Annotated in this window: 44 protein-coding genes and 1 riboswitch (2 of these 45 running past the window's edge); of the genes, 28 read left to right on the top strand and 16 right to left on the bottom strand. The window is 65.6% G+C overall.

What is annotated here, in order from left to right; translation table 11 throughout:
• A protein-coding gene (locus ASD68_RS15715; RefSeq protein ID WP_056608459.1) for an aminotransferase class III-fold pyridoxal phosphate-dependent enzyme crosses the window boundary here: on the bottom strand, nucleotides 1–1,055 show its 5' portion. Its footprint begins 442 nt before the window's first position; only the first 1,055 of its 1,497 coding nucleotides appear in the window; the start codon lies at nucleotides 1,053–1,055; its stop codon lies beyond the left edge, outside the window.
• 281 nt (nucleotides 1,056–1,336) lie between these two features.
• Between ASD68_RS15715 and ASD68_RS15710 the strand changes: the two genes are divergently transcribed.
• The 5 genes from ASD68_RS15710 to queA all read left to right on the top strand — a co-directional run bounded on the left by ASD68_RS15710 (nucleotide 1,337) and on the right by queA (nucleotide 6,098).
• Nucleotides 1,337–2,266: an ABC transporter ATP-binding protein gene (locus tag ASD68_RS15710; protein ID WP_056608456.1), complete on the top strand. Its 930-nt coding sequence runs from the start codon at nucleotides 1,337–1,339 to the stop codon at nucleotides 2,264–2,266.
• Nucleotides 2,267–3,040 carry an ABC transporter permease gene (locus ASD68_RS15705; RefSeq protein WP_056608453.1) on the top strand — a complete coding sequence of 258 codons (774 nt, stop codon included), beginning with the start codon at nucleotides 2,267–2,269 and terminating at the stop codon, nucleotides 3,038–3,040. It abuts the gene before it with no gap.
• Between the two features lie 41 nt (nucleotides 3,041–3,081).
• Nucleotides 3,082–4,290 carry a sensor histidine kinase gene (locus ASD68_RS15700; protein WP_056608450.1) on the top strand — a complete coding sequence of 403 codons (1,209 nt, stop codon included), beginning with the start codon at nucleotides 3,082–3,084 and terminating at the stop codon, nucleotides 4,288–4,290.
• Nucleotides 4,291–4,360: 70 nt separating this feature from the next.
• The gene (locus ASD68_RS15695) at nucleotides 4,361–4,963 is read left to right on the top strand and encodes a response regulator transcription factor (RefSeq protein ID WP_056085475.1); all 603 of its coding nucleotides are present in this window, start codon (nucleotides 4,361–4,363) and stop codon (nucleotides 4,961–4,963) included.
• A gap of 103 nt (nucleotides 4,964–5,066) precedes the next feature.
• A complete protein-coding gene (gene queA, locus ASD68_RS15690; RefSeq protein ID WP_056608448.1) occupies nucleotides 5,067–6,098 on the top strand; it encodes a tRNA preQ1(34) S-adenosylmethionine ribosyltransferase-isomerase QueA in 1,032 nt (343 codons plus the stop codon).
• 254 nt (nucleotides 6,099–6,352) lie between these two features.
• On the opposite strand, the gene ASD68_RS15685 is transcribed toward queA, so the two are convergent.
• Both ASD68_RS15685 and ASD68_RS15680 read right to left on the bottom strand, forming a co-directional pair.
• On the bottom strand, nucleotides 6,353–7,369 hold the full coding sequence (locus tag ASD68_RS15685; protein WP_056608445.1) for a cysteine synthase A: 1,017 nt from the start codon (nucleotides 7,367–7,369) through the stop codon (nucleotides 6,353–6,355).
• Nucleotides 7,370–7,486: 117 nt separating this feature from the next.
• Nucleotides 7,487–8,122 carry a peroxiredoxin gene (locus ASD68_RS15680; RefSeq protein ID WP_056085473.1) on the bottom strand — a complete coding sequence of 212 codons (636 nt, stop codon included), beginning with the start codon at nucleotides 8,120–8,122 and terminating at the stop codon, nucleotides 7,487–7,489.
• A 142-nt stretch (nucleotides 8,123–8,264) separates the two neighbouring features.
• Nucleotides 8,265–8,385, top strand: a riboswitch (SAM riboswitch).
• Nucleotides 8,386–8,465: 80 nt separating this feature from the next.
• Between ASD68_RS15680 and ASD68_RS15675 the strand changes: the two genes are divergently transcribed.
• From ASD68_RS15675 to ASD68_RS15665, 3 genes are all read left to right on the top strand, one after another.
• Nucleotides 8,466–9,488 (top strand): homoserine O-succinyltransferase, encoded by a 1,023-nt coding sequence (locus ASD68_RS15675; RefSeq protein WP_056608442.1) that lies wholly within the window; start codon nucleotides 8,466–8,468, stop codon nucleotides 9,486–9,488.
• Between the two features lie 70 nt (nucleotides 9,489–9,558).
• Nucleotides 9,559–10,746 (top strand): cystathionine gamma-synthase, encoded by a 1,188-nt coding sequence (metB, locus tag ASD68_RS15670; protein ID WP_056608439.1) that lies wholly within the window; start codon nucleotides 9,559–9,561, stop codon nucleotides 10,744–10,746.
• A complete protein-coding gene (locus tag ASD68_RS15665; RefSeq protein WP_007080300.1) occupies nucleotides 10,743–11,822 on the top strand; it encodes a homoserine dehydrogenase in 1,080 nt (359 codons plus the stop codon). The genes metB and ASD68_RS15665 overlap by 4 nt, the downstream gene beginning before the upstream one ends.
• Nucleotides 11,823–12,008: 186 nt before the next feature.
• On the opposite strand, the gene ASD68_RS15660 is transcribed toward ASD68_RS15665, so the two are convergent.
• Entirely contained in the window at nucleotides 12,009–13,673 is a 1,665-nt protein-coding gene (locus ASD68_RS15660) for an APC family permease (RefSeq protein ID WP_056085466.1), read from the bottom strand.
• 202 nt (nucleotides 13,674–13,875) lie between these two features.
• Here ASD68_RS15660 and ASD68_RS15655 point away from each other — a divergent pair, with 202 nt between their 5' ends.
• Both ASD68_RS15655 and tpx read left to right on the top strand, forming a co-directional pair.
• On the top strand, nucleotides 13,876–14,313 hold the full coding sequence (locus ASD68_RS15655) for a hypothetical protein (protein ID WP_056085465.1): 438 nt from the start codon (nucleotides 13,876–13,878) through the stop codon (nucleotides 14,311–14,313).
• Between the two features lie 25 nt (nucleotides 14,314–14,338).
• A complete protein-coding gene (gene tpx, locus ASD68_RS15650; RefSeq protein WP_056608436.1) occupies nucleotides 14,339–14,839 on the top strand; it encodes a thiol peroxidase in 501 nt (166 codons plus the stop codon).
• A gap of 157 nt (nucleotides 14,840–14,996) precedes the next feature.
• On the opposite strand, the gene ASD68_RS15645 is transcribed toward tpx, so the two are convergent.
• Both ASD68_RS15645 and azu read right to left on the bottom strand, forming a co-directional pair.
• Nucleotides 14,997–15,404, bottom strand: coding sequence for a group III truncated hemoglobin (locus ASD68_RS15645; protein WP_056608433.1), 408 nt, complete (start codon nucleotides 15,402–15,404; stop codon nucleotides 14,997–14,999).
• A gap of 79 nt (nucleotides 15,405–15,483) precedes the next feature.
• On the bottom strand, nucleotides 15,484–15,930 hold the full coding sequence (gene azu, locus ASD68_RS15640; RefSeq protein WP_056085462.1) for an azurin: 447 nt from the start codon (nucleotides 15,928–15,930) through the stop codon (nucleotides 15,484–15,486).
• Nucleotides 15,931–16,070: 140 nt separating this feature from the next.
• Here azu and fdxA point away from each other — a divergent pair, with 140 nt between their 5' ends.
• Nucleotides 16,071–16,409: a ferredoxin FdxA gene (fdxA, locus tag ASD68_RS15635; protein ID WP_056085461.1), complete on the top strand. Its 339-nt coding sequence runs from the start codon at nucleotides 16,071–16,073 to the stop codon at nucleotides 16,407–16,409.
• A 141-nt stretch (nucleotides 16,410–16,550) separates the two neighbouring features.
• Here the strand turns inward: fdxA and gap are convergent, their stop codons facing one another.
• A complete protein-coding gene (gap, locus tag ASD68_RS15630) occupies nucleotides 16,551–17,552 on the bottom strand; it encodes a type I glyceraldehyde-3-phosphate dehydrogenase (protein WP_056085460.1) in 1,002 nt (333 codons plus the stop codon).
• 147 nt (nucleotides 17,553–17,699) lie between these two features.
• Here gap and ASD68_RS15625 point away from each other — a divergent pair, with 147 nt between their 5' ends.
• The 4 genes from ASD68_RS15625 to ASD68_RS15610 all read left to right on the top strand — a co-directional run bounded on the left by ASD68_RS15625 (nucleotide 17,700) and on the right by ASD68_RS15610 (nucleotide 21,713).
• A complete protein-coding gene (locus ASD68_RS15625) occupies nucleotides 17,700–18,542 on the top strand; it encodes a S1/P1 nuclease (protein ID WP_056608430.1) in 843 nt (280 codons plus the stop codon).
• 33 nt (nucleotides 18,543–18,575) lie between these two features.
• Complete coding sequence (gene pyk, locus ASD68_RS15620) at nucleotides 18,576–20,048, top strand: pyruvate kinase (protein WP_056085458.1); 1,473 nt, start codon at nucleotides 18,576–18,578, stop codon at nucleotides 20,046–20,048.
• A gap of 71 nt (nucleotides 20,049–20,119) precedes the next feature.
• Nucleotides 20,120–20,572: an energy transducer TonB gene (locus tag ASD68_RS15615; protein WP_056608428.1), complete on the top strand. Its 453-nt coding sequence runs from the start codon at nucleotides 20,120–20,122 to the stop codon at nucleotides 20,570–20,572.
• A 136-nt stretch (nucleotides 20,573–20,708) separates the two neighbouring features.
• Nucleotides 20,709–21,713, top strand: a complete 1,005-nt coding sequence (locus tag ASD68_RS15610) for a class I fructose-bisphosphate aldolase (protein WP_056085456.1) — start codon at nucleotides 20,709–20,711, stop codon at nucleotides 21,711–21,713.
• Between the two features lie 96 nt (nucleotides 21,714–21,809).
• Here the strand turns inward: ASD68_RS15610 and ASD68_RS15605 are convergent, their stop codons facing one another.
• The 3 genes from ASD68_RS15605 to ASD68_RS15595 all read right to left on the bottom strand — a co-directional run bounded on the left by ASD68_RS15605 (nucleotide 21,810) and on the right by ASD68_RS15595 (nucleotide 24,006).
• The gene (locus ASD68_RS15605; RefSeq protein ID WP_056608426.1) at nucleotides 21,810–22,397 is read right to left on the bottom strand and encodes a porin family protein; all 588 of its coding nucleotides are present in this window, start codon (nucleotides 22,395–22,397) and stop codon (nucleotides 21,810–21,812) included.
• Nucleotides 22,398–22,556: 159 nt separating this feature from the next.
• Nucleotides 22,557–23,153 carry a porin family protein gene (locus ASD68_RS15600; RefSeq protein WP_056608422.1) on the bottom strand — a complete coding sequence of 199 codons (597 nt, stop codon included), beginning with the start codon at nucleotides 23,151–23,153 and terminating at the stop codon, nucleotides 22,557–22,559.
• Between the two features lie 208 nt (nucleotides 23,154–23,361).
• The gene (locus tag ASD68_RS15595) at nucleotides 23,362–24,006 is read right to left on the bottom strand and encodes an outer membrane beta-barrel protein (RefSeq protein ID WP_056085453.1); all 645 of its coding nucleotides are present in this window, start codon (nucleotides 24,004–24,006) and stop codon (nucleotides 23,362–23,364) included.
• Nucleotides 24,007–24,252: 246 nt separating this feature from the next.
• Between ASD68_RS15595 and tkt the strand changes: the two genes are divergently transcribed.
• The gene (gene tkt, locus ASD68_RS15590) at nucleotides 24,253–26,262 is read left to right on the top strand and encodes a transketolase (protein WP_056608420.1); all 2,010 of its coding nucleotides are present in this window, start codon (nucleotides 24,253–24,255) and stop codon (nucleotides 26,260–26,262) included.
• A gap of 113 nt (nucleotides 26,263–26,375) precedes the next feature.
• Here tkt and ASD68_RS15585 read toward each other — a convergent pair whose 3' ends face one another.
• Nucleotides 26,376–27,563: a DNA-binding transcriptional regulator gene (locus ASD68_RS15585; protein WP_056085451.1), complete on the bottom strand. Its 1,188-nt coding sequence runs from the start codon at nucleotides 27,561–27,563 to the stop codon at nucleotides 26,376–26,378.
• Between the two features lie 631 nt (nucleotides 27,564–28,194).
• Here ASD68_RS15585 and xylF point away from each other — a divergent pair.
• From xylF to ASD68_RS15525, 12 genes are all read left to right on the top strand, one after another.
• Entirely contained in the window at nucleotides 28,195–29,211 is a 1,017-nt protein-coding gene (gene xylF, locus ASD68_RS15580) for a D-xylose ABC transporter substrate-binding protein (protein ID WP_056608417.1), read from the top strand.
• A complete protein-coding gene (locus tag ASD68_RS15575) occupies nucleotides 29,201–30,775 on the top strand; it encodes a xylose ABC transporter ATP-binding protein (protein ID WP_056608414.1) in 1,575 nt (524 codons plus the stop codon). The genes xylF and ASD68_RS15575 overlap by 11 nt, the downstream gene beginning before the upstream one ends.
• A complete protein-coding gene (locus tag ASD68_RS15570; RefSeq protein WP_156458439.1) occupies nucleotides 30,772–31,965 on the top strand; it encodes a sugar ABC transporter permease in 1,194 nt (397 codons plus the stop codon). Before ASD68_RS15575 ends, ASD68_RS15570 begins: the two co-directional genes overlap by 4 nt.
• Before the next feature lie 1,129 nt (nucleotides 31,966–33,094).
• Nucleotides 33,095–35,437, top strand: a complete 2,343-nt coding sequence (locus ASD68_RS15565; RefSeq protein WP_235578768.1) for a glycoside hydrolase family 31 protein — start codon at nucleotides 33,095–33,097, stop codon at nucleotides 35,435–35,437.
• Between the two features lie 390 nt (nucleotides 35,438–35,827).
• Complete coding sequence (locus tag ASD68_RS15560) at nucleotides 35,828–38,695, top strand: TonB-dependent receptor (RefSeq protein WP_235578767.1); 2,868 nt, start codon at nucleotides 35,828–35,830, stop codon at nucleotides 38,693–38,695.
• Between the two features lie 73 nt (nucleotides 38,696–38,768).
• Nucleotides 38,769–41,039: a cellulase gene (locus ASD68_RS15555; protein WP_235578766.1), complete on the top strand. Its 2,271-nt coding sequence runs from the start codon at nucleotides 38,769–38,771 to the stop codon at nucleotides 41,037–41,039.
• Nucleotides 41,036–43,279, top strand: coding sequence for an alpha-galactosidase (locus ASD68_RS15550; RefSeq protein WP_235578765.1), 2,244 nt, complete (start codon nucleotides 41,036–41,038; stop codon nucleotides 43,277–43,279). The genes ASD68_RS15555 and ASD68_RS15550 overlap by 4 nt, the downstream gene beginning before the upstream one ends.
• Nucleotides 43,276–45,228 carry a sialate O-acetylesterase gene (locus ASD68_RS15545; RefSeq protein ID WP_056608399.1) on the top strand — a complete coding sequence of 651 codons (1,953 nt, stop codon included), beginning with the start codon at nucleotides 43,276–43,278 and terminating at the stop codon, nucleotides 45,226–45,228. Before ASD68_RS15550 ends, ASD68_RS15545 begins: the two co-directional genes overlap by 4 nt.
• Nucleotides 45,229–45,232: 4 nt before the next feature.
• Nucleotides 45,233–46,870: a DUF5597 domain-containing protein gene (locus ASD68_RS15540; RefSeq protein WP_056608396.1), complete on the top strand. Its 1,638-nt coding sequence runs from the start codon at nucleotides 45,233–45,235 to the stop codon at nucleotides 46,868–46,870.
• Nucleotides 46,871–47,080: 210 nt separating this feature from the next.
• Nucleotides 47,081–49,984, top strand: coding sequence for a TIM-barrel domain-containing protein (locus ASD68_RS15535; RefSeq protein WP_082546103.1), 2,904 nt, complete (start codon nucleotides 47,081–47,083; stop codon nucleotides 49,982–49,984).
• Nucleotides 49,981–50,943: a 2-dehydro-3-deoxygalactonokinase gene (locus ASD68_RS15530; RefSeq protein ID WP_056608391.1), complete on the top strand. Its 963-nt coding sequence runs from the start codon at nucleotides 49,981–49,983 to the stop codon at nucleotides 50,941–50,943. The genes ASD68_RS15535 and ASD68_RS15530 overlap by 4 nt, the downstream gene beginning before the upstream one ends.
• A 123-nt stretch (nucleotides 50,944–51,066) precedes the next feature.
• Nucleotides 51,067–53,478 carry a glycoside hydrolase family 95 protein gene (locus tag ASD68_RS15525; protein WP_082546102.1) on the top strand — a complete coding sequence of 804 codons (2,412 nt, stop codon included), beginning with the start codon at nucleotides 51,067–51,069 and terminating at the stop codon, nucleotides 53,476–53,478.
• A 79-nt stretch (nucleotides 53,479–53,557) separates the two neighbouring features.
• On the opposite strand, the gene ASD68_RS15520 is transcribed toward ASD68_RS15525, so the two are convergent.
• The 5 genes from ASD68_RS15520 to rfbB all read right to left on the bottom strand — a co-directional run.
• Nucleotides 53,558–54,967, bottom strand: a complete 1,410-nt coding sequence (locus ASD68_RS15520) for a mannose-1-phosphate guanylyltransferase/mannose-6-phosphate isomerase (RefSeq protein ID WP_056608388.1) — start codon at nucleotides 54,965–54,967, stop codon at nucleotides 53,558–53,560.
• A 131-nt stretch (nucleotides 54,968–55,098) separates the two neighbouring features.
• Nucleotides 55,099–56,037, bottom strand: coding sequence for a dTDP-4-dehydrorhamnose reductase (gene rfbD, locus ASD68_RS15515; RefSeq protein WP_056608384.1), 939 nt, complete (start codon nucleotides 56,035–56,037; stop codon nucleotides 55,099–55,101).
• A complete protein-coding gene (gene rfbC / locus ASD68_RS15510; protein WP_056608381.1) occupies nucleotides 56,034–56,591 on the bottom strand; it encodes a dTDP-4-dehydrorhamnose 3,5-epimerase in 558 nt (185 codons plus the stop codon). Before rfbC ends, rfbD begins: the two co-directional genes overlap by 4 nt.
• Nucleotides 56,588–57,475: a glucose-1-phosphate thymidylyltransferase RfbA gene (rfbA, locus tag ASD68_RS15505; RefSeq protein WP_056085441.1), complete on the bottom strand. Its 888-nt coding sequence runs from the start codon at nucleotides 57,473–57,475 to the stop codon at nucleotides 56,588–56,590. The genes rfbC and rfbA overlap by 4 nt, the downstream gene beginning before the upstream one ends.
• Nucleotides 57,472–57,671: the final stretch of a dTDP-glucose 4,6-dehydratase gene (gene rfbB / locus ASD68_RS15500; RefSeq protein ID WP_056608378.1), read on the bottom strand. It continues 850 nt past the right edge of the window; only the last 200 of its 1,050 coding nucleotides appear in the window; its start codon lies beyond the right edge, outside the window; the stop codon is at nucleotides 57,472–57,474. Before rfbB ends, rfbA begins: the two co-directional genes overlap by 4 nt.

Below are 57,671 nucleotides of genomic sequence, written 5' to 3'. Positions count from 1 at the left end.
GCCAACACCGACAACGGGTATTGGCCTGCGTTGAGCGCCTTGGAGAAAGTCTCCATGTCCGGTGGCGGCAGCTCCTCGAAGCCGGGGTAGGCGGTGATCGACAGCACGCCATGGGCGCGCAGGCCGGCCTGGATGGAGTCGATCAGCAACAGGCTGCCATGCGCCTCGGTCAATGCGCGCGCGGCCTTGTAGAACGCGGGCGTGACTGCACGGCCGGGGTCGCCTTCACCCATCACCGGTTCGAGGAACATCGCCTCGATGAACCAGCCATGCTGGTCCGCTTCGGCGAATACTTGTTCCAGTTGCTCCACGTCGTAAGGCGCCACGGTGAGCACGCTGTCCTCGTGGCGATAGCTGGCGAGGTTCTGCTGGTAGGCCTTGCGGCTGGAATCGGAATACAGCGCCGGCCGGTCGGTGCGGCCGTGGAACGCGCCTTTCACCGCCACCCGCTTGATCGTGCGCCCGGCATGACGCGCACCGGCGTCGGTCATCAGCTTGGCGTTGACGTCGGCAATGCGGCAGGCCAGCGTCACCGATTCGGAGCCGGAATTGAGGCACAGGTAGCGCGCGTACGGATTGCCGCCGCGGCGACGGCCCAGCTCGTCATCCATGGCCTGCGTGAAACGCCATTGCGACACGCTGGGCGACATCACGTTGGCCATCACCTGCGGCCGCGCCAGCGCCGCCAGGATCGCGGGGTGGTTGTGGCCGAAACCCAGCATGCCGTAGCCGCCGTTGTCGTGCAGCACGGCGCCTTTCAGGGTCACCACCCACGGGCCGCGTGCGGCGGCCGGTAGATACGGGTTGATGGCGTCGTCCGGGTAGAAGTTGACGAAGCGGGCCTGCGCCCGGGTCAGTTGATCGCCCTCGTCCAGCTTCAGGAAATCGGCCATGTCGGTGCGCAGCTCGCGATGGCGCGCCACCGCTTCGGCGACCGCTTCGGCCAGCGCGGGATCGTTGGCCGCCATGCGCTCGATGCTGGCGTCATCCAGGCCGGTGGTCCGCGGCTTGCCGCCGAATTCGCGCAGCTCGCGCAACTGATCGATCACGCCCATCTGAACTACTCCGTCGATCCGCTGGCCGACGGTTGCCCGGAGTGGCCAGTGGGTGAATACGTATCGGGAAGGGATACGCGGTAACCGGCATTTCCGAGCTTGTTTTTCTGCGTCAGCAGCCAGGTTTCGCGGGGAAAAACCGACATCGTTCCCGGCAGGATAACGTGCGCCGCAGGCGCCCGGTACCCCCGCATGACGTCTGTCACGGGTGATGGCTGACGCCGTCAACTGCCCGGAAATTCTTGTGCCGTGCACGATAAATCACCCTCACGGAGATCGTCATGGACCTTGCCTCACGCCCCGTTGCACGCCTTGCGGGCGCCACCCGACGCTACGGACAACAGATTGCGCTGGATGCCGTGGATCTCGTGGTGCAGCGCGGCGAATTGCTGGCTCTGCTCGGCCCCAATGGCGCCGGAAAGACCACCGCCATCGGTCTGCTGCTGGGGCTGGCGCGGGCCGATGCCGGCACCGTCGAGCTGTTCGGGATGGATCCGCAGCGCATCGAGGCGCGCCGCCGCATCGGCGTGATGCTGCAGAGTGCCGAGCTGCCGCCGACCCTGCGCGTGGGCGAGCTGTTGCGGCTGACCGCCAGTTATTACCCCGCACCGCGCCGCCTGGAGGAAACCGCCGCCATGGCCGGCATCGGCGATCTGCTGCGGCGTCCCTACGCGAAACTCTCTGGCGGCCAGCAGCGGTGTGTGCAATTCGCGCTGGCAGTGTGTGGCCGGCCCGAGCTGCTGTTTCTGGATGAGCCTACCGTGGGCATGGATATCGAGGCGCGCCAGAAACTGTGGGCGGCGATCCGTCAGTTGATCGCCGAAGGTTGCTCGGTGCTGTTGACCACGCATTACCTGGAAGAGGCCGAGGCGCTGGCCGACCGCGTTTGCGTGATGACGCACGGCCGCGTGATCCACGAAGGCACGGTCGACGCCTTGCGGGCGCGGGTGGCGCTGCGGCGCATTCGCTGCCTGAGCACGTTGTCGATCGACACCTTGCGCGCCTGGCCGGAGATCACCGACGTGCAGCAGGAGAACGGGCGCCTGCACATCACGGCCGCCGACGCCGAAGTGGTCGTGCGCCGCCTGCTGGCGGTCGACCCGCAATTGCGCGAACTGGAGGTGCAGCGTGCCGGCCTGGCCGAAGCGTTCACCGAACTCACCCGGGATGCCGCCGAAACAGCCGGCACCGATCAACGCGAGGCCGCCTGAATGGAAATCACCCTGTCTACCCCTGGCATGCCGCGTCGCCGTGTCATCGGCGCGTATCTCGAAGAAGCGCGCAGCGAGTGTCTGCGTTACATGCGGGCGCCCGGTTTCATGCTGCCGATCATGCTGTTTCCGGCGATGTTCTACCTGCTGTTCGGCGTGTTGATGGCGAAATCGAACGGGGCCGATGCGGCGCGCTACCTGCTGGCCAGCTATGGCGTGTTCGGCGTGATGAGTCCAGGCCTGTTTGGTTTTGGCGTGTCGCTGGCGCTGGAGCGTGATGGTGGCCTGCTCACTTTCAAGCGCGCGCTGCCGATGCCGCCGGGCGCGTATCTGCTGGGCAAGATGCTGATGGCGATGGCCGCTGCGGGCGTTGTCATCCTGCTGTTGCTGGCGATGGCGTTCTCGCTGGGACATGTGACCTTGAGCCTGGCCCAGGCCGCGGCGCTGCTGCTTACCGGTGTGCTGGGGGTGCTGCCGTTCTGCGCGCTGGGCATGTTCGTGGGCACGCTGATCAAGGGGCAGGGCGCGCCGGGCATGCTGCAGCTGATCTATCTGCCGATGTCGTTCATGTCCGGCTTGTGGTTTCCGCTGCCGATGCTGCCGAAGTTTCTGCAGCAGATCGCGCCGGTGTGGCCGGCCTATCACCTGGACAGGTTGGCGCTGGCGTCGGTGGGGATGAACGACGAGCCGCTGGCGGGCCATCTGATGGTGCTGCTGGGTGTCACTGCGGGCTTCACGCTGCTGGCGGCGCGGCGTCTGCGCCGGCACGGTTGAAGTAGCATGGCGAGGCTCGAACGCTCGGCGAGGGAGGCGGCATGAATCGACGCATTGCGGCATTTTTTCTGCCGGCACCGGACTCGCTGGCGGCGGCTGCCTTTCGGCAGGGCAAATCGCCGTGGGTGCATGCCGTGCACCTGCTCTGGTCGTTCTGGTTGTTTGTCACGCCGTTGTGGAGCAGCGAAGGTTGGAACACACGCTGGCTGGTCTGCACCCTGGTCAGTTACCCGGTGTTTCTTCTGCTGTATTACCAGAGTGTGGTGGCGCCCCGGTCGATGGCGCGCGGCTGTGCGCTGGCGATGGTGCTGCTGAGCATGGTGCTGGTGCCGTGGTATCCCAGTGGCCTGACCTATTTCGTTTATGGCTGCGTGATGCTGCGCGTGTGCCGCATGCGGTTCTATTCGTACCTGGGGTGGTTGACGGTGCTCAACGCGACCCTGCTGCTGGAAACGTGGCTGCTGCAGTATCCGTGGCAGGCCATATTCACCATCCCGGTGACCTCGTTCATCGTCGGCATCGTGATCAACGCGGAGCGCGTCAACGAAGAGAAGGATGCCCAACTGCAGCTCTCCCACGACGAGGTGCGCCGGCTGGCCGCCACCGCCGAGCGCGAGCGCATCGGCAGGGATCTGCACGATCTGCTGGGTCACACGCTGTCGCTGATCACCTTGAAGCTGGAGCTGTCGCGCAAGCTGTTCGACCGCGATAGCGAGGCGGCCCGGCGCGAGATCGAGGATGCCGAGAAAGTCGCGCGTCACGCCCTGGCCGAAGTGCGCAGCGCGGTAACCGGTATCCGCACCGCCGACCTGGCCGCCGAACTGGCGTCGGCACGGCTGCTGCTGGCGTCCTCGATGGTGCATCTGGACTACGGTTCGCCACCGGCATTGCCCGGCGAGATCGAGCGCGGCCTGTCGTTGGTGCTGCGCGAAGCGGCCACCAATATCGCGCGTCACGCCGCGGCCAGTCGCGCGCGGATCGAGTGGGTGCACGAACACGCCCGCATGTGCATGCAGGTCAGTGACAACGGGCGCGGCGGCATCGACAGCGATGGCAATGGCTTGAGTGGCATGCGCGAGCGGGTGCGGGCGCTGGGCGGCACATTGACGATCGACTCGCCACGAGGCCGGGGCACGTGCCTGAAGGTGAGCGTGCCGGTGCCCACACTGCGCCTGGTGGAAACATCGTCCGCGTTTACCGACGCGACGCCAGACCATACCGCCACCGCTTCGGAGCAACCGGCCGCATGAGCATCCCCCGCTTGTCGAACTCGAACGCCTCCATCGCCCCACGCCACGCTGCCAGCCGCGGAGTCGCGGCATGATCCGCATCCTGCTGGCCGAGGACCAGGCGATGGTGCGTGGCGCGCTGTCGGCCCTGCTCGGGCTGGAATCGGACATCGAGGTGCTGGGCTCGGTGGCCGATGGCGAAGCCGCCTGGCGTGAGCTGCAGCGATTGCGGCCCGACGTACTGGTTACCGACATCGAGATGCCCGGCCTGACCGGGCTGGAGCTGGCGCAGCGCATCCAGCGCCAGGAGCTGCCGATCAAGGTGGTCATCGTCACCACCTTCGCGCGCCCCGGCTTCCTGCGCCGCGCGCTGGATGCGGGTGTATCGGGCTATTTGCTGAAGGACGCACCGGCGGAAAACCTGGCCGAGGCCTTGCGCACCGTGCACCGCGGTGGTCGGGCGATCGATCCGCAACTGGCGCTGGAAGCGTGGTCGGAGGCTGACCCGTTGAACGACCGCGAACGCCAGGTGTTGCGTCTGGCCGGCGAAGGCCAGGCCGCGGGCGACATTGCCACGCAACTGAATTTGTCGCACGGCACCGTGCGCAATTACCTGTCCGAGGCGATCGGCAAGCTGGGCGTCAACAACCGCATCGAGGCCTATCGGCTGGCGCGTCAGAAGGGCTGGCTTTGAGGTTGGCGCGGGGGGCGCATTTGTTTCCGGGCGTGCCGGCCGTCGCCGGCTGCGGGATAATGTCCTGTTTCCCGCCACGCGCGGGCGTTACCCGAGTCCCCAAGTGAAGAAGTCCGATTTCGATTTTGAATTGCCGCCCGAGCTGATTGCGCAGGCGCCGCTGGCCGAGCGCTCCGCCAGCCGCCTGCTGCTGCTGGATGCCTCCGCACCCGAGCTGCAGGACCGCATGTTTCGCGAGTTGCCGCAGATGTTGCGGCCGGGCGATCTGCTGGTGTTCAACGACACGCGGGTACTGCCGGCGCGCCTGTTTGGGCACAAGAGCACCGGCGGTGCGGTGGAGATCCTGATCGAGCGCGTCACCGGTGCGCACGAGGCGACGGTGCAGTTGGGCGTCAGCAAGAAGCCGAAGGTGGGCGGCCGCATCGAGCTGGCCGATGGCAGCCACGCGGTGGTACTGGGGCGCGACGAGGGATTCTTCCACCTGCGTTTCGAGGCGCCCGAGCCGCTGGAAAAACTGCTGCTCAAACTGGGTGAAATGCCGCTGCCGCCGTATATCGCGCGGCATCCCGACGCCAGCGACCTGGAGCGTTACCAGACCGTCTATGCGCGCGAACCCGGCGCCGTGGCGGCGCCCACGGCGGGCCTGCATTTCGACCAGGCCACGCTGGACGCACTGCGCGAGCGCGGTGTCGATACCGGCTACATCACGCTGCACGTGGGTGCCGGCACCTTCCAGCCGGTGCGCGAGGACAATCTCGAAGACCACCACATGCACCGCGAGTGGCTCAACGTGGGCGCGCATCTGATCGAGCAGATTCGCCGCACCCGTGCCGCCGGCGGGCGGGTGATCGCGGTGGGCACCACGGTGGTGCGCGCGCTGGAAAGCGCCAGCAAGGATGGCCAGCTGCATCCGTTCGCGGGCGAGACGCAGATCTTCATCTTCCCCGGCTACACATTCACCAGCATCGATGGCCTGCTGACCAACTTCCACCTGCCGCAATCCACATTGCTGATGCTGGTGTCGGCGCTGGTCGGGCGCGAGGTGATTCTCGACGCCTATCGCCACGCGGTAGCGGAGCGCTACCGGTTTTTCTCCTATGGCGATGCGATGCTGATCCTGCCGCCACGCGCTTGAGCGCGCGCGAGAAGATCAGAAAGAGTCAAAAGCCCAAGAGCCCCAAGAGCTCCAAGAGCTCCAAGAGCTTCCTTCCCCCGCTTGCGGGGGAAGGTGCCGAAGGCGGAAGGGGGGACGCGGCAAGACCGCGCTGCTGTTGGCTTTTTATGGTGGCCGAAGAGCGCCCCCTTCAGCCCTCCGGGCAGCTTCCCCCGCTGCGCAGGGGAAGCGAAAGCTGGCCGCGCGAACTTTTCACAGCGCTCTGAGCGCCACCCTCAGGCGGGAAACGCCTGGTCCAGCCAGGCCGGTACCGGGATGGCTTTTTCGCGCAGGAACGGCGGGTTGAACAGCTTGGCCTGATAGCGCGTGCCGGCGTCGGCCAGGATGGTGACGATGGTGTGACCCGGGCCCAACTCGCGCGCCAGGCGGATCGCGCCGGCCAGGTTGACGCCGCTGGAGCCGCCGGCGCACAGGCCTTCATCGTGCAGCAGGCGATGCACCAGCGGCACCGATTCGTCATCCGGAATCGACCAGGCCAGGTCGATCGGCGCGTTGGCGAAGTTGGCGGTGATGCGGCTGGAGCCGATGCCCTCGCTGATGGAGTTGCCGCTGGCCAGCAGTTCGCCCGCGTTGATGAAGTGCGCCAGCGCCGAGCCGGCCGGGTCGGCCAGCGCAATGCGCACGGCCGCATTGCGCGCCTTCAGCGCGCGGCCCACGCCGGCCAGCGTGCCACCGGTGCCGGCGGCGCAGACGAAGCCGTCGATCCTGCCTGCGGTGTCCTCCCAGATTTCCACGCCGGTGGTGGCTTCGTGGTAATCGCGGTTGGCGGTGTTGTCGAACTGGTTGGCGAACCACGCGCTGCCGGGCTTGGCGCTGTTCAGCGCCTCGGCATGGGCGCGGGCGTGGTGCGCGTAATGGTTGGGGTTGCTGTACGGCACGGCGGGTACCAGCCGCACGTCAGCGCCCGAGACCCGCAAGGTGTCGATCTTCTCGCGGCTCTGCGTCTCCGGCATGAAGATCACCGTGCGATAGCCGCGGCTGGCACCGATCAGGGTCAGGCCGATGCCGGTGTTGCCGGCGGTGCCTTCCACGATGACGCCACCGGGCAGGAGTTCACCGCGCTGTTCCGCATCGAGGATCAGGCCCAGCGCAGTGCGGTCCTTGATGGAGCCGCCGGGATTGAGCAGCTCGGCCTTGGCCAGGATATGGCAGCCGGTCAGTTCGGAGGCGTGGCGCAGGCGTACCAGCGGGGTGTGTCCCACGCTGGCGGAAAGGTCGGGACTAATGCTCATGAGCGGTGTGGCCGTGACGAAAGTTTTCATTGTGATGCATGTTCAAGGCAACGCCTTAACGATTGTGCCCCCACCCGCAGGGCGGATGGAGGCACGGGTGTCACGCAGCGATCGCGTTCAGGCGGCCGGCGGCGGCACCAGGCGCAGGTAGGACTTCAGGGTCTTCCAGCCGTTCGGGTAGATGGCCTTGGCCTCTTCGTCCGACACCGACGGGGCGATGATCACATCTTCGCCAGCCTTCCAGTCGACCGGGGTGGTCAGCTTGCGGCCGTCGGTGAGCTGCAGCGAATCGAGGATGCGCAGCACTTCGTCGATGTTGCGGCCGGCACTGGCCGGGTAGGTCAGCACGGTGCGCACTTTCTTCTTCGGGTCGATGAAGAAGATCGAACGCACGGTGGCGGTGGAATCGGCCTTCGGATGGATCATGCCGTACAGGCCGGCGACCTTGCGCTCCTGATCGGCCAGCAGCGGGTAGTTCAGCGCGGTGCCGCCGACATCCTGGATGTCCTTGGCCCAGCCGTGATGATCGTCCACGGAGTCGACCGACAGGCCGATCAGCTTGGTGCCACGGGCGTCGAATTCACCCTTGCGGCGGGCGAACGCGCCCAGCTCGGTGGTGCATACCGGGGTGAAATCCTTCGGGTGGGAGAAGAACACCACCCAGTTGTCGCCCGCGTATTCGTAGAAGTTGGTCGACCCGGCGGTGGAGTCGATGGTGAAGTCGGGGGCGGTGTCGCCAAGCTGAAGGCTCATGGAAAGGTTCTCCGGTAGTTGGTGCCAACGAGGATGCGTCTACGGGGCGTCAAAGGCTAATGGCATGTTCGAATAAACATATATGCGTTTAGATGTTTAGACGGCTATTGACAGCACCCTATAAAGCATTTAGTGTGCGCTTCACTCATCGAGACCGGCGGAGGGACAGGCCCTTGGATGCCGGGGCAACCTGCGAGGATGTATTTCGCGACGGTGCCAACTCCTGCGGAGGTGCCGGATCGGCATCAACCGGTAGATGGGCGTCATGCGTAACCGGCGATTCCGCCTGTTGCGCCGGGCGGCCCTTCCGGTCTTCGCAAGACGATGATGATCGGAGATCCGCATGACCCGCCAGCCCGAAATCAGCCCGGCCCACACTGCCTCCATCGTGGAGTTTCCGGCGACGCGTGCGCGTGGCGAGCTCGGTGCGCAGCGCAGCAGCCGGCGACTGATGCTGACCCCGAAGTACGGCAACGGCCCTTGTGAAGTCGACGTGCGCTACCTGTGGTGCGGCGCGGCCGATGCGCCGACGGTGGTGGTGCTGGGCGGCATTTCGGCCAACCGCGACGTCACCTCGCTGGATGAGGCCGGCAAGCCCGGTTGGTGGCAGTCGCTGGTATCCGCCGGCGGCGGCGTGGATCTGGATCACTACCGGGTACTGGCCATCGACTGGCTGACCCCGAACGAATTGAACGCCCAGGCGGTATCCAGCGAAGACCAGGCCGACGCGCTGGCCGCGTTGCTGAAGGCGCTGGGCATTACCCAGTTGCATGCCTTCGTGGGTGCTTCCTACGGCGCGATGACCGCGTTGGCGTTTGCCCAGCGCCACCCACGCGAGGTGGGGCGGCTGGTATTGCTGGCCGGTGCCCATCGCTCGCACCCGTTGTCCACCGCCCAGCGCAGCGTGCAGCGCGGCATCGTGCGCATGGGCCAGTCCACCGGCCAGGTGGATCAGGCACTGTCGCTGGCGCGTCAGCTGGCGATGACCACCTACCGTGGCAGCGCCGAGTTCGGCCGCCGCTTTTCCGGTGAGCCGCAGTGGCGTGGCGACCGCTTTCATTTCCCGGTGGAGGATTACCTCGACCATGCCGGCCAGCGCTTCGTGGAGCGCTTCGACGCCGACCGCTTCCTGGCCCTGTCCGAATCGATCGACCTGCACGAAGTGGCGCCCGAACAGGTCCACGCACCGTCCACGCTGATCGGCTTTCCGTCGGACCGGCTGGTGCCGCTGGCCGATCTGTGCGAGCTGCAGCGTCGGCTGCACGGGCCGGCCACGCTGGAAGTAGTCGAGTCGCCGTACGGCCACGACGCGTTCCTGAAAGAGCCCGAACAACTCGTGCCGCTGCTGCGCCAGGCGCTGCGATGAACGCCGCCACGGACTGCCCGCCTTCAACCTTTTGCGCACCTGCCGCTACACCCGTAATCCGGAGAACCCCATGAGCGATACATCCGCCCCCAGCACGCGCGCGGTGCGTGCCGGCATCGAGAGCGACACCCAGCACGGCGCCGTGGTGCCGGCGCTGCACCTGTCCAGCAACTACAGCTTCGCCGGGTTCGGCAACAAGCGCGTCTATGACTACTCGCGCAGCGGCAATCCCACGCGCGACCTGCTGGGCAATGCGCTGGCCGAGCTGGAGCAGGGCGCGGGCGGCGTGATCACCTCCAGCGGCATGTCGGCGGTGGCGTGCGCGCTGGAGCTGGTGCCAGCCGGCGCGAAGGTGTTGGCGGCGCACGATTGCTACGGTGGCACCTGGCGCCTGCTGGATGCCTGGGCGAAGAAGGGCCGTTTCACCCTCGAATTCGCGGACCTCACCGACCCGGCGGCACTGGCCCGCGGCCTGGCCACCAAGCCGGCGCTGGTGTGGGTGGAGACGCCGTCCAACCCGCTGCTGCGGATCACCGACGTGCGCCACGTCACCCAGGCGGCGCATGCGGTCGGCGCGCTGGTGGTGGTGGACAACACCTTCCTGTCGCCGGCGCTGCAGCAGCCCTTGCTGCTGGGCGCGGACGTGGTGCTGCACTCCACCACCAAGTACATCAACGGCCACAGCGACGTGGTCGGTGGTGCGGTGGTGGCGCGCGATGCGGCCGTGTTCGAGCAGTTGAAGTGGTGGGCGAACTGCAACGGCCTCACCGGCGCGCCGTTCGACAGCTACCTCACCTTGCGCGGCCTGCGCACGCTGTCGGTGCGCCTGCGCCAGCATCAGGAAAACGCCGCGCGCATCGCCGAACGGCTGGAGGCGCACGGTGCCGTGCGCAAGGTTTACTACCCGGGCCTGGCGAGCCACGCCGGGCATGCGCTGGCGGCGCGCCAGCAGCAGGGCTTTGGCGCGATGCTGAGCTTCGAGCTGGATGGCGACCTGCAGCAGGTCGAGGCCTTCGTCAACGGCCTGGAATATTTCTCGCTGGCCGAGTCGCTGGGTGGCGTGGAAAGCCTGGTGGCCCATCCCGCCTCGATGACCCATGCCTCGATGGCGGCGGAGGCACGGCACGCGGCCGGCATCGCCGACAGCCTGCTGCGCCTGTCGGTGGGTATCGAGGACGGTGACGATCTGTTGCGCGATCTCGATGGTGCGCTGGAACGCGCCCAGGCGGTGCTCTCCAAACGTCGGGTCAGCGCATGAGTGTGCCGGCCACTGACGCATCACCGTTCACCCATCGCAAAACGTCCGATATCGCGCTGGTGCTGCTGGGCACCGGCGTGGTGGGCGGCGCCCTGCTGGAGCTGCTGAAAACCCCGGTGGCGAAACACGTACGCCTGATCGGCGTGGCCAATTCGCGCCAGCAGCAGATCGACGCGGACGGCATCGCTTCGCGTGAATTGAATGGCTCCTGGCAGCAGCATGGCCAGCCGCGTGATGACGACGCCCTGCTCGCGGCGCTGGACGCCAGCGGCAGTGAGCTGAGGGTCGTGGTCGACGCCACTGCCTGTACCACGCTGGCCTCGCGTCACGCCGACTGGCTGGCACGCGGCTATCACGTGGTCACGGCGAACAAGTCGCTGGCCGGCGGCCATCTTTCCGGCTGGCGCGCGCTGCAGACGGCCCGCGCCCATGGCGGCAGCTATGGCGATGCCGCCACCGTCGGCGCCGGCTTGCCGGTGATCTCCACGCTGCGCCGTCTGCTCGGCTGCGGCGACAGCCTGCTCACGCTGGAAGGCGTGTTCTCCGGCTCGCTGTCCTACCTGTTCAACCAGTACAACGGCAGCCAGCCGTTTTCCGCGCTGCTGCGCGACGCTCGCAAGCTCGGCTACACCGAGCCCGATCCGCGCGCCGATCTCTCGGGCGAAGACGTGGCACGCAAGCTGCTCATCCTGGCCCGCAATGCCGGCTTCGCGCTGGGCAGCGAAGAGGTGGACGTGGAGAGCCTGGTGCCCGAATCCCTGCGCGATCTGGACACCGAGCAGTTCCTGACCCGCCTGGAAGAACTCGACGCGCCGCTGGCCGCCCGCCATGCCGATGCGCAATCGCGCGGCAACGTGTTGCGCTACCTGGCCCGTCTCAACCAGCGCGGTCGCGCTCGCGTGGGTCTGGTGGAAGTCGCCGCCACCCATCCGGCCGCCCGCCTCAACGGCACCGACAACCAGTTCGCCCTCACCACTACCCGCTACAACACCACGCCGCTGGTGATCCAGGGCCCCGGCGCCGGGCCGGAAGTGACCGCGCAAGCCTTGCTGGGCGACGTGCTGGCACTAGGCTGATCGGAAGTTTCCTTCCCCCGCAAAGCGGGGGAAGGTGCCGACTGCGGAGGCAGATGCCGAAGCGAACGGCGAAGCCGGCCCGAAGGGCGTGCCGCAGGAGCGGCGGGCGTGCCGCAGGAGCGGCGCGTAAGGCGGATGGGGTGCGCGCTTCCAGCATCGCTCCACGCACTCCAAACCCCATCCCGCTCAGTGTCCGGTAATCCGCTCGGCCGTCTCCTCGTCCGGCGGTACCAGCGGTGCATTCGGATCGAGGCGCGCTTCCAGTTGCGCCGCTTCCACCGATGGCGTGCGCCAGCCGCTCTTCACGCCCCACTGGTAGAACACCAGCCCGATGCCCGCCACCACCACCAGATCCCAGCCGTAGGGCAGGTAGCCCTTGCCGCCGAACGTGGTGCTGCCGGCCCAGGAGACCAGCGCCAGCGTGGGCAGGTAGAACACCAGCCACCAGGCGCCCTTCATCTGCCGCCCGAAATCGTGCCAGCCGGACTTGGCCTGGTAATAGAAATACACCGGCAGCGCGACCACCATCAGCAGGATGATTTCACCGGTCAGCGGCCACTTGGCCCAATACAAAAGCTCGGTGGACATGATGAAGGCGATGCCGGCCAGCACCGACAGGCCGGCCAGGCGCAGCGGGCGGTTCAACTCCGGCGCGGTACGGCGCAGCGTCATCACACTGACCGGGCCGGTAAGGTAGGAAATGATGGTCGCCACCGATATCACCGCCGCCAGCGAACCCCAGCCGCGGAAGAAAAACAGGAACAGGAACGACACCCCCAGGTTCACCCACATCGCCGGGCGCGGTATGCCCCATTTCGGGTGCACGCGACCCAGGATGCTCGGCAGCGTGCCGTTGCGCTCCATGCCGTAGAGCATGCGCGCGGTGGTGGCGGTATAGGTCATACCGGTGCCGCTGGGGCTGACCACCGCGTCGATGAACAGCAATGTCGCCAGCCACTGCATGCCCAGGATGATCGCCAGGTCCGCGAACGGCGAGCTGAAGTTGATCCCGTGCCAGCCCACGTCGGCCAGCATCTCGCGCGGCACCGAGCCAATGAACGCCACCTGCAGCAGCACGTAGACCACGGTTGCCAGCCCGATCGAGCAGACGATGGCGAACGGGATGCTCTTGCCCGGGTTGCGCGCTTCGCCGGCCAGGTTCACCGGGCTCTGGAAGCCGTTGAAGCTGAACACGATGCCGGCGATCGCCACCGCGGTGAGGATCGAGGGGAAGTCGGTCTCGTGCAGCTCGCCGTGGATGCCCACGGCGAAGTTCTCGGCATGGAAACCGCTGGCGATCAGCAGCACCGCGGTAAGCGCGGGGATCACCAGCTTGAACAGCGTGATGGCCGTATTCGAGCGCGCAAACAGCTTCACGCTCCAGAAGTTGAACAGGAAATACATCACCACTAGCGCCGCCGCGATCAGCAGGCCATTGGTGCTCAGCTCGCCGTGGCCGCCGGGCATCTGGTGGTACAGATCCTTCGCCCACTGCCACTTCCACGACGACATGTACTGCGCCGAGGCCTCGGCCTCCACCGAGATCACCGAGACGATGGCGATCCAGTTCGCCCAGGCCGCGATGAAACCCACCAGCGAGCCGTGCGAATAATGGCCGTAGCGCACCATGCCGCCGGATTCGGGGAACATCGCGCCCAGTTCGGCGTAGGTCAGCGCCACCGTCATGATGATCGCCGCGCCGATCACCCAGGCCCAGATGGCGCCCGGCCCGGCGATCTGCGCCGCCCGCCACGCCCCGAACAGCCAGCCCGAGCCGATGATCGAGCCCAGGCCGGTAAGCATCAGGGCGAATGGCCCCACATCGCGGCGGATCTGGCTGGCTTGGGACATGGAAGCTCCTGTGCGGGCGCTGACGCCAAAAAAAGAGTCCGATGGTTGCAGAGTCACGCGACGGCTGTCATCTACCAGTGGTCATGGGCGGTCGGGACGTTGCATGGGCACGACGCGGCGTGGCAGGGGCTGATGCAAGTCATGGCAGCTATCGGTGGAGCGGCAGATAGTGGTGGCCTCGTCGCGCGCTGGTGGTGCTTCCATGTCTGTCTGGTATCCCTGGATCGTTCTGCTCCACCTGGCCTGCGCCATCATCTTCGTGGGCGCGGTGGCGTTCGAGGTGTTGGTGGTCGAGTCGCTGCACAAGCGTTTCGACACGGCCACCATGCAACGCATCGAACAGGCGGTGATGGCGCGGGTGCGGCGCTTCATGCCGGTGGTGGTGATCCTGCTTTTCGTCAGCGGCGGCGTGCTGTTCGACATCCGCTGTGACGGCTTTGCCTGCGTGGGCTCGCGCTTCGGCAACTGGTTGCTGTTGAAGGTGGTGCTGGCGTTCGCCGTGCTGGGCGTGTTCGTCAATGCGATGTGGGCGATGCGCCATGGGAAGATGGACGTATGCCGCTTCAAGCACACGCATCGCGTGGTGCTGGCATTGATGGTCGGCATCGTGTTTCTCGCCAAGACCATGTTCTACTTGTAACGATTCATTCCCCAAGGAGCTTCACATGTCCAACGTCACCTTTCATGGCAAGCCGATCAGCGTCAATGGCCAGTTTCCCGCCGTGGGATCCGCCGCCCCGGCATTCACCCTGGTCGCGGGTGACCTTGCCGACGCCACGCTGGCGAGCTTCGCCGGCAAGCGCAAGGTGCTCAACATCTTCCCCAGCGTGGACACGCCGACCTGCGCGGCTTCCGTGCGCCACTTCAACGAATCGGCCAGCAAGCTCAACAATGCCGTGGTGCTTTGCATTTCGGCCGACCTGCCGTTCGCGCAGGCGCGCTTCTGCGGCGCCGAAGGTTTGGACAAGGTGGTCAACCTGTCGCTGATGCGCGGCCGCCAGTTCCTCAATGACTACGGCGTGGCGATCGCCGAAGGCCCGCTGGCGGGCCTGGCCGCACGTGCCGTGGTGGTGCTCGACGAGCACGACAAGGTGCTGCATGCCGAACTGGTCGGCGAGATCGGCAACGAGCCGAACTACGACGCCGCACTCGCTGCACTGGCGTGATCGAGTCGCCCGCTGATTACGGGCGACTTGTAGGAGCGACTTCAGTCGCGATGCTCTTGCTTGTGAGTTCCCAAAAGAACGGGCCTGAAAAGAAGAAGCATCGCGACTGAAGTCGCTCCTGCAAATAAAGCCAGATTTACTTCGGGGATGACCGCCCTCAGCGGTTGGTGCCCACCACCGGCACACCAAAAGCGTGCCCTTCCGGATGCAGGCCCAGGCCGAACTTCAGGCTGCGTCCGATGCGCTGCGCATAGTCGAGCATCTGTGCGGCATTCGCCTCGTCGAGTTCCTCGCCACAGGTTTCCTGCCACAGCTCAAGCCAGCGGTCGAAGTGCCGTGCCTGGATCGGGTGCGGCCGGTGCGCCGCCATCGGGTTGCCGCGATAGCTGCCCGCACGCAACGCCACCGACGCCCAGAACGAGGTCAGCAGGCGCTTGTGTTCATCCCAGTCGTCCACGGCGGCGTTGAATATCGGGCCGATGTCCGGGTCGCGTCGCACCTTTTCGTAGAAATGGTCGACCAGCGTGGCCAGGAGGGGTTCGTCCAGTGCGGCAGATGGATTCATGCGATTCGAGACTTGGAATGATGAAGGGCGCGCGGCAGAACCGCGCGCCCGGATGGAAGGCTTGGTACTTGTGCCGAGCTTACTTGCTCAGGCTCAAGGTGCCCTTCATCAGCGCGGCATGGCCAGGGAAGGTGCAGAAGTAGGCGTACTGCTCACCGGCCTTGAGCTTCGACACGTTGATCGTGGCCGTGTCGGACTGGCCGCCACCAATCAGCTTGGTGTGGGCAATGATGCGGGCATCACCCGGCTTCTCGTAGCTGTTGGCCGCGCCGGCCTTCATGCCGTCGGCGATGACGCCCGATTCGTCGGCACTGTGTGCCAGCACCCAGTTGTGGCCCATCGCGGTGACGGGCAGCTTGCCGGTGTGCTTGAGCGTCACGGCGAACGTCTTGCAGGTCTTCGGCACGGTGATGGTTTTGACGTTGAACTGCATGGCGTCGTTGGCTTCGACGGTGGTGGTGCATTCGGCGGCCATCAGCGGGGTGGACAACAGGCCGAGCAGGGCAATCGCGATCAACTTGCGCATGGGGAATTACTCCAGCAGAGGGGACATGGATAAACTGCAGGCCGATTGTGCCCCCGCCGCGCAGGCGTCGGCACTGACCTGGATCATCGCCGTGCGGCAAGCCGTACGCGACACTGTCGCTGCCAGATGAGGTAAACCTGATGACGCACGTAGTCACCGAAAATTGCATCAATTGCAAACACACCGATTGCGTGGAGGTGTGTCCGGTGGACTGTTTCCACGCCGGACCGAATTTTCTGGTGATCGATCCGGACGAATGCATCGACTGCACGCTGTGCGTGGAGGAGTGTCCGGTGGGTGCGATCTTCCCCGAGCTGGACGTGCCAGCCGGGCAGGAAGTATTCCTCGGCATCAACGCGGAGCTGGCGCGCGAGTGGCCGGTGCTGACCAGCAAGATCCCCGCGATGGACGACGCCGCCAAGTGGGATGGCGTGCCGGACAAATTGCCGCTGTTGAAGCGGAGCCTGGACGAGGGGTAAGTGAAGAGGAGTGAGCAGCGAGAAAAAGCGGCGACGAACGCCGGCTCCTCTCTCACTTTTCACTCATCTCCACTCACTTCGCGCGCTTCACAAAAAAAAGCCGGGCAATGCCCGGCTTTTCCATGGAGGAGCACGCAGACGTCAGCCCGCCACGACCCGCACCATTTCCAGGCACTTGTTCGAGTAGCCCCACTCGTTGTCGTACCAGCTGACCAGCTTCACGAAGGTGCTGTCCAGCGCGATGCCGGCGTCGGCGTCGAACACCGAGGTGCAGGTTTCGCCGCGGAAGTCGGTGGCCACGACCTTGTCTTCGGTGTAGCCCAGCACGCCCTTCAGCGCGCCTTCGCTCTGCGCCTTCATTTCAGCGCAGATCTCGGCGTAGGTCGCGTCCTTGAGCAGCTCGACGGTGAGGTCGACCACGGAGACGTCGGCGACCGGCACGCGGAAGCTCATGCCGGTGAGCTTCTTGTTGAGCTCGGGAATCACCACGCCCACGGCCTTGGCCGCGCCGGTGGAGGACGGGATGATGTTCTCCAGGATGCTGCGACCGCCGCGCCAATCCTTGTTGCTGGGTCCGTCGACCGTCTTCTGGGTGGCGGTGGCGGCGTGCACGGTGGTCATCAGGCCGCGCTTGATGCCCCACTTGTCGTTGATCACCTTGGCGATCGGCGCCAGGCAGTTGGTGGTGCAGCTGGCGTTGGAGATGATCGCCTCGCCCTTGTAGGTCTTGTCGTTGACGCCGTAGACGAACATCGGCGTGTCGTCCTTCGACGGTGCGGACAGGATCACCTTCTTCGCGCCCGCATCGAGATGCTTCTGCGCGGTTTCCTTGGTCAGGAACAGGCCGGTGGATTCGAGCACCACGTCGGCGTTTACTTCATTCCATTTCAGGTTGGCCGGGTCGCGCTCCTGGCTCAGGCGGATGGTCTTGCCGTTGACCACCAGATGGCCATTCTCGATCTTGACGTCGCCCTTGAAGCGACCATGCACGGAGTCGTAGCTCAACATGTAGGCGAGATAATCCGGCTCGAGCAGGTCGTTGATTGCCACGATCTCGATGTCGTTGCCGAAGTTCTGCACGGCTGCGCGCAGCACGTTGCGACCGATGCGGCCGAAGCCGTTGATGCCGACCCTGATGGTCATGAGAGAGCGTCCTCCGTTGCGAAGATGGATGGCTGCCGCGGGGTACGGCGCCGGTGTTTCAGCCCTCGAATCTTACAATGAAAGCACTGTTCCTGCGGGGGGAGATTCGCCTTGTGGCAGACTTCCGCGTTTGCGCGAGTGCCCGTGATGTCGCGACCTATCCTCTCCCTCCTGCTGGCGTCGGCCATGTTTCTGGCCGCGCCGTCCGCCCGGGCGTGGGGGCCGCTGGGACACAGCGTGGTGGCCGAACTGGCGCAACGCCAGCTGAGCCCCGCGGCCGAAAGGGAGGTGGAGCGGCTGCTGGCGCCGGAGCACACCACGCACCTGGCCGACGTGGCCAACTGGCCCGACCAGGTCCGCAACGACCCCGCGCTGCGGGCGTTGTGGAAACGCACAAGTCGCTGGCACTACATCAATTTTTCCAGCGACCGCTGCCACTACGTGGCGCCGCGCGATTGCCCGAAGGGCGAGTGCGTGGTGGCCGCGCTGGCGCGGGAAGTGCAGGTGCTGGGCGATCGTTCGCAGCCCGATGCGGTGCGGCGCGAAGCGCTGAAGTTCGTGGTGCATCTGGTGGGTGACGTGCACCAGCCGCTGCACGCCGGTTACCGGCCGGACCGCGGTGGCAACCAGTATCAGGTGCAGTTCGAGGGCAAGGGCAGCAACCTGCACAAGGTGTGGGATTCCGGCCTGCTGGGTACGCGCCACTTGCACTGGCGGGATTACGCCAGCCTGCTGGATTCGCGATCGCCGGTGACCTTGCCGCGGCCGATCGCCCCGCTGGACAACCCGTACGCGCAATGGGCCGAGGAGTCGTGCCGGCTCACCGCCGCAATGGACTTCTATCCATCCAGACGGCGAATCGGGGCGGCCTATGTGGACCGGAACCTCCCGCTTGCCGAACGGCGTTTGCGCGTGGCGGGAAGGCGGTTGGCCGAGGTCTTGAATCGTCATCTGGGTGACGTCGTCACGCAACATGCGCACAAGCATTGATATGGGGACGAAGAGTTCTGGTAATCTGATTTGATGACTACCGAACCCCAATCCCGCCGTACCCGAATCGTCGCCACGCTCGGCCCCGCCACCGATGCTCCCGGCATGCTCGAACAGATCATCGCCGATGGCGTGGACGTGGTTCGACTCAACCTTTCCCATGGTCAGCCCGACGACCATCGCGCACGCGCCGCCGCGGTTCGCGTCGCTGCCGCCAGCGCCGGTCGCGAGGTCGGCATCCTGGCCGATCTGCAAGGCCCCAAGATCCGCATCGAGAAATTTGCCAACGGCCCGATCGAGCTGGTCAACGGCGCATCCTTCGTGCTGGATTGCCGCCCCGACGCACCCGCCGGCAACGACCAGCGCGTCGGCGTCAGCTATTACGGCCTCCCCAATGATGTGCATGCCGGCGACGTCCTGTTGCTGGACGACGGCCTGCTGGCCTTGACGGTGCTGGAAGTGGTGGGCGCCGAAGTGCGTTGCCAGGTGCTGATCGGCGGCCGCCTGTCCGACCGCAAGGGCCTCAATCGCCAGGGCGGCGGGCTGTCGGTGACAGCGCTGTCGGACAAGGACAAGGCCGACATCAAGCTGGCCGCCGAGATCGGCGCCGATTTCCTGGCCGTGTCCTTCGTGCGTTCGGCCGACGACATGCACCAGGCGCGTCGCCTGCTGCACGAAGCGGGCGGCAACGCCTCGCTGGTGTCCAAGATCGAGCGTGCCGACGCGATCCCCGTGCTGGGCGAGATCATCGACGCCTCCGACGTGGTGATGGTGGCGCGCGGTGACTTGGGCGTGGAAATCGGCGACGCCGAACTGCCGGGCCTGCAGAAGAAGATCATCCGCGAGTCGGTGCAGCGCAACCGCGCGGTGATCACCGCCACGCAGATGCTGCAGTCGATGGTTTACGCGCCGATCCCCACCCGCGCCGAAGTGCTGGACGTGGCCAACGCGGTGATCGACGGCACCGATGCGGTGATGCTGTCGCAGGAAACCGCTGCCGGCGCGCATCCGGACAAGGCTGTTCAGGCGATGGTGCGCATCTGCCTGGGCGCCGAGCGCCAGTTCGAACCCAAGGACGACCTCACCACTGCCGGTCACCGCCTCGATCGCACCGATCAGGCCATTGCGCTGGCCGCCATGCTGGTGGCCAAGCAGCTGGGCGTGCGCGCGATCATCGCGCTGACCGAGTCGGGCGCCACCGCGCAGTGGCTGTCGCGCTACCGCACCGCGGTGCCGATCTACGCGTTGTCGCCGTTCGACGATGCGCGCCGACGCATGCTGGTGCTGCGCGACGTGAAGCCGGTGGAATTCAACCATGCCGGCCAGAACCTCGCCGCCTCCGCCCGCGCCGCCGTGCAGTTGCTGTTCGACCAGGGCAAGCTCAGCGAGGGCGATCGCGTGGTGGTCACCCACGGCGACCATGTCGGCCTCGGCGGTGGCACCAACACGCTGAAACTGCTGGCGGTCGGTACCGGCGGCATGGTGGAAAGCCTGCGCGACCTGTAACGACCAAGTGCGATTTCTACACATGCCCGCGGCTACACTGCGGGCATGCGGTTGCATCCCTGGAGGTTGTCATGAAGTCGTCATTCCGCCCGTCCCTGGCCATCGTGCTGCCCGTACTGATGGCGCTGTTCTCCGTGCCGTTGCTGGCACAGACGCAGATGCGCAAGCTCGATCCGCAGAATCTTTACCGCTACTGGATCCTGCTCAATACCCAGATCAAGCTGGATGCCCCGAACAGCGGGCTGAACCTCGACAAGCCCGGCTGTGCCGCCGTGACCTACACGGTCGGCTCGGACGGCGTGCCGCTCGATGTGACCCTGGTCAAACTGATCCCCAAGAGCGACCTGGGCCCGATGGCGGTCAACGCCGTCGCCAATTTCCGCTACGGGCCGTCGTTGACCAACCGCAACGCCGAGCCGATATCCACGTATTACATCGTGCCGTTCAACGCGCCCGAGGACAAAGCGGCGCGGAAGCAGGTAGTCGACGCCTGCGTGTTGCCGGGATACAACGGCCAGCATTGACACGGCGGCCTTCCCGCAGGCGAGTCACCCTCGTGCAACTGGCCTATAATGGCGAGCTCTGAACCGTACCGGCGCGCATGTTGGTGCGGCATCGTCCCTCGTGCGGTTTGTCGCCGCCGCGTTCCACGGAGTCGCCATGAGTATTGAAGATCTCGAAAGCATCGCCCTGGCCATGGTCGCGCCCGGCAAGGGCATCATCGCCATCGATGAATCGACCAAGACGATCGGCAAGCGTCTGGCCGCCGTCGGCGTCGAGAGTACCGAGGAAAGCCGACGCGCCTATCGCGAAATGCTGCTGACCACGCCCGCTCTCGGCGAACATATTTCCGGCGCCATCCTGTACGACGAGACGATCCGCCAGTCCACGAAGGATGGCGTGCCGTTCACCACGGTGATGAAGAAGGCCGGCATCATTCCCGGCATCAAGGTCGACAAGGGAACCGTGCCGCTGGCCGGGTTTCCGGGCGACGTGGTCACCGAAGGGCTCGACGGCCTGCGCGAGCGGCTGCAGGAATACGCCAAACTGGGTGCGCAATTCGCCAAGTGGCGGGCGGTGATAAAGATTACCGAGGACACCCCCAGTTCCACCGCCATCGAGGCGAACTGCCACGCGCTGGCGCGCTATGCCGCGCTGTGCCAGGAGGCCGGCCTGGTGCCGATGGTCGAGCCTGAAGTGCTGATGGACGGCGACCATTCCATCGACGTCAGTTATGAAGTGCACGAAGCCGTGCTGCGCAGCCTGTTCAACGCGCTGTACGAGCAGAACGTGATGCTCGAAGGCACCATCCTGAAGATCAGCATGGTCATTCCGGGCAAGGACAGCGACGAGCAGGTGGATGCCGAGGAAGTGGCCGATGCCACCGTACGCGTGCTGAAATCATGCGTGCCGGCCTCGTTGCCGGGCATCGTGTTCCTCTCCGGGGGGCAGACCGACAAGCAGGCCACCAGCCATCTCAATGCGATCAACCATATCGGCCCGCATCCGTGGCCGCTGTCGTTCTCGTATGGCCGGGCCATGCAGCAGGCGGCACTGAAACTGTGGGCGAAAGACCCGAAGGCGAACGTTGCCGAGGCGCAGAAGACCGTCCATGCCCGCGCCCGCGACAACGGCCTGGCGGCACTGGGGCGCTGGAACGGCTGACGCCATAGCGAATCGCCACGAAGGCATGAATAAAAAAGGGCACCGCAAGGTGCCCTTTTTTATTGTCGGTGACGCGGTGGCGTCAGCCGGCGGATCTCAGAAGCGGTACTCGGCGCTGACCGAGAAAATCCGCGTGCCAAGCTCGTACACGTCCTTGTCGATCTTGTAGTAATCGAAGTTGCCACCCACGCTCCAGTGGCGGTTGATGTCGTAACCCGTGCCCACGCCGGCGTACCAGCCCAGCGACTGCTCGCTGGCGCGGAACGTGTCCGAGCTGCCGTCGTCATAGGCGATGCGCGCCTTGGCGTGCAGCTTCCACAGGAAGGCGCCGCCGCGCGCGGAAATGTACCAGTGGCTGGTCGGGTTGAAATGGCCGTTGAGGCCCAGCGTCCAGCCGTCGCCGGACAGTTTCACGCGGTCGCCGAAGTCGTCGCTCTCGCTGACGCTGCCGAGGTTGGTGTAACCGGCCTCGAAGCCGAGGATGCGCTGGTCGCGGTAGCCGGCGTTGACGATGAACGCCGTGTCGGTTTCGGTACCCGAGCCGAAGTCGTCGACCTCTGCACTGTAGTGCGAGCTGCCGACGTTGCCGTTGACGAACCAGCCGTTGGGCTGTTCTGCGTGGGCGGTCGCGACGAAGGCCATGCCGCTGGCGGCGATGGCGAGGGGGAGTAGGTGTTTACGCATGGGGATATGGACCCTCCTGATGGTCCGATCAATCCGATGAGCCGCTTCTGCGGCGACGCGATTGTAACGGCTGGCTGGGTCCGGGGAAAAACGCGGGCAAAAAGAAAGGCGCCTTGCGGCGCCCTTCTTCCTGTCGTCCGTGCAACAGGGTGAATCGAATCAGAAGCGGTATTCCGCGCTGACCGACACCATGTCCGTGCTCAGGTCGACGCGGTCCTTCTTCGCGTCGTAGTAGTCGTAGTTCAAGCCTACGCTGACGTTGTTGTTGAAGTCGTAGCCGAAGCCGGCGCCGGCGTACCAACTGGTGTCATCCAGACCCTTGCGGACCGGGTTCTCGTTGTTGCTCAGGCCGTGGCCCTTCCAGCCGTAGATGCCAGTGCGGGCGCTGACGTACCAGTTCGGGGTGACGTTGAAGTGACCGTTCACGCCGGCCGTCCAGCCGTGCAGCTGCGACTTGCCGTCTTCCACCACCGGGTCGTCATTGAAGACGTTCTTGGCGTGGATGTTGCCCAGGTCGTTGTAGCCAACCTCGACGCCCAGTGCGACAGACGGGTTCACCGACCAGCGGTAACCACCGTTGACGGCATAGCCGGTGTCGTTGTCGTCGTACGGGCCGTGGTTGATCGAGGTCTGGCCGACGTTGCCGTTGACGAACCAGCCGCCGTTCTGCGTGGGCGCACTCTGCGCAAAGGCTGCGGGTACGGCAACCAGGCCGGCAGTGGCGAGGGCGAGGGCAAGCAGACTCTTGTTTTTCATGGATATCTCCAGTGTTTTTTTTGTGGCAGGCGACCCATTGGGGGAGTGGTCGCTGCGGGCGCGCGCCATGGGGGCGACGACGCCTGCCACTTAGATGGTGCTGCGGTCCGGAGATTCAATACCGACAAGTTCAGTATTAAGTCTGGGTTAATCCGCAGCGAGAAGAGGCGCGGCGGCCCGCGCCGCGCCTCTTCGGGGCATCACCCGATCAGAACCGGTATTCAGCCGATACCGTGGCGGTATCCGAGCTGAAGCTGATGCCGTGCTTCTTGGCGTGGTAGTAGTCGTACGCCAGGCCCAGGCTGAAGTTGTTGTTGAAGTCGTAGCCCACGCCGGCACCCGCGTAGTAGTCGACCTTTTCCAGCGAGTGACGGTTGACGTCCTGGTTGTTGTAGCCGTGGCCCTTCCAGCCGTACACGCCGGTGCGGCCACTGACATACAGCCCCTGCCACACGTTGATGCGGCCGTTGACGCCGGCGGTCCAGCCGCGCAACGCGTTGCGGCGACCGGTGAGGTTGACGTTGTCGCTGTTGAAGGCGTTCTTCAACCGGAAATTGCCCAGGTCGTTGTAGCCGATATCAACGCCAAGGCCGACGTCCTGGCCGACCTTCCAGCGGTAGCCGCCGGTCAGTGCGTAGGTGGTCGGGTGATCGTTGTACGGGCCTTGGGCCACGTGGGCCTGGCCAACGTTGGCACCGATGAACCAGTTGCCGCTGCCGACAGCCTGGTTCGGCTGGTAGTTGCCGTTCGCGGACGTCGGAGTGCTGCTGGAAACAGAGTCGTCCTGCGCAAATGCGGGCAGGGCGCAAAGAGACGCGGAGGTAATCGCCAGGGCTAGTAGTGTTTTTTTCATGAGGGAACTCCTGCGTATAACCAATGCATCGTCGGGTTGGGGAAAGCCCGATGACGACCCACGGAATCCGGGGGCGGGTGCATTGAACAGGCCCGAGCCTGAAGCGCGCCGATATGTGCTGACCAAAAATTAAGGCCGAATTAATGTTTGGCCTTTCAGCCGTCCAAAACCGCGCATCCCGGAGAGCGCGACAGTGACAAGCTGAATCAGCGATAATGGGATTTTGCCCGCCCCGGAGAGAACCTGATGCCCACCCGTCGTGAACTAGCCAATGCTGTGCGTGCCCTGGCCATGGATGCCGTCGAGGCGGCCAAGTCCGGCCATCCGGGCATGCCGATGGGTATGGCCGACATCGCCGAGGTGTTGTGGAACGATTTCCTGCAGTTCAATCCGGGCAACCCGGGCTGGTTCAACCGCGACCGCTTCGTGCTCTCCAACGGCCACGGCTCGATGCTGCAGTACGCGCTGCTGCACCTGTCCGGCTACGACCTGCCGATCGACGAGCTGAAGCACTTCCGCCAGCTGCATTCGAAGACCGCCGGCCATCCGGAATACGGCCACACGCCCGGCGCCGAAACCACCACCGGTCCGCTGGGCCAGGGCCTGGCGAACGCCGTGGGCTTTGCGCTGGCTGAAAAGATTCTGGCGGCGCGCTTCAACCGGCCCGGCCACGATATCGTCGATCACCACACCTATGTGTTCCTCGGCGACGGCTGCCTGATGGAAGGCATCTCGCACGAAGTCGCCTCGCTGGCCGGCACCTGGAAGCTGGGCAAGCTGGTGGCGGTGTATGACGACAACGGCATCTCCATCGATGGCGAAGTCGAAGGCTGGTTCACTGACAACACGCCCGCGCGTTTCGAAGCCTACGGCTGGAACGTGATCCGCGATGTCGACGGCCACGACGCCGAGGCGGTGAAGAAGGCGCTGGCGCAGGCCACCGCGCAGAGTGAGCGCCCCACGCTCATCTGCGCCAAGACCATCATCGGTTTCGGCGCGCCGAACAAGCAGGGCAAGGAAGAAAGCCACGGTGCCGCGCTGGGCAAGGACGAGATTGCCGCCGCGCGCGTGCAGTTGCAGTGGAACCATGCGCCGTTCGAGATCCCGGCCGACATCTATGCCGGTTGGAACGCGCGCGACAAGGGCGTCGCCCGCGAGCGCAGCTGGGACGAGGCGTTCGCCGCCTACGCCGCGGCACATCCGGAGCTGGCGGCCGAGCTGAAGCGCCGTTTGTCCGGCGAACTGCCGCAGGATTGGGCCGAGAAGTCGCAGGCATATGTCGCCAAGCTGCAGGCGGAAGGCCCCGAGGTGGCTTCGCGCAAGGCTTCGCAGATGACCCTGGACGCCTACGGCCCGCTGCTGCCCGAACTGCTTGGCGGTTCCGCCGACCTGGCCGCCTCCAACCTCACCAAGTGGAAGGGTAGCCTCGACGCCGGCAACGGCAACAGCTCCGACGGCAAGGGCAACTACGTCTATTACGGCGTGCGCGAATTCGGCATGACCGCGATCGCCAACGGCCTGGCGCTGCATGGCGGCTTCATTCCCTACGACGCCACTTTCATGGTGTTCTCCGATTACGCCCGCAACGCGGTGCGCATGAGCGCCTTGATCCCCGCGCAAGCCATTCACGTCTACACGCACGACTCGATCGGCCTGGGCGAAGACGGCCCCACCCATCAGCCGGTGGAGCACATGGCCAGTCTGCGCCTCATCCCGAACAACCACGTGTGGCGTCCTTGCGATGCAGTGGAGTCGGCGGTGTCGTGGAAGGCCGCGATCGAGCGTCGTGGTGCGCCGTCATGCCTGGTGTTCTCGCGCCAGGCTCTGAAGCATCAGCAGCGCGATGAGCAGCAGCTGGCGGACATCCGCCGCGGCGGCTATGTGCTGTCCGATCCGGCGGACACGAAGTTCCAGGTGATCCTGATCGGCACCGGCTCCGAGGTGGAGCTGGCGATGGAAGCCTCGCGCGCGCTGGCACAACAGGGCATCGCCGCCCGCGTGGTGTCGATGCCGTGCACCGACGTGTTCGACGAACAGCCGCTGGAATACCGCGAAGGCGTGCTGCCGGGCTGGTGCCGCGCCCGCGTGGCGGTGGAAGCGGCCAGTGCCGACTTCTGGGCCAAGTACGTCGGCTTCGACGGCGAAGTGATCGGCATGAACACCTTCGGCGCCTCCGCACCCGCGCCCCAGCTGTTCGAGCACTTCGGCATTACCGTGGCGCACGTGGTCGACGCGGCCAAGCGCGTGGTGGGCTAAGCTAAACCCGGCGCGCCCCCACAGGGGCGCGTTGTTTTTCTGTGGGAGCGACTTCAGTCGCGATGCTCTTTCTTTGAGGCTACGGAAGAAGAGCGTCGCGACTGAAGTCGCTCCTACATGCTGGTTTCGGCCTGCTGCTCCTGGAACGCCCTGGGCGTGCAACCCAGCTCCCGACGGAACACGGTGTAGAGGTATTGCACCGAGGTGAAGCCGCAACGCACCGCGATGTCGGCCATCGACGATTCGCCCTGCCGCAACAAGTCCTGTGCGATCTCCAGCTTGTGCCGCAGGATCTCCTGGTGGACGCTGCGTTTCAGCGTGCGCCGAAAATGCTCCTCCAGCAGCGAGCGCGACACTCCCACGTAGTCAGCCACCTGCTCGGTGCGGATGCCAAGGCAACCGTACTGGCGGATGTAGTGGCGCGCGCGCATTACGTACGGGCTGCACACCGACTGGTACATGCTGGATGCACCCACGTGCAGATTCTCCGGCGGCACCAGCACGCGGGTGTCACTGCAGTCGGCGCCATGCAGCATGCGGTGCAACACATGCGCGGCGGTGCGTCCCATTTCCTCGGTGCCCTGTTGCACGGAGGTGAGCGGAATCCGGCTGAGCATCCGCGTCAGCGGGTCGTTGTCGATACCCACGATGGCCACCTCGTCGGGCACCGGGATGTCGGCCATCATGCAGGCCTGCAGCAGCTGCCGTGCGCGTGCATCGGTCACCGCCAGCACGCCGATCGGCTTGGGCAGGGATTGCAGCCAGGCCATCAAAGCCTCGGTGGCGTCGCTCCAGCCGGCGGCGGTGGTGGCATGGCCGTGATAGATGAAGCCCTCGAGGCCGTCGCGCCGGAGCATCGCGTCGAAAAGCCGTTCCCGCTCCTCGGCCCAGCCGGGGATGTTGGGCGCCAGCGGCAGGGAATAGAACGCGAAGTTCTGCAGGCCCTGCTCGATCAGATGGTCATAGGCCAGCCGCACCAGCGCGGCATTGTCGGTCGCGATGTACGGCAGGCCCTTCGGGTAGCGCGACGCATCGGCATAGGAGCCACCGACGGCGACCACCGGCACGTCGACCTGGCGCAACGCCGTATAGATCGGGTCGTCGACGGCGGTGATGATGCCATCGCCGCACCACTCGATCAGGTCGGTCGCCCGGCAGTGGAAATCCTCCTGCATGAACAGGTCCCAGCTGACCCGGGTGGACGCCAGATAGTTGCCGATGCCGGCGATGACCTGGCGATCGAATGCCTTGTTCGCGTTGAACAGCAACGCGATGCGATGGACGCCGTGTGGGTGGCTCATGGGTTCACCTTGGAGGAGCCGCCTCGAAGGTGGCCCGTACCTGGCGTGCGCCGTATACGCGCACGTGTTGCAGCCGGATTTCCCGAGGCTAGCACGAGTGCAACGCACGGCCGTGGTGCGCTGCGGCGTGCGCACAAGAAGAAATGTGGCCCATCTGGGCGATTTCGTCATTGCATGCCGCGGCGCAGCACCGGCACCATGATCGTTCCCTGGCTGCGCCGCCGGGTTCGGTAACGGTCCATGCGCCACTGCGAGGCCGGTGCGGGAAGGGTCGCCCGGGCCGCGCGCGCAAGCGCCGTGGGTGGATGCGGGACCGCTCGATGGTGGGGGCTACGCGAACAGCCACTGATAGCGCTACCATCGGCGGGGAAGTGTGTCGCCGACGATGACGGTCGCGAGCATCGTCGACCACGCTGCCCGGTGTTTCGATCACCGTGCAGTGGCGTAGCTGGGACGGCATGGACGGCCAAACCGGGTGACGACGGCAAGGGTGCAGTGCCGTCGCTGCGGTTGTTGGCGTGAAGCCCAAGCTCCTACTATGGGCGGCGGCATGCCGTTGTCCGTGACATCCACATGGCCGAAAGGCTGGGGTACCCATGAAATCCTCGAACAAGCGAGTGACGGAGCAAGCATGAAACTGACGACCTTACGTGCGCTGGGAGTGCTGCTGTGCCTGGGCCTGGCGGGCCTTGCCAGCAGCTGCACGCAGAGCAGCAAAAAACCCACCCTGATCGGCTTCAGCATCGACGACATGCGACTGGAGCGCTGGGCGCGCGATCGCGACTTCTTCGATGCTGCCGCCACCAAGCTCGGCGCCAAGGTACTGGTGCAATCGGCCAATGGCAGCGAGGAGCGCCAGGTGGCGCAGATCGAGAACATGATCTCGCGCGGCGTGGACGTGCTGGTGATCGTGCCGCAGAACTCCAAGGTGCTGGGCAACGTGATCCGCGAGGCGCATCGCAACCACGTCAAGGTGGTGTCGTACGACCGCCTGATCCTCAACGCCGACGTCGACGCGTACATCTCCTTCGACAACCTCAAGGTCGGCGAGATGCAGGCGCAGGGCGTGGTCAACGTCAAGCCGAAGGGCAACTACTTCCTGCTCGGCGGCGCGCCCACCGACAACAATGCCAAGATCTTGCGCCAGGGCCAGATGCAGGTGCTGCAGCCGCTGATCGACAAGGGCGACATCAAGATCGTGGGCGACCAGTGGGTGCCGGACTGGAACCCGACCCGCGCGCTGGGCATCGTGGAAGATGCGCTCACCGCCAACGCCAACAACATCGATGCCATCGTGGCCTCCAACGACGCCATCGCCGGCGGCGCCGTGCAGGCGCTGGCCGCGCAGCGGCTGGCCGGCAAGGTGGCCGTGTCCGGCCAGGACGCCGACCTGGCCGGCGTCAAGCGCGTGGTCGAAGGCACCCAGACGATGACGGTGTACAAGCCGCTCGACCAATTGGCCACCCAGGCGGCCAAACTGGCAGTGGACCTGGCCCGTGGCGGGAAGCCGGCCTACAACTCGCATTACGACAATGGCGAGAAGTCGGTCGACAGCATCCTGCTGCAGCCGGTCGCGCTGACCCGCGACAACGTCGACAAGGTGATCACCGACGGCTTCTATACCCATGCGCAGGTCTATGGCAACTGAGTCCGCCGCCCGCGCCGGGGAGAACGGCGACTGCCTGCTGGACATGCGCGGCATCCGCAAGATGTTCGGCAGCTTCGCCGCTGTCGACGGCGTTGATCTGCAGGTGCGCGCCGGCGAATGCCTGGGTCTGTGCGGCGAAAATGGCGCCGGCAAATCCACCCTGATGAAGGTGCTGTCGGGCGTCTATCCGTACGGCAGCTACGAGGGCGAGATCCTGGTCGATGGCGTGCCGCTGCAGGCCCACACGGTGGCCGACAGCGAGCGCGCCGGCATCGCCATCATCCATCAGGAATTGATGCTGGTGCCGGAGCTCAGCGTCACCGAGAACATCTTCCTCGGCCGCGAGATCCGCCGTTTCGGCGGCCTGATGGATTACCCGGCCATGCACCAGCGCGCCGAAGCGCTGCTGCGCGAGCTGGGCATCGAAGGCATCAATGTGGGGCAGCAGGTGCTGCACTACGGCAGCGGCCACCAGCAGCTGATCGAGATCGCCAAGGCGCTCAGCAAAGAGGCGCGGCTGATCATTTTCGATGAGCCATCGTCCTCGCTCACCGCCACCGAAACCCGCACCCTTTTGTCGATCGTGGCCGATCTCAAGCGCCGCGGCGTGGCCTGCGTGTACATCTCGCACAAGCTCGATGAAGTGGCCGAGGTATGCGACCGCATCACCGTGATCCGTGACGGCAAGCACATCGGTACGCGGTCGATGGCCGATCTCGACACGGCGCAGATCGTCACCATGATGGTGGGCCGCGAACTGGGCCAGATGTTCGAGCGCAAGCCGCACACCATCGGCGAGGTGGTGCTTGAAGCATCCAACGTCACCTGCCTGGACGTGATGAACCCCAAGCGCAAGCGCGTCGATGACGTGTCGCTGCAAGTGCGCAAGGGCGAGATCCTGGGCATCGCCGGCCTGATCGGTGCCGGTCGCACCGAACTGGTGTCGGCGATCTACGGCGCCTATCCAGGCACGTGGAGCGCGGAGTTGCGCATCGAAGGCAAGCCGGTGCACATCCGCAGCCCGCAGGCGGCGGTGGCCGCCGGCCTGTGCATGGTGCCGGAGGATCGCAAGCGCGATGGCATCGTGCCGCTGATGGGCGTGGGGCCGAACATCACCCTGAGCGTGCTCGACCATTACGCACGCGGCGGCGTGATCGACGGCAACCGCGAAGCGCATGCGTTCCATCACGAGATGAAGCGGCTCAACGTGCGTGCCAGCAGCCCCATGCTGCCGATCGCCAGCCTTTCCGGCGGCAACCAGCAAAAGGCGGTGCTGACCCGCATGCTGATGCCCGATCCCAAGATACTCATCCTCGACGAGCCCACCCGCGGCGTGGACGTGGGCGCCAAGCAGGAAATCTACCGGCTGATCTTCGACCTTGCATCGCGCGGCATGGCGATCATCGTGGTCAGCTCCGAAATGCCCGAGGTGCTCGGTCTCAGTGACCGCGTGCTGGTGATGGCCGATGGCCGCATACGTGGCGACTTCATCAACGACGGGTTGCGCCAGGAAGACCTGCTGGCCGCCGCGCTGGAATTGCCGCACAGGATCGATAACGCATGAACGCTTCCGTGAATGTTTCCCCCGCGCCCTCCGGGCAGAACCGAATGCCGGGCTCGACCCGCGTCCGGCAGTTCTTTTCGCAATACAAGATCGTGGCGCTGCTGGTGGCCGTCGCGCTGATCTGGGCGTACTTCTCGTACGCCACCAACGGCGCCTTCCTCACTTCGCGCAACATCTCCAACCTGTTCCGGCAGATGTCGATCACCGGCATGCTGGCACTGGGCATGGTGTTCATCATCATCGCCGGCGAAATCGACCTTTCCGTCGGTTCGCTGCTGGGGCTGCTGGGCGGCGTAGCCGCCATCCTGGACATCAGCCAGCACCTGCCGCTGCCCGTCACGATCCTGCTGGTGCTGCTGCTGGGCGCCCTGGTCGGCACCTTCAACGGTCTCTGGGTGACATGGCTGAGAGTGCCGTCATTCATCGTGGGCCTGGGCGGCATGCTGGCGTACCGCGGCGCGCTGCTGGGCGCCACCGGCGGCTCCACCATCGCGCCGTCATCCGACGCCTTCGTGGTGATCGGCCAGGGCTACGTGTCGCCGGCCACGGGCAATGTGCTGGCGGTGTTGATCCTGGCCCTGCTGGCCTTCGTCACCTGGCGCCGACGCACCGCGCGCCAGCGCCTGGAGTTGAAGGTCAGCCCGGTCTGGATGGATGCCGCCAAGCTGGTCGCGGCCGCCGTGGCGCTGTTTGTATTCGTGCACGTGCTCAACGATTACGGCGGCATCCCGGTGCCGGTGCTGTTGCTGCTGGGCCTGCTGGCGGTGTTCTCGTTCATTGCCACGCAGACCGTGTTCGGACGTCACATCTACGCCATCGGCAGCAACATTGAAGCCACGCGCTTGTCCGGCATCAACGTCGATCGCGTGCGCCTGGCGGTGTTCGCCCTGATGGGTGTGATGTGCGCCTTCGCCGGCCTGGTCAACACCGCCCGCCTGGCCGCGGGCTCGCCCTCGGCCGGCATCAACGGCGAACTCGACGCGATCGCCGCCTGCTTCATCGGCGGCGCCTCGATGCGCGGCGGCGTGGGCACGGTGCATGGCGCGCTGGTGGGCGTGCTGGTGATGGCCAGCCTCGACAACGGCATGTCGATGATCGACGTGGATGCGTACTGGCAGATGATCGTTAAAGGCCTGATCCTGGTGCTGGCCGTCTGGGCCGACGTAGTCTCCAGCGGCGCCCGCCGCTGACGCACCCCTGTAGGAGCGCACCCTGTGCGCGGTGCTCTTGTTGTTAGCTTTTTTGCTTTCATGCAGCCTTAAAGCAAGAGCTTTCGATCGCCTACGGCGCTCGAGTCACTTTCTCTTTGCGTGCTCAAAGAGAAAGTAACCAAAGAGAAAGAGCACCCCGCTTACGCGCTTTCCGGGCATCCTGCCCGGAAAGTCCGCGGTCGGGCTGCGGGGTTTGTCGACAGCACATCCTGTGCTGACGCCAAACTGGCTTGCATCCATGCAAGCCACCCTTCGGGCTCTTCCTCCGCCCGCCCGCCGCTTCAGAGGGGCCCCCGGTAGAGCTGCGCGCCATCGTGGCGCGCACTCGGTGCGCAGCGGCGTTGCCGCTGCGAGAGCGTCGTGGCGTGGGCTTTTTGATGTTCCTCTTACTTCCGATCACCCTGAGCGTAGCCGCGCAGCGGCGGAGTCGAAGGGTGATGTCGAGCGGCCCTTCGACTCCGGCCTTCGGCCTACGCTCAGGGAGAACGGCTGAGGTGAGCAGCTTCGCCTCTGCTTCTGCTTTCGCCGTTGCCTTTGCCCTGGCTTCATTCCGAGTACGGGCCAGGATGGCCCGTCGCTCTACCGGGGCCCCTGTGCGGCGGTGAGGCGGGGCCGACAAGGCCGCGCAGCGGGAGTCGACATGGATGTCGACTCCTTTTCGCCAGGGCAGGATGCCCTGTCGAAAAGCCCGACCCCGACTCACGGACTTGCCGCCCATGGATGGGCGGCAAGCGCCAAGCGGGGTGGCCTTCTCTTTTGGTCACTTTTCTCTTGGCCACGCAAGAGAAAAGTGACTCGAGCGCCGCAGGCGATCGAAAGCCTTTGATTTGCTCGACCAACAAGAAGCGTCGCGACTGAAGTCGCTCCTACAAACATCAAGCGCATCGGGGCTGAAGGCGCTCCCACAGGGTGTGTTCCAGGCAAGCCCGTCTGTACTCGTTGCACGACGTGCCGCGAAATCCCGGTCTTTATCAAATCCCCCAACCCGCGTAACGAATTTTGCCGAAAGCGGGGCAGCGGAGCGGGTGCGGCCTATTAGTATGATAAATAGACAGGCATTCCGATGTGCGCCGGGTGGCGTGCGTCCGTAGCAGCGTTGGGGGATGCCGTGCGAATTTCCAGAATTGCCCTGTTCAGCCTGGCCTTGGCCCTTGTCGCCACGGTGGCCACGGTCGATGCCACCGAGAGGGTTGCGCTTGACCGCCATGGTGCGTGGGTAAGCGTCGAGGCGTATGGCCCGAACGTCGTCCACGTGACGATTGCCGCCGACAAGGCGCAGGTGCTGGCGGCGCCCGGTTACGGGATTCTTGCCGACCACGCCGACAGCTCGACCTTCAAGCAAACCCGTGATGCCAGCGGCAACACCTTTGCGTCCGCCGCGTTGACCCTGCATGTGGACGCGCCACCGCCGCCGCGCGCGCCGGCCATCACCGATCGCTATTTCGCGCCACAGCTGGCGCCGGTGAGCCTGCAGGTGAAGAACGCCAGCGGCGTGACGGTCGTCGACATGACCGGTTGGGAGATGTCGCCGCATGAGGTGGCAGGCGAGGCCACCTATCAGGTGGGCGCCACCTTCAAGGCGCCCGCCGATGAGCACTATTACGGCATGGGCCAGAACCAGGAGAGCCTGGGGCCGCTCGACCTGCGCGGCCGCGTGATCGACTGCAAGCACTGGTACGACGCGCCCAGCGGCGAAACCGTATGCGTGCCCTTCATGGTTTCGTCGAAGGGCTACGGCATCATCTGGGACAACCCGTCGGAGACGCGCTTCGTGGCCGGCATCAACGGTCACACCCGGTTCCAGTCGAAGGTGGGTGAGCGCGTCAGCTTCTTCGTCATCACCGGCGACACGCCGGAGCAGATCTACTCGGCTTACGCGCGGGTGACCGGCAAGACGCCGATCCCGCCCAAGGCGGCGTTCGGCCTGATCCAGTCCAAGGCGCGCTACAGCAGCCAGGACGAGATCCTGCGCGTGGCACGGACCTATCGCGAGAAAAACTATCCGCTCGACGTGATGGTGCTCGACTGGTTCTACTGGACGCGCATGGGCCAGATGGACATCAACCCGGCGGAGTTCCCCGACCCCGATGGCATGAACCGACAACTGCACGCGATGGGCATGAAATCCATCGTGTCGGTGTGGCCGCGCTTCGAGCGTTCCAGCCGCTATTTCAAGGAGCTCGACACCAAGGGCTATTTCCTGAAGGACAAGAACGGCAAGACGGTTGACGGCCTGCCGTTCCGTTCCGATCGCGCCGGTGCGCTGATCGACGCGACCAACCCGGCCGCGCGCCAGTGGTTTTGGACGCACATGCGCGACAACATCCTGTCGCACGGCTTCGACTACCCGTGGCTGGACGAAACCGAGCCCGACCTGGTGCCGGACGGCTATTTCTTCTCGATCGGCTCCGGCGACCGCTACCACAACGTGTTCCCGCTGCTGCACGTGGAAAGCGTGGCCAAGGGCATGCGTGCCTGGAAACCGGACGAGCGCGTGCTGATTCTTTCCCGCGCGGCGTACCTGGGTTCACAGCGCACCGGCGCGCTGTTCTGGTCGTCGGATGTCGACCCGAGCTGGGAAGCGCTGCGCCGCCAGATTCCCACCGGCCTCAACATGACCGCGTCGGGCATTGCCTATTGGGGCAACGACATCGGCGGCTGGCAATGGCTGCCGCAGACTACCAGCGCCACCAAAAATCCGTTGCTCGATCCCTCCGACGCACGCGACGTGGTGGGGCAGAACAACGACTACCCCGAACTGCTGACGCGCTGGTTCGAGTACGGCACTTTCCTGCCCACGCTGCGCATCCACGGCAGCCGCAAGCACACGGAAATCTGGGCGTTCGGCCATGAGGCTGAGGCGGTCATGGCGAAGTACGACAAGCTTCGCTATCGCCTGATCCCGTACATCTACAGCCTGGCCAAGAAGACCTACGACACCGGCGCGCCGTTCATGCGACCGCTGTGGATGGATTTTCCGGACGACCCCAACGTCGCCGACATCGGCACGCAATACATGTTCGGCCCCGCGTTCCTGGTGGCACCGATCACCGAGCAGGGCCAGACCGAAAAAGACGTCTATTTGCCTGCCGGCAGCGACTGGTACAACTTCTGGACCAACGAAAAGCTGGCCGGCGGACGCTGGGTGAAAGTGGCCGCACCCATCGACCAGATTCCCGTGTTCGTGCGCGCCGGTTCGATCGTGCCCTTGGGTTCGGACGTCCAGTCCACCGCTTCGAAGCAATCGATCAGCGAGATTCGCGTCTACCCCGGCAGCGACGCCGAGTTCGCGCTGTATGACGACGACGGCACTTCGTACGCGTATCAAAAAGGGCAGGGCACCACCACGGCACTGCACTGGGACAACGCATCGCAAAGCTTGCGCGCTACCGGCGGCGATGCGGCGTTCGGCAGGAAGGTCGCGGGCCTGGCGAGGGTGATGGGCAAATAGTTGGCGTGACGTTGTGTCGCCGTCTTCGCCCTCGTGCGGCGCAACGCATACGACGGTCGGTCGATCACCCCCGGCTCGCAAAGCATTCGGATCGCCGTGTTTCGCGGGGATTTCGTGCGGGCCAATGCGGTGGATTCACCTTGTGTTTTGCGGCGGATGCAAATGAAGAAACGTCACTCGAATCGCTGATTTCGTAATTGCACCCGTGTTGCGCTCCCTCCAGCATGCGTGCGCTGCCAGTGCACCGAATGTTCTTCAGTGAGCACCAGGGGACGGGCAGGGCGCTGACGCAACCCGGAGATGTACGCCAGGTTGGTGCCATCGCCATCGGCGACATGCATGCGCAGATCACTGCCGCAGCAATCCAAATTCTTCGGGAAGAAATATCAGATGAACAGGCAAGACAGCGACAAATCCAGGCGGTTCGACGCGGTGCCATTGCGCCGCAGCGGCCTTTCGATGGCCATCGCGATGAGCGTGGCGATGTTCTCCATGCCGGCGGCGGTGTGGGCGCAACAGGCCGACACGACCACCGGCGCGACCACCGACCAGGCCGCACCGCAGCAGACGCAGAAGCACGCGGCCAAACAGGAAACCACCAGTCTCAGTGCAGTCACCGTCACCGGTGTGCGCGCCAGCATGGCGTCGGCGATCTCGATCAAGCAGAACGCGGATCAGATCGTCGATTCGATCGTGGCCGAGGACATCGGCAAACTGCCCGACAGCAACGTGGCCGAGGCACTGCAGCGCATCACCGGCATCCAGATCGATCGCAACTACGGCGAGGGCAGCACCATCGCCATCCGCGGCCTGACCCAGGTGCGCACCGAGATCAACGGCCGTGACGCCTTCACCGCCAATGGTGGGCGCGCGTTGAGCTTCGAGGACGTGCCGTCCGAACTGCTGGCCGGCATCGATGTGTACAAAAACCCGTCCGCGGAAATCATCGAGGGCGGCCTCGGTGGCACGGTGAACCTGCGCACGCACAAGCCGTTCGATTTCGAGGGCCAGAAGATCGCGGTCACCGGTGAATACGACTACGGCGACCTGATCAAGGATGGCCACCCCTCGGCCTCCGCGCTGTACAGCAACCGCTGGGATACCGACGCCGGCGAGTTCGGCCTGCTGGTGGACGTGGCCTACCAGAAGCATTCGTTCCGCCAGGACGTGATCAGCACCGAGCCGTTCTACACCATCCATGCCGGCGCCACCGATCCGGCGACGGGCGAGGTTTATCCGGAAGCGGATTACCCCGGCTTCGAAGGCCGCACGCTGCAGGTGCCGCATGGCGGCGGCGTCGGCGAGACGCTGGGACAGCGCCGTCGACTGGGTACGTCCGTCGCGCTGCAATGGCGTCCGAATGCCGACGTCGAGTTGTACGCGCAGGCGCTGCGTTCGGATTACAAGTTCCAGTGGAACGATTACTCGTACTTCGCCTATACCGGCACCAGCGGGATGATTCCCGATCCGACGAAGCCGTTCGAGTTCGGTCCGAGTGGCGACTTCATCAGCGGTACGTTCAACGGTACCGGTGGTGTGAATGCCGATGGCGCCCCTGATCCATCCGTGGCGCCAACGGCCGGCGTCAGCGTCGACTCCAACAGCAGCCTCACCACGCGCCACTCGGTCACCACCGACTTCTCGTGGGGCGGTTCGTGGAACGCCACCAACAACCTCACCTTGAAGACCGATTTCCAGTACATCAAGGCCAAGACCGACACGTTCCGCTACATCCTCAACACCCACACCACCACGCCGTATTTCTATCAGGACATCGGCGGCCACACGCCGGTGCTGAACGTGGACAACGCCTACGTGACCGATCCGGCCAACTCGGCCTTCAACTTCCTGCTCGATAACCGGGCCAGGAGCCGCGGGCGCGAATTCGCCTGGCGTGCCGATGGCGAGTATTCGTTCGGCGGCGATTTCCTGCAGTCGATCAAGTTCGGCGTGCGCACCACCGATCGCAAGGCGGAAACCGAGGACTCCGGCTACCGTTTCGTATGGATCGGCCAGCCGCTGTCCAACTTCGACAACTCCACCTGGGTGCAGCGTTCGTTCGCCGATTTCTTCCATGGCGACGCCGACGTGATCGGCTCGTTCCTGGCGCCGAACCCGTCGCTGCTGTACGACTACGATGCCTCGCGCACCATGTTCGGCCAGCCCGACCCGCTGACCTATCCGGCCACCGGCACCAACAAGCAGGGCGAGAAGACCTACGCCGCCTACGCCCTGATCAACTTCGGTACGCAGCTTGGCTCCATCCCCGTCGACGGCAATGTCGGCGTGCGCGCGGTGCGCACGAATGTCAGCACGCACGGCGTGATGACCGACTCGACAGGCGCGGTGCTGCCGCTCAGCGTCGACAACTCGTACAACTCCTACCTGCCCAGCCTCAACGTCACGGCCCACCTCACCGACACCTTGCAGTGGCGCTTCGCCGCGTCGAAGGGCTTGTCGCGGCCGAGCTTCGACCAGCTCAATCCGATGCTGACCCTGAGCACCCCGAATGCGGATACCGGCGTGAATGCTTATACCGGCAGCGCGGGCGGCAATCCTTACCTCAAGCCGATGACGGCGAAGCAATACGACACCTCGCTGGAATGGTATATCTCGCCCAACCAGATGCTCTATGGCGCGTTGTTCTACAAGGCGGTCGACGGCTTCGTGCAGAGCACCTCGGTCATCGAGCCACATGTGGACCCGCGGGATGTGGGCCAGCCGGATGAAACCCACGATTACGATGTCACCCGCCTGGTCAACGGCGAGAACGGCGTGATCAAGGGCGCCGAAGTGGGTTACCAGACCTTCTTCGATTTCCTGCCCGAGCCGTTCGATGGCCTGGGCGTGCAAGCCAACTACACCTACGTGTACAGCAAGGCGCCGAGCCCCAGCGCGAAAGACACCGATGGCAATCCGCTGCAGGTGCCACTCGAGGGCTTGTCAAAGAACAGCTACAACCTGATCGCGATGTACGAGAAGGGTCCGGTCTCCGCCCGCATTGCCTACAACTGGCGCAGCCAGTGGTTGGTGACCACCACCGGCAACGGCACGCAAAGCTTGCCGGTCTACGACAAGGCCTATGGCCAGGTCGACGCCTCGGTGACGTACCACTTCTCCGACCTGTTCTCGCTGACTGCCGCGGCAGTCAATCTGACCAACACCAAACGCGCCTCGATTTTCGGCATGGATACGCGACCGCGTGATGTGCAGATCAACGACCGCATGTTCAGCTTGAAGGCGCAGTTCAGTTTCTGATCCGTTGCTCCACGGTGTCGGCAATCCGTACCCCTTCCCGGGTTGTCGGCACCTTTTTCTACAGGACGCGATGATGAGCCAGTACCGACCCGATCGTCCTTCCACCCTGCTGTCGCGCCTTCGGCGTGTTGCCTGCCTGCTGGCTTGCGGTCTGTTGTTGCCGCTCGCCGCCGTCGCGCAGGACGTGCACTACGACTGGCAAAGCGTGCGTATCGGTGGTGGCGGTTATGTCAGTGGCCTGGTTTTTCATCCCGCCGAAAAAGGCTTGTACTACGCACGCACCGACGTTGGTGGCGCGTATCGCTGGGACGATGCAGCGAAAAAATGGATACCGCTGACCGACTGGTTGGGCGCCGAGGACGCCAACCTCACCGGCATCGAAAGCATGGCGGTGGACCCGCACGACACCGGCTGGATCTATCTGGCCGCCGGCACGTATACGACCGAGGCTGCCGGTAACGGCGCGATTCTGCGTTCGCACGATCGCGGCGCGACGTTTGAGCGCGTCGATCTGCCGTTCAAATTGGGCGGCAATGAACTGGCCCGCGGCAATGGCGAGCGACTCGCCGTTGACCCGCACGATGGCCGCATCCTTTTCTTCGGCTCGCGCGATGCGGGCCTGTGGCGCAGCGACGATCACGCGGCGCACTGGGCGCGTGTCGACGCGTTTCCCGCGGTGGCAACCTCGTTCGCCGCCACTGCAAAAAACCAGTGGCGACGTCAGCCGATCGGCATCGTGTTCGTGGTGTTCGAGCCGGCCAGCGGCAAAACCGGCCAGCCCACGCCGGTGCTGTATGCGGGCGTTTCCACCCGCGAAACCAGCCTGTTCCGCTCCACCGATGGCGGCAAAAGCTGGCAGGCGGTGCCGGGCCAGCCGATCGGCTTGCGACCCACGCACATGCGCCGCAGCCCCGACGGCAGTTACTACCTGACCTACGGCGACGAGCCCGGCCCGGACGACATGAACGATGGTGCGGTGTGGAAATTCACCCCCGCCGATGGCCGCTGGGTCGACATCACGCCGATCCCGCGCAACGGCAAACCCAGCGGTTTCGGCTGGGGCGACATCACCGTGGACGCACACGATCCGCGCATCCTGATGGCCAGCACGTTCTGCCACTACACCCCGTACGACGAGATCTACCGCAGCACCGACGGCGGCCAGCACTGGCAGCCGGTGTTTCCACGCTCGACCTTCGATCATTCGAATGCACGCTGGACCGCCGACCATCATCCGCACTGGATGAGCAGCCTGGTGATCGATCCGTTCGATCCCGACCACGTGATGTTCGTCACCGGCTACGGCGTCTGGGCCTCGCGCAACATGCGCACGTTCGACCACGGCGGCACGGTGGACTGGTGGTTCCAGGACACCAACCTGGAGGAAACCGTGCCGCTGGGGTTGGCCAGCCCGGCCGAGGGCGCGCACCTGCTGAGCGCGGTGGGCGACCTTGATGGTTTCCGCCATGACGACCTCGACGTGGCGCCGCTGCAGTTCGCCTCGCCGCCGCGCTACGCCAACGGCTACAGCATCGACGTGGCCGGCAACGCACCGGGGGTGGTGGTGCGCACGGGTCGCATCCGCGGGCCGGTCGACGCGGTGCGCGCCGCGTATTCGCTGGATGGCGCCAAGAGCTGGCACGCGTTTGCCAGCGAGCCGGGCGGCAAGGGCGAAGGCACGGTAGCCGTGGCCGCCGATGGCCGCAGCGCGTTGTGGTTTCCGCTGGACGCGGGCAACGCGTATGTGACCCGCGACTGGGGCAAGCATTGGCAGGCGGCAGCGGGTTTGCCGAAAGCGGCACGGGTGCTGGCCGATCGCGTCGATGCGCAGCGTTTCTATGCGCAGGACATCGCCACCGGCGCGCTGTTCGCCAGCCACGATGGCGGGCTGCATTTCAGCGCGATCGATGGTGCGTTCGGCGATGCGGTGAAGCAGCAGTACCAGGCGCCGCGCCGGCCCACCAACGCCGTGGTCTACGCGGTGCCGGGGCAGGCCGGCGAGCTGGTGGCGGTCAGCGCGCGCGGTGGCGTGATCCATGGCCGTGACGACGGGCATTTGCTGCGACAGAGCCACGGCATCGACAGCGCCGTATCGCTGGGCTTTGGCAAGCCCGCGCCGGGTCACGACGAAGCGACCCTGTTCCTGGCCGGTGCCATCGCGGGTCAGCGTGGCCTGTACCGCTCGATCGACGGCGGCGCGCAGTGGCAGCGCATCAATGACGACACGCACCAGTACGGCGAGGTGGGTTACGTCACCGGCGACCCGCGCGTGTTCGGTCGCGTGTATTTTGCTACCGGTGGCCGCGGCATCTTCCGCGGTGATCCGAAGGGGAAACAACCATGAATCCAGCCGCCTTTTCTCGATCGTGGTGCGCGACGCGACGGCTGCTGCTGGCATGCGTGCTGATGGGCGTGGCTGCCGTGGCGCAGGCGCAGACCATCCGCTACGACGCCACCACGCAGGTATTCCGTATCGATACCGATGCGGTGACCTACGCGTTCGGCGTCAACGAGAACGATCAGTTGCAGACGCTGTACTGGGGCGCGCGGCTGGCGACGGGTGACGCATTGCCCGCGGCGCATACCAACGAGGGCAATGTCTCGTTCGATCCGCCGACCAGCACCAGCCTGCAGGAATACGCCGGCTGGGGCGGCTCCATGTACGTGGAGCCGGACCTGAAGCTGCGCTACGCCGATGGCAATCGCGACCTGGTGCTGCACTACGTGTCGCACCGGATCGAGGGCGATACGCTGGACGTGCGCCTGCGCGACATCCGCCAGCCGCTGGACGTGACGCTGCATTATGTGGTCGACCCGGCCACCGGCATCATCGGCCGCTCGGCGCTGATCGAGAACCACACCAAGCAGGTGGTGACGATTGACAGCGTGGCCGCGGCCAGTTGGAACCTGCCTGCTGGCGAGAATTATTCGCTGCGCTACCTCACCGGCCGCTGGGCCGGCGAATGGCAGTTGCAGACCCGCGCGATCACGCCCGGCAACACCGTGCTGGAGAGCCGGCGCGGTTCCACCGGCCACGAGAACAACCCGTGGTTCGCGATCGAGCGCGGCGGCGACTGGGCCGAGGATCACGGTGACGTGTGGTTCGGTGCGCTGGCCTGGAGCGGCTCCTGGCGCATCACCGTGGAGCAGGGCGTGCTGCATCAGGTGCGGGTCACCGGCGGCTTCAACCCGTTCGATTTCGCCTGGCCGCTGGCGCCGGGCGAATCCCTGAGCACACCGGTTTTCTACGCCGGCTACACCAGCGGCGGCATCGGCGAGGCATCGCGCCTGCTGCACCGGTTCGAGCTGGCGCAGATCGTGCCCCAGCACCCGAAACCGCGGCTGCGCCCGGTGCTTTACAACTCGTGGGAAGCCACCAACTTCGCCGTCGACCAGGCCGGCCAGGAACATCTGGCCGAGCTGGCCGCCAGCATCGGGGTGGAGCGTTTCGTGATGGACGACGGCTGGTTCGGCGCCCGCAACGACGACCATGCCGGGCTGGGCGACTGGGTGGTCAACCCGAAGAAATTCCCGCACGGACTGAAGCCGCTGATCGACAAGGTGCATGCGCTGAAGATGGATTTCGGCCTGTGGGTCGAGCCCGAGATGGTCAACCCGGACAGCGACCTGTACCGCGCGCATCCCGATTGGGTGCTGAATTTCACCGACCGCCCGCGCAGCGAGGGGCGCAACCAGCTGGTGCTGAACCTGGCGCGGCAGGACGTGCGCGACCACGTGTTCAAGGTGCTGGACGACCTGCTCAGCCACAACGACATCGCGTTCCTGAAGTGGGATTACAACCGCAACTGGTCCGAGCCGGGCTGGCCGCAGGTGGCGCCCGACCAGCAGCAGAAGGTCTACGTCGACTACGTGCGCAACCTGTACGGCATCCTGGCCGAGCTGCGCAAGCGCCATCCGAATGTGGAGATCGAGTCGTGCTCGGGCGGCGGTGGTCGCGTCGACCTGGGCATCCTGGGCCACACCGACGAGGTATGGACGTCCGACAACACTGACCCGTTCGATCGCCTGTCGATCCAGGACGGTTTCAGCTATGCCTACGCGCCGGCCGTGATGATGGCCTGGGTCACGGATTCGCCGAACTGGGTGAACGACCGCAGCACCTCGCTGGATTACCGCTTCCTGTCCTCGATGCAGGGTTCGCTGGGCATCGGCGCCAATCTGCTGCACTGGAACGCGCAGGACTTTGCTGTCGCGAAAAAATATGTGGCAGAGTACAAGGCGATCCGTGCCAGCGTGCAGCAGGGCAAGCTGTACCGGTTGCTGTCGCCGCGTGACGACAGCCCGCATGCAGCTACTGAATCGGTTTCACAGGACGGCAAGCAAGCCGTGCTGTTCGCCTTCCTGCATGCCAGCCAGATGAAGTACCCGTATCCGCGCGTGCGCCTGCAGGGGCTCGACCCCGATGCGCGCTATCGTTGGCGTTCGCTGCATGGCGCGCCGGTGGCGGGCACGCTGGCCGAAGCCAGCGGCGCCTACTGGATGAATCACGGCATCGACCTGGCCCTGAAGGGTGATTACCAGGCCGCCGCCATCGTGTTCGATAGGGTCGGGGGTAAACGATGAATAGCCGTCTGAATCACATCGCGTGGCTTGCGTTGTTGTGCAGCCCGCTGGCCTGCGCCGCGACGGCGCCCGCGGCCTCGCTGGATGTCCCGTTGCTGTTTACCGACGGCGCGGTACTGCAGCGCGACCAGCCGCTGAACGTGTGGGGCTGGGCCGCGCCGGGCAGCGTGGTGCAGGTGGCCTTCGACGGAAAATCGACGCAAGCCACCGCCAGCGCGAAGGGCGAATGGAAGGTCACCTTGCCAGCCCATGGCGCGGGTGGCCCGTATACCTTGACGATCGCCGACGGCGCGCAGAAGAAAATGGCACGCGACGTGATGGTGGGCGACGTGTGGCTCTGTTCGGGCCAGTCGAACATGGAGTTCAAGCTGTCGCAGGCGCAGAACGCCAAGGCGGAGATCGCCCGCGCCAACGATGCCGGCATCCGCGGTTTCACCGTGCCCAAGTCATGGTCGGGCGAGCCGTCCGGGCATCTCGCCGGTGGCAGCTGGCAGCACGCCACGCCGCAGACGGCGGGCGACTTTTCCGCCGTGTGCTGGTTCTTCGCGCGCGAGATCCGCAAGCGCACCGGCGTGCCCATCGGCATGATCCACAGCAGCTGGGGCGGCAGCCGCATCGAGGCGTGGATGGATGCGGCCAGCACTGGCGTGTCGCCGTCGGTGGTGAGCGCGCAGGCCGCCGGCCTGGCGGCGGAGGATCGACGCAAGACGCAGGCCACGTGGAAGCGGCTCGAGGCCGGGGCCGGAGCGAAGGGTCCGGTGATGGACGCCAGCGGCGAACCATCATGGGCTGCGGCGACGCTGGATACCGGCGATTGGGCATCCATGGCGGTGCCCGCGTACTGGGAAAAGGCCGGTTATTTCGGCATGGACGGCGTGGCCTGGTATCGCACCAGCTTCACCCTCGATGCGGCTGAAGCCGCGCATGGCGTGCAGCTGGGCCTGGGCAAGTTCGACGACACCGCGCAGGCATGGGTCAACGGCAAGCGCGTTACCGCGGAAAGCGACGAATGGAACGTCGCCCGCGTTTATCACGTGGCACCGGCGCTGCTGCACGCGGGGCGCAACACCATCGCGTTGCAGGTCACCGATGAAGGCGGTTACGGCGGCATCTATGGCGACGCCGACATGCTCTACGTGCAGGCGCAAGGCGGCAAGCGCCACCCGCTGGCCGGCGACTGGCAGTTCCGCCCGGTACCGGCGACGGTGACCATCACCACGCTGGACGACAAGAACCAGCTGGCCACGCTGCTCTACAACAAGATGATCCACCCGCTGATCCGCTACCCGCTGCGCGGCGTGCTGTGGTACCAGGGCGAGGCGAACGCCGGCCCCGGCGATGCGAGCCGTTATCGCGACCAGTTCGCCACCATGATCAAGGCGTGGCGCGCGGACTGGCAGCAACCGCGGCTGCCGTTCCTGTGGGTGCAACTGGCCAACTGGATTTCCGGCCAGGACACCGCGCAATCGAGTCCGTGGGCACAACTGCGTGCCTCGCAATCGGCCGCGTTGAGCCTGCCGGCCACGGGGCAGGCGGTGACCATCGACATCGGCAATCCCGACGATATCCACCCGGTCGACAAGCAGGACGTCGGCCATCGGCTGGCGCTGGCGGCGCGGCACGTGGTGTACGGCGACACGCTGGTGTATGCCGGGCCGCGCTACACCGCGATCCGCATCGACGGCCCGCGCGCCATCCTCTCGTTCGACACGCAAGGCAGCACGCTGGCCGCGCGCGGCGGCAAGCTGGGCGGCTTTCAGGTGGCCGGTGCCGATCGCCAGTTCCACCCCGCCGAGGCACGCATCGAAGGCGACACCGTGGTGGTATCCAGCGCCGACGTCAGCGTGCCGATCGCGGTGCGCTACGGCTGGAGCGACAACCCGGTGCACGCCACCCTGATCAATCGCGACGGCCTGCCGGCCTCGCCCTTTGAAACCCGACCCTGGTGAAACCATGATCATTTCCGCACGCCGATCCCTTCGTCACCTGCTGCTGCCGCTGCTCTGCATGGGCGTGGCCACGCTGGGCCTCGCCAGCCCGGTGCAGGCGGTGTCCACGCCGTTGCCGCGCGTGGTCACCGCCGACGGCCGCCACCAGCTGCAGGTGGATGGCAAGCCGTACCTGATCCTCGGCGCGCAGGTGAACAACTCCAGCGGCTGGCCGCAGATGCTGCCGGCGGTGTGGCCGGCGATCGAGGCGCTGCACGCCAATACCGTGCAGGTGCCGATCGGCTGGGGCCAGGTGGAACCGATCCGGGGCCAGTTCGATTTCAGCTTCCTCGACACGCTGGTGACGCAAGCGCGCGAGCACGATGTGCGGCTGGTGCTGCTGTGGTTCGCCACCTGGAAAAACAACGGCCCGAACTACGCGCCCTCGTGGGTGAAGCTGGACAACAAGCGCTACCCGCGCGTGGTGAAGAAGGACGGCTCCACGCTGGGCTCGCTGTCGCCGCTGGGCACCGCCACGCTGGAAGCCGACCGCAACGCCTTCGTGGCGCTGATGAAGCACCTGCGCCAGATCGATGGCGACCGCCACACGGTGATCATGGTGCAGGTGGAAAACGAGTCGGGCACCTACGGCAGTGATCGCGATTACTCGGCCGCGGGCGACAAGCTGCTGCAGTCACCGGTGCCCGCCGCGGTGCTGAAGAAGACCGGCAAATCGGCCGGCAGCTGGAGCCAGGTGTTCGGCAAGGATGCGGCGGAATACTCCTACGCCTGGGCCATCGCGCACTACATCGAGCAAGTGGCGGCCGCGGGCAAGGCCGTCTACAACCTGCCGATGTACGCCAACGCGGCGCTGCGTGATCCGTTCAACCCCGGTCCGCCCGGCGGCTATTCCAGCGGTGGCCCCACCGACAACGTGATCGATATCTGGCGCGCCGCGGCGCCCTCGCTGGCTTTCGTGTCGCCCGACATCTACATGCGCGAGTACAAGAAATACACCACCGTGCTCGATCGCTACAGTCGCCCCGACAACGCGCTGTTCGTGGCCGAGACCGGCAACGACACGGCCTATGCGCGCTACGTGTTCGCCACGCTGGGCCACCAGGGCATCGGCTTCTCGCCGTTCGGCATGGATTACACCAAGTACTCCAACTGGCCGCTGGGCGCCAAGGCGATCACGCCGGAAACCATCCAGCCGTTCGCCGCCAACTACGAGCTGCTGGCGCCGCTGGCCGGGCTGATCGCGAAGCAGAGTTTCGAAGGAAAGGTGTGGGGCGCGTCCGAGCCGGATGACACCCACGAGGAAACCCTGGACCTGGGCGACTGGCGCGTGCAGGTGAGCTACGGCCGGCCGCAGTTCGGCATGGACCCGCCCAAGGGCAACGAGCGGAAGCTGGGCGGCGTGGTGATCGTGCAACTGGCCGACAACGAATACCTGGTGGCCGGCTATCACGCGCGGGTGAACTTCATGCCGGCCAAGGGCCACGACGGCCAGCATTTCCTGCTGGAAAAAGTGCAGGAAGGCCGCTACGACGAGAACGGCCAGTGGCATTTCATCCGCGAATGGAACGGCGACCAGACCGACTACGGCCTCAACCTCACCAGCCAACCGCAGGTGCTGCGGGTGAAGCTGGCGACGTATTGAGCCCTGATCCGATGTCGCTTCCTGACATGCTGCCCAGCCCTCCACCGTTCGCGCTGAGCGTAGCCCGCGCAGCGGGCGGAGTCGAAGCGCCGCCAAGCGCGAGCAATCCATCGCCGGCGTGCCCTTCGACTCCGGCCTTCGGCCTACGCTCAGGGCGAACGGATTGAAGCCACCCACCACTCTCAACCGATTCACCGATTGGAGACTGACATGTACCGCATTCCCCTGAACCCGCTGGTCGGATGCCTGCTGATCGGACTCCTGTCCGGCTGCGGCAGCAACGCCGCGCCATCCGCTGACAACAGCGCCGCATCGACCAAGGCCGCGTTCCAGCAGATTGCCGACGGCGTCATCGTGGACGTGGGCGCCGACGAGAAAGTGCGCCTGCAGGTGGTGGACGATTCGATCATCCACGTCACCGCCGTACCCACCGGCGGCTTCGACCTGCCCAAGAGCCTGATGGCGCTGAAGACCGGTGGCGACAAGCAGTTCACCGTCGCCACCGACGCCGGCCACGTGCTGCTGAAAACGCCCAAGGTCACCGCCGAAGTGGCGACAAAAACCGGTGCGGTGCGCTTCCTCGACGCCAGCGGCAAGGTGATCCTGGCCGAGCAGCCGGACGGGCGCAGCTTCACGCCGGTGAAGGTGGACGGCAAGCCGTTCTACGCCGTGCGCCAGGAATTCGCCTCGCCCGACGACGAAGCGTTCTACGGCCTGGGCCAGCACCAGAAAGGCACGATGAACTACAAGGGCAAGGACGTGGAGCTGGCCCAGCACAACATCGACATCGCCATTCCGTTCGTGGTCTCCAGCCGCAACTACGGCGTGCTGTGGGACAACAACTCGATCACCCGTTTCGGCGACCCGCGCCCGTACCAGATGATCGACAAGCAGCTGAAGGTGTTCGACGCGGACGGCAAGCCCGGCGGCCTCACCGCCGACTACTACGTAGACGGCAAGCTCAAACTCAGCCGGGTCGAGTCGCAGATCAACTACGAGTACAACAAGGACCTGAAGCACTGGCCCAAATCGCTGCAGGGTGTCGATTTCCAGGGCAACCCCCTCCCCGGCGGACCGGGTCAGACGGTGGAATGGAAAGGTTCGCTGGGCTCCGACGTGGCTGGCCTGCACAAGTTCCGGCTGTACGCCAGCGGCTATTTCAAGCTGTACATCGACGACAAGCTGGTGCTGGATGACTGGCGCCAGAACTGGAACCCCTGGTACCGCGACTTCACCGTGGCAATGAAACCCGGCGAGAAACACGCCATCCGCCTCGACTGGACGCCGCAATCGGGCTACATCGCGCTCGATCACCTGGACCCGCTGCCCGCCGCCGAGCAGAGCGAGCTGTCGCTGTTCTCCGAGCTGGGCCACGCGATCAATTACTACTTCATCGGCGGCGACAACCTCGACGACGTGATCGCCGGCTACCGCGACGTCACCGGCAAGGCGGTGATGCTGCCGCGCTGGGCGTACGGCTTCTGGCAGAGCCGCGAGCACTACGCCTCCAGCGACGATCTGATCAGCACGGTGAAGGAATACCGCAAGCTGGGCCTGCCGCTCGACAACATCGTGCAGGACTGGTTCTACTGGAAAGAGGACGCCTGGGGCTCGCAGCAGTTCGACCCCGCGCGCTATCCCGACCCGCAGAAACTGGTCGACACGCTGCACGACCTGCATGCGCACTTCATGATCTCGGTGTGGCCGAAGTTCTACCCCACCACCGCCAACTACAAGGAGCTCGACGCCAAGGGCTACATGTACAAGCGCAATGTCGAGCTGGGCCAGAAGGACTGGGTCGGCAAGGGCTACCTCAACTCGTTCTACGACCCGTACAGCGAGGAGGCACGCGCGATCTACTGGCGCCAGATCAACGACAACCTGGGCAAGCTGGGCATGGACGCGTGGTGGATGGACGCCACCGAGCCGGACATCCAGTCCAACATCAGCATCGACGAGCGCAAGCTGCGCATGGGCCCGACCGCGCAAGGGCCGGGTGCCGCGTTCTTCAACTCGTATCCGCTGATGACCACCACCGCGGTGTACCAGGGCAGCCGCAAGTCGTACCCGGACCAGCGTGTGTTCATCCTCACCCGCTCGGCGTTTGCCGGTCAGCAGCGCAACGGCGCGGCCAGTTGGAGCGGCGACGTGGTGTCGCGCTGGAGCAACCTGCTCGACCAGATTTCCGCGGGCGTCAACTTCTCGCTGTCGGGCATCCCCAACTGGACCACCGACATTGGCGGCTTCGCGCTGGAGCCGCGCTACGAAAAGCCGAACGCGAAGGATCTGAAGGAATGGCGCGAACTCAACGTGCGCTGGTTCCAGTTCGGCGCATTCAGCCCGCTGTTCCGCTCGCACGGCCAGGCGCCGCTGCGTGAGATCTACAACATCGCCCCGGTCGGTTCGGACGTCTACAACACGCTGGCCTGGTACGACAAGCTGCGCTATCGCCTGATGCCGTACATCTACACGCTGGCGGCCGATACGTATTTCAAGGACGGCACCATCATGCGTGGCCTGGTGATGGATTTCCCGAATGATGCCAAGGTGCGCGAGATCAACGACGAGTACCTGTTCGGTCCGTCGTTCCTGGTGGCGCCCGTTACCGAATACCAGGCGCGTAGCCGCGACGTCTACCTGCCCCAGGGCAGCAACTGGTACGACTTCTACACGGGTAAACAGTACAAGGGTGGCCAGACGATCAAGGCGGAGGCGCCGCTGGATCGGATGCCGCTGTTCGTGCGCGCCGGCGCCATCGTGCCGGTGGGCCCGGCCATCCAGTACACCAACGAGAAACCCGACGCGCCGATCACGCTGTTCGTCTACACCGGCGCCAACGGCACATTCTCGATGTACAAGGACCAGGGCACCACTTACGACTACGAGCACGGCGCGTTCGCCCGCGTGCCGTTCAGCTATGACGAGGCCAGTGCTACGCTGACCATCGGCAAGCGCGAAGGCAGCTATCCGGGCATGCCCGCGCAGCGCACGTTCAACATCCGCTGGATCTCCGGCCCCACGCCCACCGCCACCGATTTCGAGGCGAAGGCGGCGCAGAGCGTGAACTACGACGGCACCGCCATCACCGTACACAAGGACGCGTCGAAACAATGAACGAAAGTACGCCACGGCCGCGCTTGATCGGCCTCGACTGGGGCACCACCGGCCTGCGCGCCTACCTGATGGGCGAGGGTGGCCGCGTGCTGGAATCCCGCGAGCGTCCGTGGGGCATCCAGCACCTGCCTGTCGGCGGTTTCGATGCGGCACTGGACGGCATCGTGGCCGACTGGCCCGACCTGCCGGTGCTGGCCTCCGGCATGGTCGGCAGCCGTGGTGGCTGGCGTGAAGTGCCCTACGTGGAGCTGCCCGCCACCATCGACGCGGTGGTGGTGGCGCTGGGTTCCGTCGACAGCGTCAGCGGCCGTCGCGTGCATCTGGTGCCGGGCCTGCGCAATACGGTCGTCGCCGACGTGATGCGCGGCGAGGAGACGGAGATCTTCGGCGCACTTGCCCTGCAGCCGGTGCTGGCGGGACGCTCGGCGCTGTTGCTGCCGGGCACCCACAGCAAATGGGTCAACGTGCTGCACGGGCGCGTGGTGGATTTCGCCACGGCGATGACCGGCGAGCTGTACACGGCGCTGCGTCATCACAGCATTCTGGGTGCGGGCCTCGGCGAGGACGACACGCCGTTCGACCAGGACGCCTTTCTGCGTGGCGCGCAAAGCGCGCGCGACAGCGGCGCGGCGGGTGCGCTGAGCCGGCTGTTTTCCAGCCGCGTGCTGGTGCTCACCGGCGAGCTGGCATTGCCGGCCGTACCCGATTACCTCTCCGGCCTGCTGATCGGCGAGGAGTTGCGCAGCGCGATCGCCGCCGGCCGCGTCAACACCTCCACCCCGCTGCAACTTATCGGCAACCCCGCCCTGTGCCGGCGCTACGCGGTGGCCGCCTCCTGCTTCGAACTGGGCATGGCGTTGCCGCCGCGCGGTGCCGCCGCACTGGGTCTGTGGCAGATCGCAAGGGCCGCGGGGCTAATGCCGCCGTACCCCGAATCCGGGCAGGCGGGCAAGTCGTGAAAGCCGTTCCTTCCCCCGCTTGCGGGGGAAGGTGCCCGGAGGGCGGAAGGGGGCGCGCGCACCGCACGCGCGATAGAAGAAACCCCCAGCACGTGGCTTTCTTCGCAAGTTTGGAGTGATCACATGCTCATACCCAACCCGCCCGCGCGCCGCCGTGGCAACGCGCGCGTCTACTTGATGCTGGCGGTCGTCGCTGCCGTGCTGGGCTTGTTTTCCGGTGCGTCGCTCGCCGCCCAGAACCTGCAACTGCATTACGACGCACCGGCCAACACCTTCAACGAAGCGCTGCCGCTGGGCAACGGGCGCATGGGCGTGATGGTCTATGGCGGCGTGCAGCAAGCGCGCTATTCGCTCAGCGAAATCACCATGTTTTCCGGCTCGCGCTACGACGGCGCCGATCGCGATGATGCGGTGAACTACCTGCCGAAGATCCGCCAGTTGCTGCTGGAGGGCCGGAATGTCGACGCCGAGCAACTCACCAACCAGCACTTCACCTGGAGCGGCGAGGGCGCCAACGCGCACTACGGCACCTATCAGGGCTTGGGCACGCTGACACTGGATTTCGCCGCGAACGCGGCACCGGTCAGCGATTACCGCCGCCGCCTGGACATCCCCAGCGCCACCAGCGAAGCGCGCTACACGCAAGACGGCGTGCGCTACCGGCGCGAGATGTTCGTCAGCGCACCCGACCAGGTGATGGTGCTGCACCTCACCGCCGATCGTACCGGTGGCTTGAACTTCGTGGCGAAGCTCGATCGTGCCGAACGCGCCACGGTTGAGGGTGACGGTGCGAATGGCCTGCTGATGCAGGGCGAACTGGACAGCGGTGGCAGCGGCAAGGGCCTGACTTTCGCGGCGCGGGTGCGGGTGATCGCACCCGGCGCCAGCGTGCACGCGGATGCGCACGGCATACGCGTCGAACACGGCACCGACGTCACCGTGCTGATCAGCGAAGCCACCGACTACGACGGTTTCGCCGGACGCCACAGCGCCGACCCTGTCGCCGCCAGCGCCGCCGATCTGCAGCGGGTGGCGAGCCGCTCGGTGGCGCAACTGCATGCGGTGCACGTGGCCGATTTCCGTTCATGGTTCGACCGCTTCTCGCTGCAACTGGGCAGCATCGACAGCGCGCGCGAAGCGATGTCCACGCGGGCACGGCTCGATGCCTACGGCGACGGTGGCGACCCCGGCTTCGCCGCGTTGTATTTCCAGTACGCGCGCTACCTGCTGATTTCCTCCTCGCGACCCGGCGGCCTGCCATCCAATCTGCAGGGGTTGTGGGCCGAAGGCACCAGCACGCCGTGGAATGGCGATTACCACACCAACGTCAACATCGAAATGAACTACTGGCCGGCCGAACCCACCGGCCTGGGCGAGCTGGTGCAGCCGCTGTTCGCGCTGACTGCTTCGCTGCAACAGCCGGGCGCCAAAACCGCGCAACGCTACTACGGCGCGCGCGGCTGGGTGGTGCATACGCTGACCAACCTGTGGGGTTTCACTGCGCCCGGCGCCGAGGCGAGCTGGGGCGTGTGGCAGGGCGCGCCCGCCTGGTTGAGCTTCCATATCTGGGATCACTACCGCTACACCGGCGACCGCGATTTCCTGCGCCGCTATTACCCCGTGCTGCGCGGCGCCGCCCGCTTCTACGCCGACGTGCTGATCGAGGAACCCAGCCACCACTGGCTGGTGACCGCACCATCAAGCTCGCCGGAAAACACCGTCTACATGGAGGACGGCCGCAAGGCCGCGATCGTGATGGGTCCGGCGATGGACGAGGAGCTGATCCGCTTCCTGTTCGGCGCGGTGATCGGGGCCTCGCAGGACCTGCAGGTGGACGCGGATTTCCGCCGCGAGCTGAAAGCCAAGCGGGCGCGACTGGCACCGATCCAGATCAGCCCCGACGGCCGCATCCAGGAATACCTGAAACCCTATCGCGAGGTGGAAGTGCACCACCGCCACGTATCGCACCTGTGGGGCTTGTTCCCCGGCAACCAGATCGACCTTGCCGAAACGCCGAAACTCGCTGCCGCGGCAGCGCGCTCGCTGGACGTGCGCGGCGACGACTCCACCGGTTGGTCCGAAGCCTACAAGGTGAACCTGTGGGCGCACCTGGGTGACGGCAACCGCGCGCTGCACCTGCTGGACGTGTTGTTCAAGCCGGCGTCGCGCGACACGCGGCTGGGCCACGAATGGGCCGGCACCTACCCGAACCTGTTCAACGCCGGCCCGCCGTTCCAGATCGACGGCAACTTTGGCGCCACCTCGGGCATGGTGGAAATGCTGATGCAAAGCGAACCCGGCCAGCTCGACCTATTGCCCGCCTTGCCCGATGCGTGGTCGCAAGGCGACGTGCGCGGCCTGCACGCGCGCGGCGGTTTCGTGATCGACATGCGCTGGGCGAAAGGCAAGCTGGTCGAAGCCAGCGTGCGCTCACTGCGCGGCGGCGATTGCGTGGTCCGTTATGGCGGGCGACAGGTGTCGCTATCGACGAAGGCGGGTCAGACCTACAAGTTGCACCCTGCCGATTTCTTGTAGGAGCGACTTCAGTCGCGACCGGGGCTACGAGGCACACCCGGGTCGCGGCTGAAGCCGCTCCTACATGGGATGTCGGGAATCAGGCGCGCCCGTAAACATCGTCAAACCGCACGATGTCGTCTTCGCCCAGATAACTTCCCGACTGCACCTCGATCAACTCCAGCGGCAGCTTGCCGGGATTGCGCAATCGATGCTTGCTGCCCAGCGGAATATAGGTGCTCTGGTTTTCGCCCAGCAGAAACACCTTGTCGTCGCAGGTGACCTCGGCCGTGCCGGAAACCACGATCCAGTGTTCGGCGCGGTGGTGGTGTTTCTGCAGGCTGAGGCTGGCGCCGGGCTTGACCACGATGCGTTTCACCTGGAAACGCTCGCCTTCCTCCAGCGAGTCGTACTTGCCCCACGGACGATGCACCACGCGGTGCAGCGAATGCTCGCTGCGACCGGCGGCCTTCAACTTCTCGACGATCTTCTTCACGTCCTGCGCGGCATCGCGATGCGCCACCAGGGTGGCATCCGGCGTGGTCACCACGATCAGGTCGTCAACACCGACGGTGGCCAGCAGGTGGCGGTCATGCGAGCGCAACAGCGAGTTGCGGGTATCGATCGCCAGCGTGTCGCCGTCGTGGGCATTGCCTTGCGCATCGTGCACCGAGGTCTGCCACAGCGCCGACCACGAACCGATGTCGCTCCACGCGCAGCTGACCGGGATCACCGCCGCGCGGCGGGTTTTTTCCATCACCGCGTAATCGATTGAATCGTCCGGCACGCGAGCAAACGCATCACGGTCGACACGCACGAAATCCAGATCGACCGAGGCCTTCGCATGCGCCTCGCGCACCGCGGCAAGCATCGCCGGCGCATGCGCCGCCAGTTCTTCCAGGTAGCGCGACGCCTTGAACAGGAACATGCCCGAGTTCCAGTCGTAGCCGCCGTCGTCAACATAGGATTTCGCGGTGGCGAGATCCGGTTTCTCGACGAACTGGTCCACGTGGTAGCCGTCGCCGACCGCCTCGCCATGGCGGATGTAGCCGAAGCCGGTTTCCGGCCGGTCGGGGCGGATGCCGAACGTCACCAGCCAACCCTGCCGGGCCAGTGGTAACGCCTTTTCCACCGCCGCGGCAAACGCGACGGTGTCGCCGATGAGATGGTCGGCCGGCAGCACCAGCAACACCGCGTCGGCATCGCGATCGATCGCTTGCAGCGCGCCCAGCGCAATCGCCGGCGCGGTGTTGCGCGCCAGTGGCTCCAGCACGATGGTGGCGTCGTCGATGCCGGCTTCCAGCAACTGGTCGGCGGCAAGGAAGCGGTGGTCGTCGCTGGCCACCACGATCGGCGCCGCCACCTGCGGCAACTGCCGCGTGCGCGCGATCGCCTGCTGAAACAGCGTGCCTTGGCCAGCCAGGGCCAGGAATTGCTTGGGCAGGTTCTTGCGCGACACCGGCCAAAGCCGGGTACCGCTGCCGCCGCTGAGAATGAGGGGAATCAACATTCGGTGATCATAACGCCAACCCGGGCGGCGCACTCCATTGTGGGAGCGACTTCAGTCGCGATGCTCCTGCTCTGAGGTCCGGCACAAGAGCATCGCGGCTGAAGCCGCTCCCACAGTCTTGCGGTGGGGCTTCACCCGCGCGCGGAGCGGGCCATTTCGCCGATCACATTACCCAGGCCATCGCGCCAGTCCGGCAACGTCAGGCCGAACCGCGTCTGCAGCAGCGTGTTGTCCAGCACCGACCATACGGGCCGCGGGGCAGGGGTGGGGAATTCGCCACTGGCGATTGGCAGCACGTGCGGCGCGCGTGGCAGCAAGCCATGCGCCACGGCCTGTTCGAAAATCGCGGTGGCGAAGCCATGCCAGGTGGTCGCACCGCTGGCCACAAGGTGGTGCGTGCCGCGCAGCGACTGGCGCTCGGTCGCACTGGCCGGCTGCCAGCGTGCCAGCGCCGCCAGCGTGGCATTGACGATCAGGCTGGTATCGGTAGGCGCGCCATGCTGGTCGGCCACCACCCGCAACTCCTCGCGCTCCGCACCCAAGCGCAGCATGGTGCGCAGGAAGTTGTGGCCGTGCGCGGCGTAGACCCACGCCGTGCGGAAGATCAGGTGATCGGCGCCGCTGCGGCGCAGGGCTTCCTCGCCGGCCAGCTTGCTGCGGCCGTACGCGTTTACCGGCGCGGTCGGCGCATCCACCGCATAAGGCTGGGCCTGGCTGCCGTCGAAAACGTAGTCGGTGGAATAGTGGATTACCAGCGCGCCGTGGGCGGCGGCCCACTGGCCGAGCACGCCGACCGCCTCGCCATTGACGCGGGTGGCCAGCGCTTCTTCCTGCTCGGCGCGATCGACCGCGGTATAGGCGGCGGCGTTGACGATCACGTCCGGCTGCACGCGATCCAGCAGGGCGGGCAGCGATTCGGGCATCGACAGGTCGGCCACTTCGCCAGTGCCGCCGGCGGTCAACACACCGTCGCGGCTGGCGGAGACCAGATCGGTGTGGGCAGCCAGGGCCCCATGATCGAGGAAGGTACGGCCGAGCTGGCCGTTGGCACCCAGCAGCAGAGGCCTCACGGGGCGTAGACCGGCAGCCGCTCGGGTGGCACATCTTCGAGCAGCGGGGTCTTGCCGTCCTTGTCCGACAGCAGCGGCGCGCTGACCGGCCAGTCGATACCCAGTGCCGCATCGTTCCAGCGGATGCCGGCATCCGCCTTCGGGTCATACAGCGCGGTGCACTGATAGCTGAAGGTGGCGAACTCGGACAACACGCAGAAGCCGTGGGCAAAGCCCTCCGGCACCCAGAAATGACGGTGGTTCTCGGCGGTCAGCAGCACGCCCGCCGATTTGCCGAAATTGGGCGAGCCGCGGCAGATATCCACCGCCACGTCGTACACCTCGCCCTCAAGTACGCTGACCAGCTTGCCCTGTGGATTCGGCCACTGGTAATGCAGGCCGCGCAACACACCCTTGGCGGAACGCGAGACGTTGGATTGCACGAAACGCCGGTCGATGCCGGCGTCGCGGTACTTCGCCTCGTTGTAGCTCTCGTAGAAAAAGCCACGGACGTCGCCGAACACCTGCGGTTCGAGGACCAGTGCGCCGGGAAGCGCGGTCTCGATCACCTTCATCGTGCCAGGCCCTGCTTCGGCAATTGCTGCAGGTATTGGCCGTAACCGGTCTTGGCCAGCGGTGCGGCCAGCGCCAGCAATTGATCGGTGTCGATCCAGCCGTTGAGATAGGCGATCTCCTCGGGGCAGCACACCTTGAGGCCCTGGCGGTTTTCGATCGTCTGGATGTAGTTGCCCGCTTCCATCAGCGACTCGTGCGTGCCGGTATCGAGCCAGGCGAAGCCGCGGCCCAGTTGCTCCAGGTGCAGCGAGTTGTCGTCGAGGTAGCAGCGGTTGAGGTCGGTGATTTCCAGCTCGCCCCGCGGCGAGGGTTTCAGCGCCGCAGCGTAGTCGCAGACGCGCTCGTCGTAGAAATACAGGCCGGTCACCGCGTAGTGCGATTTCGGCTGGGCCGGCTTCTCCACCAGCCCGATCACCTTGCCGGCGGCATCGAACTCGGCCACGCCGTAGCGCTCCGGGTCCTTTACCCAATAACCGAACACCGTGGCGCCACGCTCGCGCGTCGCGGCGTGCTTGAGGCGGTCAGTAAAGCCGTGGCCGTAGAAAATATTGTCGCCCAGCACCAGGCAGCTCGGCTTGCCGTCGATGAAATCACGGCCGATGGTAAAGGCCTGGGCCAGCCCGTCCGGCGAGGGCTGCACGGCATAGCGAATGTCGATGCCCCACTGCGAACCGTCGCCGAGCAGGCGCTGGAACATTTCCTGCTCGTGCGGCGTGTTGATCACCAGCACTTCGCGGATACCGGCCAGCATCAGCGTGGCCAGCGGGTAGTAGATCATCGGCTTGTCGTACACCGGCAGCAGCTGCTTGCTGGTTGCGCGGGTGATCGGATGCAGGCGGGTGCCCGAGCCGCCGGCCAGGATGATGCCCTTGGTGGTCGTCATGATCCGAGCCGCTCCATGCGATAGCTGCCGTCGAGCACGCGCTGGCTCCACGACTGGTTGGCGAGATACCAGTCCACCGTCTGCGCGATGCCGGTTTCGAAGGTTTGCGAGGGCCGCCAGCCCAGTTCGCCCTGCAGCTTGCTGGAGTCGATCGCATAGCGGCGATCGTGTCCGGGACGATCCTTCACATAAGTGA

The organism is Rhodanobacter sp. Root627, from assembly GCF_001427835.1.
In the GTDB taxonomy this organism is placed as follows: domain Bacteria; phylum Pseudomonadota; class Gammaproteobacteria; order Xanthomonadales; family Rhodanobacteraceae; genus Rhodanobacter; species Rhodanobacter ginsenosidimutans.
The sequence above is the reverse complement of the archived record's forward strand: the minus strand, read 5'-3'. Positions and strand labels throughout refer to the sequence as shown.

Bases quoted from the DNA above. Each gene is read 5' to 3' on its own strand.
- ASD68_RS15585 (WP_056085451.1), bottom strand. From the start codon at position 27,563: ATGAGCCACCCACACGGCGTCCATCGCATCGCGTTGCTGTTCAACGCG.
- ASD68_RS15540 (WP_056608396.1), top strand. From the start codon at position 45,233: ATGATCATTTCCGCACGCCGATCCCTTCGTCACCTGCTGCTGCCGCTG.
- xylF (WP_056608417.1), top strand. From the start codon at position 28,195: ATGAAACTGACGACCTTACGTGCGCTGGGAGTGCTGCTGTGCCTGGGC.
- ASD68_RS15525 (WP_082546102.1), top strand. From the start codon at position 51,067: ATGCTCATACCCAACCCGCCCGCGCGCCGCCGTGGCAACGCGCGCGTC.
- tpx (WP_056608436.1), top strand. From the start codon at position 14,339: ATGTCCAACGTCACCTTTCATGGCAAGCCGATCAGCGTCAATGGCCAG.
- fdxA (WP_056085461.1), top strand. From the start codon at position 16,071: ATGACGCACGTAGTCACCGAAAATTGCATCAATTGCAAACACACCGAT.
- ASD68_RS15695 (WP_056085475.1), top strand. From the start codon at position 4,361: ATGATCCGCATCCTGCTGGCCGAGGACCAGGCGATGGTGCGTGGCGCG.
- ASD68_RS15545 (WP_056608399.1), top strand. From the start codon at position 43,276: ATGAATAGCCGTCTGAATCACATCGCGTGGCTTGCGTTGTTGTGCAGC.
- ASD68_RS15520 (WP_056608388.1), bottom strand. From the start codon at position 54,967: ATGTTGATTCCCCTCATTCTCAGCGGCGGCAGCGGTACCCGGCTTTGG.
- tkt (WP_056608420.1), top strand. From the start codon at position 24,253: ATGCCCACCCGTCGTGAACTAGCCAATGCTGTGCGTGCCCTGGCCATG.
- ASD68_RS15665 (WP_007080300.1), top strand. From the start codon at position 10,743: ATGAGTGTGCCGGCCACTGACGCATCACCGTTCACCCATCGCAAAACG.
- ASD68_RS15530 (WP_056608391.1), top strand. From the start codon at position 49,981: ATGAACGAAAGTACGCCACGGCCGCGCTTGATCGGCCTCGACTGGGGC.
- ASD68_RS15570 (WP_156458439.1), top strand. From the start codon at position 30,772: ATGAACGCTTCCGTGAATGTTTCCCCCGCGCCCTCCGGGCAGAACCGA.
- rfbC (WP_056608381.1), bottom strand. From the start codon at position 56,591: ATGAAGGTGATCGAGACCGCGCTTCCCGGCGCACTGGTCCTCGAACCG.
- metB (WP_056608439.1), top strand. From the start codon at position 9,559: ATGAGCGATACATCCGCCCCCAGCACGCGCGCGGTGCGTGCCGGCATC.
- ASD68_RS15535 (WP_082546103.1), top strand. From the start codon at position 47,081: ATGTACCGCATTCCCCTGAACCCGCTGGTCGGATGCCTGCTGATCGGA.
- ASD68_RS15685 (WP_056608445.1), bottom strand. From the start codon at position 7,369: ATGAGCATTAGTCCCGACCTTTCCGCCAGCGTGGGACACACCCCGCTG.
- ASD68_RS15615 (WP_056608428.1), top strand. From the start codon at position 20,120: ATGAAGTCGTCATTCCGCCCGTCCCTGGCCATCGTGCTGCCCGTACTG.
- ASD68_RS15645 (WP_056608433.1), bottom strand. From the start codon at position 15,404: ATGAATCCATCTGCCGCACTGGACGAACCCCTCCTGGCCACGCTGGTC.
- ASD68_RS15595 (WP_056085453.1), bottom strand. From the start codon at position 24,006: ATGAAAAAAACACTACTAGCCCTGGCGATTACCTCCGCGTCTCTTTGC.
- ASD68_RS15705 (WP_056608453.1), top strand. From the start codon at position 2,267: ATGGAAATCACCCTGTCTACCCCTGGCATGCCGCGTCGCCGTGTCATC.
- ASD68_RS15655 (WP_056085465.1), top strand. From the start codon at position 13,876: ATGTCTGTCTGGTATCCCTGGATCGTTCTGCTCCACCTGGCCTGCGCC.
- ASD68_RS15680 (WP_056085473.1), bottom strand. From the start codon at position 8,122: ATGAGCCTTCAGCTTGGCGACACCGCCCCCGACTTCACCATCGACTCC.
- pyk (WP_056085458.1), top strand. From the start codon at position 18,576: ATGACTACCGAACCCCAATCCCGCCGTACCCGAATCGTCGCCACGCTC.
- azu (WP_056085462.1), bottom strand. From the start codon at position 15,930: ATGCGCAAGTTGATCGCGATTGCCCTGCTCGGCCTGTTGTCCACCCCG.
- ASD68_RS15600 (WP_056608422.1), bottom strand. From the start codon at position 23,153: ATGAAAAACAAGAGTCTGCTTGCCCTCGCCCTCGCCACTGCCGGCCTG.
- ASD68_RS15710 (WP_056608456.1), top strand. From the start codon at position 1,337: ATGGACCTTGCCTCACGCCCCGTTGCACGCCTTGCGGGCGCCACCCGA.
- ASD68_RS15575 (WP_056608414.1), top strand. From the start codon at position 29,201: ATGGCAACTGAGTCCGCCGCCCGCGCCGGGGAGAACGGCGACTGCCTG.
- ASD68_RS15660 (WP_056085466.1), bottom strand. From the start codon at position 13,673: ATGTCCCAAGCCAGCCAGATCCGCCGCGATGTGGGGCCATTCGCCCTG.
- rfbA (WP_056085441.1), bottom strand. From the start codon at position 57,475: ATGACGACCACCAAGGGCATCATCCTGGCCGGCGGCTCGGGCACCCGC.
- ASD68_RS15625 (WP_056608430.1), top strand. From the start codon at position 17,700: ATGTCGCGACCTATCCTCTCCCTCCTGCTGGCGTCGGCCATGTTTCTG.
- gap (WP_056085460.1), bottom strand. From the start codon at position 17,552: ATGACCATCAGGGTCGGCATCAACGGCTTCGGCCGCATCGGTCGCAAC.
- ASD68_RS15610 (WP_056085456.1), top strand. From the start codon at position 20,709: ATGAGTATTGAAGATCTCGAAAGCATCGCCCTGGCCATGGTCGCGCCC.
- ASD68_RS15700 (WP_056608450.1), top strand. From the start codon at position 3,082: ATGAATCGACGCATTGCGGCATTTTTTCTGCCGGCACCGGACTCGCTG.
- ASD68_RS15555 (WP_235578766.1), top strand. From the start codon at position 38,769: ATGAGCCAGTACCGACCCGATCGTCCTTCCACCCTGCTGTCGCGCCTT.
- ASD68_RS15560 (WP_235578767.1), top strand. From the start codon at position 35,828: ATGAACAGGCAAGACAGCGACAAATCCAGGCGGTTCGACGCGGTGCCA.
- ASD68_RS15605 (WP_056608426.1), bottom strand. From the start codon at position 22,397: ATGCGTAAACACCTACTCCCCCTCGCCATCGCCGCCAGCGGCATGGCC.
- ASD68_RS15550 (WP_235578765.1), top strand. From the start codon at position 41,036: ATGAATCCAGCCGCCTTTTCTCGATCGTGGTGCGCGACGCGACGGCTG.
- ASD68_RS15675 (WP_056608442.1), top strand. From the start codon at position 8,466: ATGACCCGCCAGCCCGAAATCAGCCCGGCCCACACTGCCTCCATCGTG.